We start from the raw sequence: 57,671 nt of genomic DNA on the forward strand, positions 1-57,671 counted from the left end.
GAGATTGACGGTCCCCCGCAGGAGCTTGAAGCGTCGTGCATCTTCGCGAATATTGCGGACGAAAGATCGGTCGATCTTGATGATGCCGGCAGGCAGCGTATCGAGATAGCTGAGGCTCGAATAACCGGTGCCGAAATCGTCTATGGCGATGGTTATGCCCCGCTCGTGCAGGTCGCTGAGAATGCCCTGGACCTTGGCGGGCTCGTCCATCAGGCAGCTTTCGGTCACTTCGAGGTGCAGCCGCGCCGGATCCAGTCCCGTTTCCTTGAGCGCCTCGGCGACAATCCCGACGATCTCGTTGCCCCTGAGATCGAGGACCGAGAGATTGACCGACACCGACACGTCTGCCGGCCAGTTCGTGCAGTCCCTGCATGCCTGCCGCAGAACATAGCGCGTGATGTCGGTGACGACCCCCATCTCTTCGGCAAGCTGGATGAACACATTCGGTGGCACCGGCCCGCGCTCCGGATGTGTCCAGCGCGCCAACGCCTCGCAGCATTCGATCCGCGATCCATCCGGCGTGAACATCGGCTGGTAGGACAGACTCAGGCTATTTGCGTTGAGCGCGTCTCGCAGATCGCTCTTGAGCTTCTGGCGATCGAGATAGCGGGCGTCCATCTCCCCTTCGAAGGCGGTGCAGCCACCCTTGTTCCTTGCCTTGGTTTCCGAGAGCGCCAGGTCCGCCTTGATCTGCAGTTCTTCGAACCGGAAATCGCCGCTCTGCACAATGACGAAGCCGGCGCTCATGGTCATGTTGAATGTGAAGCCGCCAGCCACGTAAACGCCGCGCAGACCGGCATGCACGGCCCGGATCCGCTCCTCCAGATCGGAGGCATCTGCCTTGTTGGGGAAGAAGACCACGAACTCGTCGCCCATCAGGCGGGCGGCAATCGCATCGTCGCCGGTGAGGCTCCTTAGGCGTTCGGCAATCGTCTGAAGCAATTTATCGCCGACGACATGCCCCCGCGTATCGTTGACATGCTTGAATTCCGCCACATCGACGAGGAGAAAGCCTACTTCGCGTCCGTGCCCGCCATTGGCAGCCATTGCATTGTGGGCGAGTTCGGAAAAATAGTCTCGGCTCGGCAGCCCCGTCAGCGTGTCGAAGCGCACCATCTGCAGGACCTGCTTCTCCGCCTGCACGCGCGCCGTCACGTCTTCGAAGATCAATACGGTCTCGCCGTTCTCGCGGCGATTTGCCGAGAACTCAAGGAAGAGATCTTGCGATGTCGAGATCAGCGCGCGAGAGCGCTTTCCCTCGATCAGAAGGTCGAGCTGTCGCGCGATCTTCTCCTTGTTATCCGCGCCAAGCGCCATGCGGTCGGCGGCGCGCTGCAGCACTTCGTCGAGCAGGCGATCCTTAAGATCGGCCTTGTCGCCGAGGCGCAGAAGCTCGCAGGCGCGTTCATTCGCGACCACGATGCGATTGTGGCCGTCCAGCATGAAAAGCCCATGCGTCATATTGTTGAGTGCCGCGTCGAATTGCCCGGCAATGGTCGAGATTTCCCGCGCGGCGAGGACATTCTCGTAAAGGAAGGAGCGCACATTGTTTGCCATCGTCCAGGTGGTCAGGATAAACGGCAGTATCAGTACCGCCAGGACGAGCATGTAGGGGTCCCGCAAGGTCAAGAGACCGATCACGATCGGCAGGCACGCCGATGACGACAGCAAGAGGACCGCTCGTTCGGAACCATAGTTCCGGCCCACCAGCGAAATCATCGACGCCAGCGTCACCGAAATGCATGCCAGTTCCGCGAAGGAATCCTGGCTGACGACGATTGCATATCCGCAGGCAATGCCACAGGTCAGCGTCACGCTGACGCCACCGACGATGTACCGGTTCTCCCATTTTCTGACCATGGCATTGTCGGCGCAGGAAAAGTCCTGCCGGTCGAACCGGGCCATGTCGAGGTTGCGGAGCGCCCAAACGACGACGATTGTCGCGGCGCAGACCAGATAGAAGAGATCGGAGGTCTTGAGGAAGACAAGCAGGAAGGTCACGACATGCGACAGCATGCCGATCACCAGCGTCCGGCGATGTTCATAGAGCGAACTCACAGACGACAGGTAGACATCTGTCGGAAGAGCGCCCCGTTCATTGGGCATCATGAACCAAGCTCCGGGTTTGCCGGATTGTTAGGATCGAGGACTTAACGAAAGATTTCGCCTAACCCCCCGAAAGATCTGCCGAATTGCAGGATAGCAACAAAACGGCACTGCGCTAGACGCACCGATTCAACCCAATATTGCAGAAGGCTGGTAATATTAGCCGCTTTCTACAACCACGCATAGGTATTTGCGACTTGTACATTTCTTCAACTGGCGTGGGCGACCAGCGCCGGCTTCCCGATGAGATGGTTACCCGACCTTGAAGAAATGCCCTTAATTCCTCCCCCGTTCTTATCCTACAGCGCCGCGCGTCTTATCAGACGCGCAAAGGTCGCTGTAGCACTTTGAATTGCTGCATGTCTTTGTCCTTAAATCGAGGTCGATTTAAGGAGACATGCAGCAGCCTGCCAGATGTGCCCAGTCGCCAGCGGCGGATCGTCGACAGCGATTCTCGATAGTTGACTTTAACCGAGATCTGACTGCAAGGCTTTCCGAACAGAAACGGAGTTTGATGATGTCGAAACCTGTCGTTGCGATCCCTTGCGATTTTCGCGAATTCGACGGCAATGTCTGGCAAGTTGCCGCCCATCAATATGTGCGCGCGGCCGTCGAAGGCGCCGGCGTCATGCCGTTTCTCATTCCAGCACTCGAAACCGGCAACGACATCGACGAGATTCTCGACCGTGTGGATGGCGTTCTCGCCAGCGGGGCACGCTCCAATGTGCACCCTTCGCTCTACGGAAGGCAAGCGACGGATGCGGACGGTCCGTTCGATCCGGGCCGCGACGCCACAAGCCTGCCGCTGATCCGCCGTGCGCTTGATCGCGGCATTCCGCTGCTCGCGATCTGCCGCGGCATTCAGGAGCTGAATGTGGCGCTGGGCGGTACGCTCGCGACCGAAATTCAGGACCAGCCCGGCATCTGGGATCATCGCAAGCCCGACGTTCCCGAACTCGACGTTGCCTACGGGATTCGCCAGGACGTGATCGTCGAGGAAGGAAGCTGCCTGGCGCCCGTTCTCGGTGCCGGTCGCATCAGGGTCAACTCGCTGCACCGGCAGGCAATCGCCGCGACCGCGCCGCGCCTTGCCGTCGAAGCGGTAGCCGACGACGGCACGATCGAGGCGGTGTCGGTTATCGGCGCCAAGGCCTTCGCCGTCGGCGTGCAATGGCACCCCGAATACTGGGTGAGGACGGACGTGCCTTCGGCCTCGCTTTTCAAGGCTTTCGGGGATGCGGTGCGCGCCTATAGAGAGGCGAAGGCCTGATCTCGTCTTCCGGATCATTTCATTGTTTCGTTGAAACAATAAAATGACCTAATTCTTTGAGCCCACGCAATTCCGGGCGGAAAACCGTTGCACACTTTTCCTGGAATTGCTCTGTCAACCCTTGCGCCGGAAGGGCGTTTCAACGACCGGTGTAAGCGCCTCTCCCGTCGAAAACCAGGCCTTCAGATTGTCGACGACGAGATCGGACATCGCATTGCGGGTCGCCACGGAAGCGGAGGCGACATGCGGCAGAAGCGACACGTTCGGAAGCGTCAGCAGTGCCTCCGGTACATGCGGCTCCTTCTCGAAAACATCGAGCCCAGTTCCGGCGATGATGCCATTCTGAAGCGCGGCAACGAGCGCTGCCTCATCCACGGTCGAGCCGCGGCCGACATTGATCAGCACACCATCCGGCCCGAGCGCGGCCAGAATGTCGGCGTTGACGGCTTTCAGGGTGCTCGGGGTGCCCGGCACGATCACGATCATCGTGTCGACGGCTTCAGCAAGCCCCTTGAGGCTCGAATGATAGGCATAGGCAAGCCCCTCGCGCGGCGTGCGCGTGTGGTATGCGATCGGAACAGCGAAAGCTTCCAATCTCCTGGCGATCGCAAGGCCGATCCGCCCCAGGCCGAAAAGCCCGATCTTGCGCCCCCTGAGCGAGAGCGGCGAAAGTGGAAACGCCCCCTCCCGCACCCAGCGGCCCTGCCGTAGCCATTGCTCGGCCTGCGGCAGGCGGCGCAGCGTGTTGAGCAGCAGGCCGATCGCGGTGTCGGCAACTTCCTCCGTCAGGACATCGGGCGTATTGGTGACGACAACCCCTCGCGCCGCCGCGCGCGCAACATCGACACCATCATAGCCAACGCCGAAATTGGCGATGATCTCGATACGGGGGAATGCATCCATCAAGTCCATCGGCAGGCGCCCGGACACCGCTACGCCGACGACATCCGTCATATCTGGCGTCACCAACGCCGCATCGGCGCGCTCGATGCGCACCGTCTCGAACATCTCCGGGAGCCGGTCGAGAATGCGCTGGTTGATCTTGCCGGGCACAAGAATTCTAGGACGGTCCTCGGACATCGTCATTCCTTTCGGAAGATGCTCTCAGGCGGTCACGCGGAGTGGGCCGGTCGACTGGCGAATGCGCATCTCGGGCTTTATCAGATGAATCCCGTCCGGTTCGTGGCTGCCGGAAAGCTTGTCGAGAAGCGCCCGCGCCGCGCTGCGGCCGACGTCGGCCTGGCCGTTCCAGACTGTCGTCAGCGCCGGGGTCGCGATCGAGGCTTCCTCGAGGTCGTCATAGCCGGTGACCGAAATGTCGACGCCCGGCACAAGCCCGGCGCGGGCGATGCCGTTCATCATGCCGATTGCCACCAGATCGTTCCAGCAGACGACTGCCGTCGGTTTTTGCGGCAGCGACAAGAGATGCACGGCCGCCTCGAAACCGCCCTGCTTGGAGCGCGGTCCGGGAATGCGTAAGTCGGGGTCGACCTCGATATTCGCCTTGCGCAGCGCATTCACATAGCCCTGGTAGCGATCGCGGCCGGTCGAGGTCTGGTCGGTGCCGCCGACCATTGCAATGCAGCGGTGGCCAAGGCCGATAAGGTGATTGGTCGCAAGCGAAATGCCATAGGCGTCGTCGCCGCGGAAAATCGGCACGTCGAGTCCCTCGATCGACCGGGCAATCAGGATCGCCGGCATGCCGTTGTCCTCGGCAAGCTGGATATCCTCCGGCGGGGTGCCGATCGCCGGCGACATGATCACGCCGTCGCCGCCAAGCTGCAGCAGCGTCTCGATAAAGTCGCGCTGCTTCTCGACGGAATCGTAGTGATTGGAGAGGATGAAGGTCTGTTTGTCGCGATCGAGTTCCGCCTCGATCGCCTTGAGGATTTCACCGTAAAACGGGTTCATGATGTCGTGCACGACGACGCCGATGATGCCGGACCGCGATGTCCTCAAGCTCGCGGCGCGGCGATTGTAGATGTAGCCGAGCGCGCGTGCCTGCTCCTTGATCTTGTCGCGGGTGACGGTCGCCACCAGTGGGCTGTCACGCAATGCCAGGGATACTGTCGCCGTCGAAAGGCCGAGTGTTTCCGCGATTGTCGAAAGCTTGACCTTTTGCGCCACTATGTTCCCCCTGATACACCGATCTCGTCAGCCCGTTTTAAATCTTCTTTAAACTGTTTAAATGATCGCCGCAATCGGGAAGTGTCACCGCAGGGGCACGGATCAATCGGGCGCCCTTGCCGCCTGCAGGTTGCTGTCGACCGCCCTGAGCAGTTTCAGGAGGGTGCGCACCTGCTTGTCGGTCAAACCGCGCGTGGCGAGCTTTTCGGAATGCTGACCGGCCTCCGCAATCGTCTGCAGCCGTTCGCGCCCCGGCACCGTCAGATAGACCTTGGTCAGCCTCGCATCTTCCTCGTCCGGCCGGCGTTCGAGGAAGCCTTGCGCCTCCATGCGCCCGATGGTGCGCGTCATCGTCGGCGCCTTGACGCCAAGTCTTGCAGCGAGCGCGCCTGCCGTCAGGCCATCGGTCTCGGCCAGCGCGAGCATGACGCCGTCCTGCCCCGCATAGAGGCCGCTTTCGAGCAGATTGCGGGAAAGCACGGTGCGCATCGAGCGCGCCGCCTGTACAAGAACCGAAGCAAGATCGTGCGGCTCGACAGCAAGCTCGTCCCTCTTCTTGCTGTTCTTGCCCTTCTTTTCGGCCTTGCTCTTCTTGCCCATTGGACCTCCCGCCGAATCCCGTACACTCTGTTATAGCAATACAGCTTGTGATTACGAACTGTATGACTCAAATAACAATTTTACGACACTCGGGACGGAGAACCGAAGAGAAATGTCGATGCCCGAGCCTAACTGGAACGATAATCCCGCCGATCTCGCACCTTCCGAGCGGCGGCAGTGGATCGCGGTGCTGCCGCTCGGCGCGCATGAGCAGCATGGACCGCATCTTCCCTTCGAAACCGATCGGCTGATTGCCGAGGGCATCGTCCGGCGTGTCACGGCCGCGCGGCCCGCGGACCTCCCCGTAACGTTCCTGCCGGTCGAGCCCGTCGGCTATTCGATCGAACATATGGACGTGTCCGGCACGCGCACGCTCGCCTTTGACGAAGCGATCGGCCGTTGGCTCGGGATCGCCGAAAATCTCCATCGTCTCGGCATCCGCAAATTCGTCATGCTGAACGCCCATGGCGGCAACTCGCCGCTGATGACGATCGTCGCGACCGAGGCGCGGGTGCGTTTCGGCATGCTCGCGGTCGCGACGAGCTGGACGCGTTTCGGGCAGCCGGAGGGCTGGATCAGCGCCGAGGACAAGGCACTCGACATCCATGGCGGCGACATCGAGACGTCGGTGATGCTGGCGCTCCACCCCGAGAAGGTGGACATGACGCGGGCCATGCGGTTTCCCTCCCGCCAGAGCGACTTCATCGCCCGGTTCAAGCATCTGCGCGCCTATGGCCCGCATGCGTTCGGTTGGAAAATGTCCGACCTCAACCGGCAAGGTGTCGCGGGCGATGCCCGCGCCGCGACCGCCGCGCGCGGTGAGATTCTTCTCGCCCACGCGGTGAAAGGCATCATCGAACTGCTCGAGGACGTGAAAGCCTTCGACGTCGACGAACTTTCCTGACCGCTTTCGGCTCGGCGGATGGCGGACCGGATCCGGGCAGTGAATTCGCCTGCCGCCATTTGCGCATCGTCGCTTCATCTCCTATATGAGGACGCGACATAGATGCCCGCGGTGCATCGCCAATCCTCGAGGCTCCCATGACCGAAACATCCACGCAGAAGCCGATCCCCGTCACCGTGCTCACGGGTTATCTCGGTGCCGGCAAGACGACGCTCCTCAACCGCATTCTCAGCGAAAACCACGGCCGCAAATACGCGGTTATCGTCAACGAGTTCGGCGAGATCGGCATCGACAACGACCTGATCGTCGAGTCCGACGAGGAAATCTACGAGATGAACAATGGCTGCGTCTGCTGCACCGTGCGCGGCGACCTGATCCGTGTCGTCGAGGGACTGATGCGCCGGCCGGGCCGTTTCGATGCGATCATCGTCGAGACCACCGGCCTTGCCGATCCGGTGCCGGTTGCGCAGACGTTCTTCATGGACGACGACGTGCGCGCCAAGACCGAGCTCGATGCCGTGGTCGCACTGGTCGATGCCAAGCACCTGCCGCTGCGCCTCAAGGACAGCCGCGAAGCCGAGGACCAGATCGCCTTCGCCGATGTCGTGCTCCTGAACAAGACCGATCTCGTGACGCCGGAAGAGCTGGAGCGGATCGAGGCAACGGTGCGCGTCATCAATCCGTCCGCTCGCATCTACCGCACGCAGCGCTCCGAGATCGACCTGACGAAGGTGCTCGACCAGGGTGCATTCAATCTCGAAAAGGCGCTCGAAAACGATCCGCACTTCCTCGATCAGGATGAGCACGACGATCATGTCTGCGGTCCCGATTGCGATCACGACCACCACCATCATCACGACCATCATGACCACGACCATGGTCACGATCACCACCATCACCACGACCGTGGGCCGTCACCCATCCATGACGTGACCGTGCAGTCGATCTCACTGCGCGGCGGCGAGATGAACCCCGACCGCTTCTTCCCGTGGATCCAGAAGATCACCCAGACCGATGGTCCGAATATCTTGCGGCTGAAGGGCATCATTGCTTTCGCCGGGGATGCCGAGCGTTACGTGGTCCAGGGCGTGCACATGATCATCGAGGGCGACCACCAGCGCGCCTGGAAGGACGGCGAGAAGCGCGAGACCCGGCTCGTCTTCATCGGCCGTGATCTCGACCGCGAGAAGCTCGAGCGCACCTTCAAGGCCTGCGAGGTCCAGGCATGATCACCGACAAGATCATGCTGAAACAAGAGAGCCTGGCCAACTGATGCCGACAGTCGCTCCGCTCGACCTCGAAGGCCACGTCGTCGGCGTGGCCTTCCTCAAGGACACACCCTTCTTCGCCGAAGCCTCCGGCACCGTCCATCACCTCGATCACGGTCACAAGACCATTGAAGCCCATGATGGCCTGCTCTCGCTCGACCATGACGAGGCGAGCGACAGCCTGCTGACCGGCGGCGAGGACGGCAAGGTGATGCGCATCTCCGCCGACGGCAGCATGAGCCTCGTCGCAGAAGCGCCGCGCAAATGGATATCGCAGGTCGCGGCCGGCCCTCAGGGCGCGGTCGCCTACGCCTATGGCAAGACGACCCATGTTCGCCTGGCGGACGGCACGACAAAGGACTTTCCCGAAGAGCGCACCGTCGAGGGCATAGCCTTCGCCCCCAAGGGCCTGCGTATCGCCGTTGCCCGCTACAATGGCGTGTCCATGCATTGGGTGGCGATCGCCGGCCAGCCGGCCGATCTCGAATGGAAGGGCGCCCATACCGGCGTCACCTTTTCCCCGGACGGCCGTTTCGTCGTCACCTCCATGCAGGAAAACGCGCTGCATGGATGGAAGCTCGATGCTAAAGCGGGGGCCGAAGCGCGCCACATGCGCATGACCGGCTATCCGGCCAAAGTGAAGTCGCTGTCCTGGTCGGCCAAGGGCAAGTGGCTCGCCTCTTCCGGCGCACCGGCGGCGATCGTCTGGCCGTTCCAGGGTAAGGACGGACCGATGGGCAAGGCCCCGCTGGAGCTCGGCACGCGCGGCAACATCATGGTGACGACCGTCGCCTGCCATCCGGCCGAAGACATCGTCGCCATCGGCTACGAGGACGGCATGATCCTCGCGGCCCGCTTCGCCGACAGCAAGGAAGTGCTGCTGCGCCGACCCGGCAAGGGTGCGATCACCGCCATGGCCTGGAGCAAGAACGGCCGCCAGCTCGCCTTCGGGTCGGCGGCCGGCGATTGCGGCGTCGTGGATCTTGCTGGGTAGCGGTCTGCACCTCCCCGGTCCGAATGGACAACCTCCTGAAAGCTCACATCTAGCCCTCTCCCCGCTTGCCGGGAGAGGGGACGCGCAACCACGGTTCGCCCTGATTGATGAACGCAGCGCCACGAGTCCCTTCTCCCCGCCTGCGGGGAGAAGGTGGCGGCAGCCGGATGAGGGGCAAGCCGCAATCCGCTTCACCACCACACCTCACCATTCAAGTTCCAGATGCGGCCGGTCTTTTCGACCGTCCGTCCGGTCTCGTCTATCGTGGCCGTCACCCGCTGGCGAAAGGCCGAAAAGCTATCGAACGTGACGACGTCGACCGGCTCATCGAACTTGAACGTCAGGCGATAGCGCCTTGGCTCGGCGCCTATCGCATGAACCGAGAGGATTTCCGCCGCGAAAGCCTGGCCGAGATAGTGGCCCTTCACCCGCGATCCCAGCATCCATGGATTGAACGGCGGGCGGTTGCCGGCGGTGGCGTGAAGCGTATTCCAGTCGCGGTAGCCGTATTGGGCGGCGACGAGTTCGAGCGATTTGGAGTGGCTGATCGCCTCGCCCTCGGACGCGAGCCGGGAGCGCAGGCGCCTCGCCTGGTCCTTCAGCGCATCGAGTGCGGGAAGCGTCGGTTTCTCATGCGTCATGACAGGGTCTCCTGTTGCGGCATGCAATTTCAGGATGGGTGCCCGCATTGCCATCGGTTCGCATGCCGTTTCGGCTTGACCGTGTCGAAAAGAGGGACTTCACCAAAGCTTGAAGCTCGCGGACGGCTGGGGCCCTCACCCTCCGCCTGCTTATGCGAGGCCGTCGGAGCTGTCAAACGAAGAAGCATCGGCGGCGCCGCGAGGCCCTTCTCCCCCCACCTGCGGGAAGAAGGTGCCGGCAGCGGAAAGCCAATTGGCCCAGCAACGGCCTTCCCGTACATGACGGGCCGACGCTTGCGCGCGCGTCGAAGCTGTGGGAGGAGTTATCCTATCGAGGGAGGGCACCATGAGCGATGTCACCATTCTTGCATTCGCACTCGTCGCTTTCATCGGCATCGCGACTCCGGGTCCGACCGTGCTTCTCGCGCTTACCAATGGCTCGCGCTATGGCGTGAAACGGGCGACGGCAGGCATGATCGGCGCCGTCCTGTCGGATTTCGTGCTGATCGGTGCCGTGGCGCTCGGCCTCGGCGCGCTCCTGGCTGCGTCTGAGTTCTGGTTCACGGTCGTCAAATGGCTGGGTGCAGCCTATCTCGCTTTCCTGGGCATCATGCTGCTGCGCTCGCGCGGCACGCTGGAAATTGCCGCCGACAGCAAGAGCCCAGCCGGCGCCGCCACGGCACGCACGATCTTCCTCAAGAGTTTCCTCGTCGCGGTCACCAATCCCAAAGGCTATCTGTTTTTCTCCGCCTTCCTGCCGCAATTCATCGTGCCGGCCTTGCCGCAGACGCCGCAATATACCGTCCTGGCCCTCGTGTTCGCATCGATCGACCTGATGGTGATGTTCGGCTACGCCCTGGTCGGTTCGCAGGCGGTCCGTTTCCTCAAACGTTCCGGAGCGATCTGGCTCGATCGGCTGTGCGGTGGCGCCCTGTTGGCGCTGGCAGGATCGCTCGCACTCTATCGACGGGCCGCCAACTGACACGGGGAAGCGAGGACAACGCATGATCGGGTACACGATGGTCGGAACGACGGATCTGAGGCGGGCCGAGCGATTCTACGATCCGCTGATGGCCCTGATCGGCCAGGAGCGCTGCTATTGCGACGAACAGGTTGCCTCCTGGGGCCGGCGGGATGACGACAGGGCTCCGCGCTTCTTCGCGTGTTACCCTTTCGACGGCAACAAAGCCTCGATCGGCAACGGAACGATGACGGCCTTTCTCGTTGAACGCGCGGACGTTATCGAGCGGATGTTCGAAATCGCCCTTGAACAGGGCGGTCGGAGCGAAGGGACACCCGGCTTCCGCCCGCAGTATGGCGATGGCTTTTACGCAGCCTACGTGCGTGATCCGGACGGAAACAAGCTTGCCTTCGTTTGTTACGACGCGAAGAAGCCGCTCACGCCCGACGCGTGAGAGCCGCTCGAACAAGCCCTCTCGAAAACGCTACAGCGCTCCCGCCGACGCGGCAGGAGCGCTGTTTGTTATCCGCCTCCGCAGGGTTGGAGACGGCGAAGTTACGCGGCGCGCTTGAGCGGCGGCAGGGCCAGCTTGCGGCCGCTCGCCACCAGCATTCCGGCGGCGCCATCGAGCCAGCCGCCCCTGAGCTCGAGCGCCAGGAAACGGTTGCGCTCGAACGGTCCCGGCATGACGAGATGCTGTGCCCGCTCGGCGAAGAAGCCGAACCGCTCGTAGTAGGCAGCGTCGCCGACGAGCAGAATCGCCCCGTGGCCGCGACTCTTGGCCTCCTGAATTGCCGCACGCATCAGCATGCCGCCGATGCCCCTGCCCTCATGCGCCGGGTCGACGGCAAGCGGGCCGAGAAGAAGCGCCGGCACGCCATGGCCCTCCGGGTCGACACCCGCCTCGACATTCCAGAGGCGCACCGTGCCGATCACGTGACCGTCCTCGTCACGCGCGACAAGGGCAAGGCCCTCGGCCGGTACGCGGCCGCGACGCAGCTTTTCCGACGACTTGCGCCGGCGATCCGGACCCATGGCACGGTCGAGCAGGTTTTCACGCGCGACGACATCGCCGGGGTTTTCGGAGTCGATCACAAAGGTGGACGGCGCGAAGAACGCGCGCATGGCATCAACAACAGCGGCCATCGGGGCCTCCCGTCATCAAAACCGCTTCAGGCGGACCGGATATGAATTGTGAAATCGCCGCTCCCGCAGTTGGCGCGGGAGCAGGCAGGATCAGATCACATAGGCCTTCAGCGGCTCGAAGCCGTTAAAGGCGACGGCCGAGTAGGTCGTCGTGTAGGCGCCCGTGCCTTCGATCAGAACCTCGTCGCCGATCGTCAGCGAGATCGGCAGCGGATACATGTTCTTCTCGTAGAGCACGTCGGCCGAGTCGCAGGTCGGGCCGGCAAGCACGCAGGGCTCCATCGCATCGCCGTCACGCGCGGTGCGGATCGGGTAGCGGATCGCCTCGTCCATCGTTTCGGCGAGACCGCCGAACTTGCCGATGTCGAGGAAGACCCAGCGGTGGTTGTCGTTGTCCGACTTCTTCGAGACGAGCACGACTTCCGCCTTGATCACGCCCGCATTGCCGACCATGCCGCGACCCGGCTCGATGATCGTCTCCGGGATGTTGTTGCCGAAGTGCTTCTTCAGCGCCCCGAAGATCGCCTGGCCGTAAGCTTCCGCCGACGGAACGTCCCTCAGGTACTTTGTCGGGAAGCCACCGCCCATGTTGACCATCTTGAGCTCGATGCCCTGCTTGGCGAGCTGCACGAAGACGCGCTTGGCATCGGCAAGTGCCGAATCCCAGGCATCGAGCTTCGTCATCTGCGAGCCGACGTGGAACGACACGCCGTAGGAGACGAGGCCGAGCTGATGCGCGTAGACGAGCACGTCGACCGCCATCTGCGGTACGCAGCCGAACTTGCGCGACAGCGGCCATTCCGCGCCTTCGCCATCCGTCAGGACGCGGCAGAAGACGCGGGCGCCGGGAGCGGCACGCGCGACCTTCTCGACTTCCTCATGGCTGTCGACCGCGAAAAGGGACACGCCCAGCGCATAAGCACGGGCAATATCGCGCTCCTTCTTGATGGTGTTGCCAAAAGAAATGCGTTGGGCGGTCGCACCGGCATCAAGCGCCATTTCGATTTCGGCGACGGACGCGCAATCGAAGTTGGAACCGAGACCGGCGAGAAGGCGCAGGATTTCCGGCGCCGGGTTGGCCTTGACGGCATAATAGATCGAGCTGTCGGGCAGCGCGTGGCGGAAGGCCCTGAAATTGTCGCGCACGACGTCGAGGTCGACAACGAGGCACGGGCCTTCGGGTCGTCGGGTGTTCAGGAAGTCGATGATGCGTGCAGTGGTCATAGCCATATTCCCCAGATCCATTAGACTCCACAACTGTGGAGGACAAAGGGCGTACGCGCGCTTGCACTGGAACCAGCCGGTGGAGACCCCGGAACCATGCATGCGCTCGATGCGCGAAACGGTGAATCGAAGCCCGCCAAGGCTAAGATTCGTCTTTGTCTGCCATGGATTGGAGGGGATATCCCAACCGCACTTCCGGCAATGAAGGTGTGCCTCTTCAGTAACCCCGGCTGTTGGAAAGCCGGCAGACACCAGAAAGGCCCGCACCGTCGTTGCTTCAAGATGTCCTCGCATTTCCCGGTTGGCCGGAATAGCGACTGGAGGGGTTAGTTCCAGGTACCTTACCGATTTCCTCACCTTATTCGAGGGTCGGCGGACACCCACAGGCACGTGCGACTTTGGGCAAGCGGTAGGTAAGAAAAAACATTGTCGTAATCAAGAGTTTTTTGCGTTCCGCGGTTGAAATTTTTCCGAAGCCGACGACATTGTCGTTGTTCACATTCACTGAACAATCGAGCCAGCCGGGAAGAATGCGCCAAATCTTTGAAATCTATTGGATTTGCTCCGAGCACATGAGGTGACGGCGCTAAGAGGCGGCGCATCGGATCGAGCACGTGCGACACGGCGTTATTCACGATCCTTCGACAGGCGAACAATTGCGGCCGAATCAGCACGGCGAACAGACGAAAGAAAGTTAGCCCATGGACACCTTGACCCGTATCCGTGCCTTCATCGACGTCGTGGACGCGGAAGGCTTTTCAGCCGCCGCCCGGCGCATCGGAAAATCCAAGGCGCTTCTGTCGAAATATGTGCGTGAACTGGAAGACGAGCTCGGCGCCCTCCTGCTCAACCGCACGACCCGGCAGTTCTCGCTGACCGAAGCCGGCCACACCTATTATCGCACGGCCTCGGAGATCCTGAAGGAGATCGACAACCTCGCCGATCTCGTGCGCGCCAACAATTCCGACCTGCGTGGCCGGCTGCGCATCACCGTGCCGCGGACATTCGTGGATGCCGATATCGGCCAGTCGCTGATCGACTTCGGCAAGCTGCATCCCGAATTGTCGCTCGAAATCGTCTCTGACGACCGCTTCATCGACCTAGTGGAAGAAGGTTTCGACGTGGCGATCCGCATCACGCGGCTCGAGGATTCGACGCTGATCGCGCGCAAGCTCGATGACTTCCAGGTGCTGCTCTGCGCCTCGCCGGACTTCGTGGAGAAGGTCGGCCCGCTCAAGCATCCGACCGAGCTTTCGAAAATCTCCTGCATTCTCGACACCAACGGCCGATCCTATTCGAACTGGCGCTTCGTCGAGGCGGATGGTTCTCCCTTCACGGTCCCGGTCGGCGGACCGATCGAAGTCAACAGTCCGCTTGCGTCTGCGCGCGCCGCCGTGACCGGTCTCGGGATTGCCCCGGTGCCGGATTTCATCGCCCGGCCGAAGATCCAGTCCGGTGAGTTGGTGACGTTGTTCGATGACTTTCTGCCCAAGGACCGCGGCATCTACGCGATCTACCCGCATCGGCGCTATCTGCCGGCCAAGGTGCGCACCTTCGTCGATTTCCTTCACGGCTGGTTCCGCTCGCGGTGACTGCGCAGGGCGACGCGCCGTCAAGTCCCAATTCCGTCCCATTTGCAGTACATTTCGAAGACGATTCGTGCGGCTGACGCCGAAAAAGGATTCCACCCCATGAGAACAAAGTGCCTCGCCATCGCCGGCCTTGCCACGCTTTTCGCGCCCGCATTGGCTGTCGCGCATCCGCACATTTTCGCCGAAGCGCGGTTGGAGATCGTTTCCGACGACAAGGGCGAGATCGGCGAACTGCGCAACGTCTGGCGCTTCGACGAGCTGTTTTCCGCAAGCGTCGTACTCGACTTCGACAAGAACTCGAACGCGACCCTCGACCCGGACGAGCTCAAGGAGGTCGGCCAGACGGTTCTCGAATCTCTTTCGGAATACAATTACTACACGACGATTCTCGACAACGGGAAATCCGTGAAGGTGAACAAGCCCGACAGCATTACCGTCGACTACAAGGACAACCAGCTCCTGATGATCTTCGCGGTGAAGCCGGCAGAAGCGATGCCGCTCAAGGGCAAACTCTCCTTCGGCGTCTACGATCCGACGATGTACACGGCGATGGACTTCCCGACCGACAACGATCTCTTGGTCGTCGGCGAGAAGATCGAGGCCTGCGAGCATAAGGTGGTCAGGCCCGATCCCGACGAAGTGCTCGCAGAAAACAAGGACACCCTGACCGACGCCTTCTGGAACGACCCGACCGGCACCGACATGTCGAAGCTCTTTGCAACGAGGATCGAGGTCACATGCTGAACGCACGCAGGATTGGCGGACCGCTAGCGGCTGCGCTTTTGCTGGCGGCCCTTTCCGCAACAGCGGCCGCGGCCCAGTCGCCGCTCGGCATCGGCACCGCCGAACCGTCGGTCCAGACGACGGGTTTCCTCGGCGGTTTCTTTGCCTGGGTGAACACGGAGCAGCAGGGCTTCTACCGGATGCTGACCGGCACGCTCAAGGGCATGCGCGAGAACCCGTGGCAGCTCTGGTCGCTGATCGGCCTCTCCTTCGCCTATGGCGTGTTCCACGCGGCGGGTCCCGGACATGGCAAGGCAGTCATTTCCTCCTACATGATCGCCAACGAGACGGAACTTCGCCGCGGCGTCGTTCTCTCCTTTCTCTCGTCGATCCTGCAAGGCGTAGTGGCGATCCTCCTGATCGGCGCCGTCTATCTCCTGTTGCGCGGCTCATCGATCAGCATGACCGACGCCACCCACTCGCTTGAGGTCGCAAGCTACGCGCTGATCGCGGCGTTCGGAGGCTGGCTGGTCTTTCGCAAGCTGCGCTCGATGGGGCGCCCGGCTCCTGCCTCAACCGTCGACGCGCACACGGGGCACGGCCACCACCACGATCATCATGACCATGACGGTCACCACCATCATCACGCCCACGCTTCCGGCGAGGTCTGCGCGACCTGCGGGCATGCCCATGCGCCGGACCCGGCCATGCTGAAGGGGGATCGTTTTGCGCTGAGCGAAGCCTGGTCCGCCGTCGTCGCCGTCGGCCTGCGTCCCTGCTCCGGCGCCTTGATCGTGCTCTCCTTCGCGCTTTTGAACGGACTCTATCTCGGTGGAGTTCTCTCGGTCTTCGCCATGTCGATCGGCACGGCGATCACGGTTTCCATCCTCGCCACCATGGCCGTCACCGCCAAGAGTTTCGCGCTCCGCTACGCCTCGAGCGGTTCGGCTGCCGCACGCATTTCCAACGGCATCGAGATCGCCGGTGCCGCGATGGTGCTGGTGCTTGGACTTGTGCTGCTGGGGGCTGCACTGCAGGGATAGAGCAAGTCCAGGATTTACTAGAGCGCCGTGCGTTCAAGTGAACGCACAAAGGACGCTCTAGCACTTTGATTCTAGAGCATCTTATCCGCTTTCAGTGATTCCACTTGAAAGCGGGATGCACTAGCTTCCGAGGGTAGGTGATTTACGGCCCGCGTCGGTGCTGATAGCGGGCGCGCAGCCAGAAAATCAGGAAGAAGCCGAGGACGAAGAGGGCGCCGAAGGCAGCGGCGAGCCATGGCGAAATATCGCCGAGCCAAAGCATCATCGACGGTAAGGCGAAGAAGCCGACGGCGACGGCGGCAAGAATAACCGCGGCCGCGATTGCGGCGGATCTTTCCTTTTTCTCAGGCGGATTCAAGTTCGCTCCTTGCCTTCATGTCGGCGCGAATATCCTTGAGGCACCGCTTCTGCCTGCCATCGCCGTAGAAGTTCTCGGGCGACAGCCAGGCTTCGAATGCAGCCTTGATGAGCGGCCACTCGCTGTCGATGATCGAGAACCAGGCGGTATCGCGGTTGGCGTGCTTCGAAATCATATGCTGGCGGAAAATGCCTTCGAACGTGAAACCTAGGCGCGCCGCCGTGGTGCGGCTCGGTTGGTTCTCGCTGTGGCATTTCCATTCGTATCGGCGATAGCCGAGGTCCTCGAAAACATGCCGAGCCATCAGGTATTGCGCCTCCGTCGACAGCGTCGAGCGCGCCATCAGAGGGCCGTGCGCAACGGCGCCGACTTCCACGACGCCGTTGGCGGGGTCCGCGCGCATATAGTTCGCCATGCCGACGACCTTGCCGGTCGACTTGTCGCGGAACACTTCGGTGACCCAGCCGGATTTCTCCTGCGCCGCCGTCAGCCACGCGTCGAATGCTTCGATGCCGGAAAAGTCGTCCTGGGTGAAATACTTCAGCAGCGGGTTGATGGCCAAGCCGCCGAAGGCGTCGTCCCAGAGCGCCTTCAGGTGCTGGGCACGGTCATAGGGTTCCAGCCGAACGTTTCGGCCCTCGATGAAAACCGGCCGCGGGGCCGGACATCCCTTCCAGTTGGAAAGATCGCGCATCAACCACTCCGAATCCTTGTCTGTTCCGCAGATAGGGCAGATGCGGAACGGTTACAAATTCAAACTGGTGATGAAATCATGAAGCGATCGCGCGCCGCGCGTCTTCCTGCCTCGAGGAGGCGGCGCATTCGGTTAAGGCACACGCGGCGGTCAGGCCGGGATTTTGGCCCCCGAAACCGTCGCCTCGATGTGATCGACGAGCGCGTCGGGAAGCCCGAGACGGCCGGCGAGCAGGTCGAGATAGCCGCGTTCTGCCCGGCTCTCCGGTTCGATCGCGAGGCGCGACGCGGTGTAGATCTCCACGCGCTGCTCCTCCGTCGTGGCGGCGGCGACGATCGCATCGAGATCGACCGGATTGGCGAGTTCCGCTTCGAGGAAGGCCGCCGCGTCGGCCGAGAGGCCGGAAACCGACAGCTTGTCCATGATGTGGCCGCGCTCGGTCTCGTCGATATGGCCGTCGGCACGCGAAGCGGCGATCATGGCACGCACCAGGATCAGGGCAAAATCGTTGCTCACCGCTGCCGGTGCCGTGAAGCCGGAGTCGGACGGCGGCGGCAAGAGTTCCGGCGTCGACTGCGCGGCCGGTTCGGCGGCCGGCGCCTTGCCGGCCTGATAGTTCTTGTAAGCTTGATAGCCAAGCCCCGCGATCGCAGCGAGGCCGCCGAGCACGGCCGCATTGCCCGCGAGCTGACGGCCGGACTTCGTTCCGAGAAGAACCGCCGCAATGGCGCCTGTGGCAAGCGGATTGTCTTTGGCGAGCTTCGTCACCTGGTCGGCCCGGTCGCGGACCGTGCCGCCGGCACCCGGCACCTGCGAACCCAAGAACTGATCCAGCAACTTCTTCGCGTCGAACATGGCTTCGCTCCTCTTTGGTTACCGCGACGGCAAAAAAAGCTCTCCCGCTCCGGCATCATTGTCAGCGGATTGAGACATAGGAACGTTGCGAGGAAAATACAAATTCACGTCGAAGATGAAAAAGCCGGGCAAATGCCCGGCCGTTGCACATCTCGGTTACCCTAAGCGCCGTGCGTCTGATCCGTCGCGCGATCACCCCTTCAGAGCGTACGCTTCTGCGGCAAGTTTCGTGATGCCAGCCCAATCTCCCTTCGCCACCAGTTCCTTCGGCGCCACCCAGGAGCCACCGACACAGACGACGTTCGGCAGCGACAGGTAGTCACGCGCATTGCCAAGCGAGATGCCGCCGGTCGGGCAGAACAGGGTGCCGGCGAGCGGCGAGGAAAGCGACTTCAGATAGGCGGCACCGCCCGCCTGCTCGGCCGGAAAGAACTTCATGACCTGATAGCCTTCCTCGCGCAGCCCCATCACTTCGCTCGCCGTCGCCGCCCCCGGCAGCAGCGGCACGTCGTGGTCATTGGCAACTTCGATCAATTCCTGGGTCGTGCCGGGGCTAACGATGAACTGCGATCCTGCCTCGACCGCCTGCTCGAACTGGCCGGCATTGAGGATCGTGCCGGCACCGGCGACGGCGCCCTCGACCTCGGTGGCAACCGCGCGGATCGCATCCAGCGCCGCCTGGGTGCGCAGCGTGATCTCGATCGCCTTCAAACCGCCGGCGACGAGTGCCCGCGCCAACGGCACGGCGGTCGCCGCATCGTCGATGACCAGCACCGGAACCACCGGTTGCAGCTTGAGGATGGAGAGAAGCTTGTCGGTTTTCGCGCTCATGCCGGTCACCCTTTTAAAACGATTGAATGCTGCGCCTCGCATACTCCCCCCGGCCGCCCTTGTCGAGACCGAAGGTCGTGAACACAACCTCGCCTTATAACAGCGGAAAATAAAATATCATCGGCAACAAAGAGATGGCTTGAGCGTTGGTGATAAAACGATAACTTATCCGCGGTCCACCTCTCGAAATGGCGGGAAATCCATGGCGAAGGAGATAGAGCGTAAGTTTCTCGTCGCTTCCAGCGGCTGGCAGGAGCACGCAGACAAGGGCATAAGACTGCAACAAGCATACATCGTCACCATGGAAGACCGCTCCGTCCGTGTGCGAATCCATGGCAACAAATGGGCGCGCCTGACCATCAAGATCGGCAAGTCGGCGCTGGTCCGCAACGAATACGAATACGATCTGCCCATGGACGACGCCCGCGAACTGCTGACCCAGGCGGTCGGCATCGTTATCGAAAAGCGCCGCTATCGCGTGCCGCACAAGGGTTTTACCTGGGAAGTCGACGTCTACGAAGGGGCGCTCGCGGGACTTGTCGTCGCCGAGGTCGAGATGAAGCGGGAAACGGATCTGCCCGCGCTGCCGCAGTGGCTGGGGCGCGAGATTACCGGAGACCGCCGCTATTCCAACCAGGCGCTTGCTACAGAGGGGCTGCTGGAAGCGCAATCATGAGTTATGCGTTCAATCCGGACCGACCTTTCACTGAGGATTTCCGGGCCGTCGGCGCCGAGCAGATCGAGCGAGCGGTGACGGTCCTCCAGGATCAGCCGGACGGCGTGCACGAGGCGATCCACGACGCCCGCAAGAATTTCAAGCACCTGCGTTCGCTCTACCGGCTCGTCTCCGCCGACGCGTCCGATTTCCACAAGCAGGAAAATGCGCGCATCCGCGACATGGCGCGCAATCTCTCGAACGTGCGCGACGCGGCAGCGCTTGTCGAGAACGCCAACTATCTGCGCACCCATGCGGCAAGCGAAGAGCAGCAGGTCGCGCTCGACAAGGTCTGCTCGATCCTGGCGGCACGACGCGACCGGATCGCCGAGAACGAAACGGATCTGGACGGAAAGATCGAGGCGACCATCGCCAATTGCGAAGAGGCGCTTGCGGCGCTGGCCGATGTTTCCTTCGACGACGGGAGGCGCAAAACCGCGCGCCGTCTGGAGAAGGGTTGGCGGCGAACGCTGAAGCGGGCTGCACGCGCCAGGGCGGCCTGCAAGAGTGACACCGATCCCGCAGTCTTCCACGAACTGCGCAAGCGCGCGCAGGACTATCGCTTGCAACTGGCGCTGCTGCGTGCGGTATGGCCCTCGGCGATGCAGGCCAAAAGAGCCGACACGAAAGAGATGGTCGACGTGCTCGGCCATTTGAACGACCTCGCGACGTTGACGTCGCTGATCAACGAGCAGCCGGAACTGGCCGGCGACAGCCAGAACCAGGCGCAATTGCTCTCCGCCGTCATGGCCCGGCAAGAGCAATTGCGGCATGACGCTTTGCGCCAGGCGAAGGCTGTCTTCCTCGACAAACCGAAGAGCGAGAGCCGCACGGTGGAATTGCTCTGGCTCGAGGCAGGGCGCTAGAGCGGAAGCTCACACGCGCGGGCAATTTGCCCCCATCCGTCTGCCGGCAGCTTCTCTCCGCAAACGAGGCGAAGGCGCTTGCGGCGCGCTCCCACTTGCCTCTCCCCGCGTGCGGGGGTGAGGGGCAATCTTAGGCAAGGCGCAATCTGAGGTGCGATTCGCCGCAATTGCGCTTGGCGTCCGAAAGCTGTATTTGCGGAGCCCATGACCGACATATCCACGACAGCGCGCCCAAAGACGCAAGGTCCAGAGGCACGAGGCGCAGAGGCACAGGGCCAGTTCCTGGTGGCAGCGCTTTACCATTTCGTTTCCTTCCCGCGCTTTGCCGATTTCCGCGAGCCGCTGCAGGCGGTCTGCGACGCGAACGGTGTGAAGGGTACGCTGCTCGTCGCGCATGAGGGCATCAACGGCACGATCGCCGGCTCCGACGACGGCATTGCCGCGGTACTCGCCTACCTGCGTGGGCAGCCGGAACTCACCCGTCTCGAACACAAGGAAAGCCGCGCTTCGGCGATGCCGTTCCTGCGCATGAAGGTGCGGCTCAAGAAAGAGATCGTCACCATGGGCGTCGAGGATATCGACCCCAACAAGGTGGTCGGCACCTATGTCGAGCCGAAGGATTGGAACGCGCTGATCTCCGATCCGGACACGCTGGTGATCGACACGCGCAACGATTACGAGACGGCGATCGGCCTTTTCCGCGGCGCCGTCGACCCGAAGACCAAGACCTTCCGCGAATTTCCCGATTGGGTACGCAACAATACCGGCCTGCACAACAAGCCGAAGATCGCGATGTATTGCACCGGCGGTATTCGTTGCGAGAAGGCGACGGCTTTCATGAAGGAGCAGGGCTTCGAAGAGGTCTATCACCTGAAAGGCGGCATCCTCAAATATCTCGAGGAGATCCCCGAAACGCAAAGCCTCTGGGACGGTGCATGCTTCGTCTTCGACGAGCGCGTTTCCGTTACCCACGGCCTCGCAGAAGGCGAGCACACGCTCTGCCATGCCTGCCGCCAGCCCCTGACGGCGGAAGACCTGTTATCTCCTCTCCACGAGGAAGGCGTCTCCTGCATCCATTGTCATGAGACCCGCACCGACGAGGACCGCGAGCGCTATCGCGAACGGCAGAAGCAGATCGCACTGGCGAAAAAGCGCGGCGAGCGGCATTTGGGAAGCTGAGGCGGCATTCGGGCCTCGGCGGGCATTTCCCACTGGTCAGCCGAGCACATCCCCCACTGCCCCTGCCGGGCATCTCGGCCGCTCGAAGATGCCCGCCGCGCCGGTCAACCCGGCAACGTTTCACACTCGTCGACAGCGATGACAAGCCTGTCCCAATGCGGGCGGCTGCGCGTGAATACCGCATCGGTCGGCTGGAACAACGATGTGTCGTCCAACGTGCCGGCATAGATCGTCCACCGATCGTCACCGGGCGGACCGCCGCTAAAGATCTGGCTTCCACAAGTGGAGCAGAAGTAGCGGATCGTGACGTTGCCGCTCTCGGCCCGCTTCTGGTACGGCCGGACCTCGCCGGTGAAGCCGACGTCTGCACGCGAGAAGATCATGTAGCAGCAATGGCCGGTTCCGGTCGCCCTCTGGCAATCACGGCAATGGCAGAAGCCGGAATAGAGAGGCGCGTTCCTTGCCTCGTAGCGCACCGCGCCGCAGAGGCATCCACCCTTTATAGCACTCATGTCATGTCCTCCCGGAAACGCCCGGAGGATAACGAAGCGGATTTCGCGGTCAAAGAAAAACCGCGCGCCGACGTACGGCGCGCGGTCCATCATAAGTTGGAGCGGGATGCGGGCGGAAAACCGCTCACACTTTTCCTCATCCCGCTCTTCTGTTCAACGAACAGGCTTACCAGCTAGGGATGAGTGCTCCCTTGAAGGTATCGACGATGAAGGCTTTGACGCTGTCGTCGTGATAGGATTCGACGAGCGTCTTCACCCAGGGCGCGTCCTTATCCGCCGCACGCACCGCAATGACGTTGGCATACGGAGACTTCTCGCTTTCGATGGCGATGGCGTCCTCCTTGGGATGAAGGTCGGCCTCGAGCGCGTAGTTGGTGTTGATCACGGCCGCGTCGACATCGGCGAGCGAGCGCGGAAGCTGGGCCGCATCGAGTTCGGCGAACTGGATGTTCTTCGGATTTTCCGTCACGTCGGCTGGAGTGGCCTTCAGCCCGGCATCCGGATTGACTTTGATGAGACCCTTCGACGCGAGGACCAGGAGCGCGCGGCCGCCGTTGGTCGGATCGTTCGGAATGGCGATCGTCGCACCGTCCTGCAGCTCGTCGAGGCTCTTCACCTTGTTCGAATAGACACCCATCGGCGTGGTGATGGTCAGGCCCACGCTGACGATATCGTAGCCTCGATCGGCGATCTGGTTGTCGAGATAGGGCTGGTGCTGGAAGGAATTGGCGTTGAGTTCACCATCAGCGAGCGCCTGGTTCGGAACCACATAGTCGGAGAATTCGAGGATCTCGATGTCGAGCCCCTTGGGAGCGGCGACTTCCTTCACCTTCTCCATGATCTGGGCATGCTCGCCCGGGGTTACGCCGACCTTGATGGTCTCTGCGAGCGCCGTGCCGGCAGCAAGGGCGGCGAAGGCCGCCGCCAGAATAAGCTTTTTCATGATTGTCTCCTTATTTGCTGTTTGGAGTCCTGGGAGGATCAGTTCCTGCGGCTGCGCTTGTCGAACCGGCGCGCCAGGCCATCGCCGGCGCTCTGGACGACCTGCACCAGCACGATGAGCACGACGACGACGATCAGCATCACATCCGGCATGAAGCGCTGGTAGCCATAACGGATGCCGAGATCGCCGAGACCGCCGCCGCCAACGGCGCCGACCATCGCCGAATAGCCGATGAGGCTGACGATGGTCATGGTGAGCGCCAGCGTCAGCGCCGGACGAGCCTCGGCCAGAAGCACCTTGAAGACGATCTGCGTCGGCGTCGCACCCATGGCGCGGGCGGCCTCGATCAGCCCCTTGTCGATGTCGCGGATGGCCGCCTCGACCAACCGCGCGAAGAAGGGAATGGTCGCGATGGTCAGGGGCACGATCGCCGCTTTCGTGCCGATCGAGGTACCGGTGACAAGCCGCGTGAAAGGAATGATAGCGACGACGAGGATGATGAAGGGCGTCGAGCGCGTTGCGTTGACGATCAGCCCGACGATGCGGTTGAAGTTGGGCGCCGGAAACAGCTCCCCCTTGCCGCTGGTCGCGAGGAAAATGCCGATCGGCAGGCCGATCAGCGAGCCGATCAGGCCGGCGATCGCCACCATGCGCAGCGTGTCGAGCGTGGCCTTGCCTATAAGCAGCAGAAGATCAGGCGACATAGCCGAGCACCTCCGTGACCAGTCCGTTCTCGGTGAAGAACCGCTCCGCCCTGCCCGATGTTTCCGCGTCCGTAGCATAGGCAACGACGAGCGAGCCATAGGGCTTGCCGCCGATTTCGTCGATCGTTCCGGCAATGATGTTGACCTCGGCGCCGACCGACTTGATGAGTTGTGAAATCAGCGGCCGTTCCGCCGTCGCACCGAAGAAGGTGAGGCGCACCACGGCACGATCGCCGGCGCTCGCGGCGGGCCTCAGGCCACGCGCAACGGCATCCGGCAGCTTCGAGCCAGGCAGGCCGGACAAGAGCGCACGCGTTGTCTCGTGCTTAGGATGAGTGAAAACGTCGAAGGTATGGCCGCGTTCGACGATTTCGCCCTTGTCTATGACGGCCACATCCGACGTGACCGCCTTCACCACTTCCATCTCATGGGTGATGAGCAGTACGGTCAGCCCCAGCTCGGCATTGATCCGCTTCAAGAGTTCGAGGATAGACTGGGTCGTTTCCGGATCGAGCGCCGACGTCGCCTCGTCTGAAAGCAGCAGCTTCGGCTCGGTCGCTAGCGCCCGGGCAATACCGATGCGCTGCTTCTGGCCGCCGGAAAGTTCGGCCGGGTAGCGGGCGTGCTTGTCGGCGAGGCCGACGAGGTCGAGAAGCGGCCGCACGCGCGCTTCGATGGCACGGCGATCCACGCCGGCAATCTCCAGCGGCAGCGCGACATTGCCGAAGACGGTGCGAGACGAGAGCAGGTTGAAATGCTGAAAGATCATGCCGACGGAACGTCGGAGATTGCGCAAGCCGGCCTCGTCAAGCCCGCCCACATCGACGGCGTCGACGAGGACCTTGCCGCTCGACGGCTTCTCAAGGCCATTCACCAGCCGGATCAGCGTCGACTTGCCGGCGCCGGAACGGCCGATGATGCCGGTGATCGAGCCACGCCCCACGGCGAGGCTGACATTGTTGAGGGCGGTAAAGGCACCGCTCTCGCCGGACGCTGCAAAACGCTTGGAAACGCCGTCGAAGACGACGGCAGCGTCGCCAGCAGAGGGTTCGGAAGAAGGAAAAGTCATTGTCCGGTCGCCCCCATAAGAGGGATCACAGCGATGGAAGGATACATGATGCTCTCGGATGTTCGAAATTCTGGTCCCGGACGAATAGGCGGGGAAGGGAAAGCGTGTCTGGTCAGGCCGACATTCGACAACGCATTCGGAACACGGAGCAACTCTCTATCATCGGACAACCGGTCGGTTCAACGCCTCCGTGGCATGGCTGCCATGCCATGGAACATGGCTTCTTATGACGGCAGGCGGACCCGTTTCACAGGTACATTTTTGCGAAGCCACGCAGGCTGGAGCAAAAGTCTACTCTTTTTATCCAGAACGGTCGCGGCCAGAGCGGGTTAGCGATCACCGCAGTCGTTGCGTACTCGCACCGTAGCTGTCCACACGACCTAGAGCAATTCCAGGAAAAGTGCGTAACGGTTTTCCGTCCGGAATTGCGTGGTTTCAAGGAGTTAGATCATTTCAGTGTTTCAGTGAAACAATGAAATGATCTAAGCTGTCCTGTGGTTACCCTTCGGGAACTGATCCGCCAATTCCTTGTACCAGTGGCCGCTCTTCTTGATCGTGCGGACCTGCGTCTCGTAGTCCACATGGACGATGCCGAAGCGCATCCGGTAGCCCTCGGCCCATTCGAAATTATCCATCAGGCTCCAGGCGAAATAGCCACGCATCGGATAGCCCTTGGCGATAAGGTCCGCGGTGACCGACAGGTGGTCGGCGATGTAGTCGAGTCGCGGCTGATCGTCGACGACGCCGTTCTCGACCCCCATGTTGTAGCAGGCGCCATTCTCGGTGATGTAGCAGTCGGGCAGCTTGTAGTGGGCATTGAGCGTTTCGACGAGCGTGCCGAGCGCCGGCGCATAGACTTCCCAGCCGATATCGGTCTTCACTTCGCTGACCGGCTTGGCATTGACTGTTGCCGGGTATTCCGCGCCCTTGGTCGGATCATCGGAGACCCGCATCGGCGTGTAGTAGTTGAGGCCCCACCAATCGAGCGGCTGCGCGATCGTCGCCATGTCGCCGTCCTCGATCAGCGGCATCCGACTGCCAAGCGCCGACAGGAAACCCTCAGGGTATTCGCCCTTGAAGATCGGGCCAAAGAAGACGCCATTGTGGAAGTCGAACGCGCGCTCGGCCGCGGCCTTGTCCATGGCGCTGGTGCTGCCCGGATAGACCGAATGGGCGTTGATGACGATGCCCGTCGGCAGGCGCGAGCTCTCGGAGCGGATCGCCTCGACGCCAAGGCCATGGGCGAGATTGGTGAAGTGGAGCGCGGCGAGCGCCGCATCCATGTTGCGCTCGCCCGGGGCGTGAATGCCGTAGAGATGGCTGAGCCATACCGAACACCAGGGCTCGTTGAAGGTGGCGACCGCATCGAGCCTGTCGCCGAGGCGGGCGATGACGGTCTTGGCATAGCGTTGGTAGGCGTAGGCGGTCGTGCGCGCCGTCCAGCCGCCGTCGCCCATTAGCGCGAGCGGCAGGTCCCAATGATACAGGGTCGCGAAGGCATTGATGCCGCGGGCTTTCAAGCCGTCGACAAGCCGGTCGTAGAAATCGAGGCCCTTCTCGTTGATCGGTCCGGTGCCCTCCGGAACTATGCGCGGCCAGGCGATCGAGAAGCGATAGGCTTCGACGCCCAGGCTCTTGATAAGATCGAGATCCTGCTCCAGCCGATTGTAATGATCGCAAGCGACGTCGCCGTTGTGGCGCTCGAAGACGCGGCCCGGCATGTTGGAAAAGGCATCCCAGATGGATGGCTTGCGCCCATCCGCCTTGCTCGCCCCCTCGATCTGGAACGATGCGGTGGCTACTCCGAAGACAAAGTCTCCAGGGAAGCGTTCTGCGAGTTTCTTGGCTTCGATCATTGTTCAGCCTCGTCGTCTGCGCAGCCGCACGCCGAGACCGACGCTGCTGCATTTTTGTCGGGTAGAGCGGGATACAGCCGGAAAACCGCACACGCTTTCCTCATCCAGCTCTTGTTTTCGAACGTGGCCTAAACCCCCAACGGCAAATGTCAACCCGCGAAAAGGGCGGGACTTCCCGCCCTCCTCGACCCGTCTAGGTCAGACCTTGATCCAGGTGCCGTTGCGCTTCGAGGACTGCACGCAGGCATCGACGAAGACCATGCCCTTCATGCCGTCATCGATCGTCGGATAGGTGACGGCCGCATCCACCTTCTCGCCGTTGCGCTTGGCGAAAATCGCCCGTGCGGCTTCCGAGTAGATATTGGCGAAGCCTTCGAGATAACCTTCCGGATGGCCGGAGGGCACGCGCGAGACGCGGGCGGCCGCGGGCCCGGCACCGGCACCGGCGCGCGTCAGCAGGCGCTTCGGCTCGCCAAAGGGCGTATACCAGAGATAGTTCGGGTCCTTCTGCGTCCATTCGAGGCCGCCCTTGGTGCCGTAGACTCGAACCATCAGGCCGTTCTCATGGCCGGGTGCGACCTGGCTACACCAGAGCATGCCCTTGGCGCGCGCGCCGTGCTTTGCCTTGAAACGCATCATCACATGGGCATTGTCGTCGAGCTGGCGCCCGCCGACGAAGCTGTCGAGATCGGCGGAGAGCTCCTCGAGTTCGAGACCGGAGACGAAGCAGCCGAGGTTGTAGGCGTGGGTGCCGATGTCACCGGTGGAACCGCCGGCGCCGGACCGGGCCGGATCGGTACGCCATGCGGCCTGCTTCTGGCCGGATTCCTCGATGTTCTCCGTCAGCCAGTCCTGCGGATATTCCATCTGCACGAGCCGGACGGCGCCGATATCGCCGTTCGCCACCATTTCGCGCGCCTGGCGAACCATCGGATAGCCAGTGTAATTGTGCGTCAGCACGAACAGCGCATCGCTTTCGTCTGCCGCCTTCTTGAGCTTTTTCGCATCGGCGAGCGTCGAAGTCAGCGGCTTGTCGCAGATGACGTGGATGCCGCGCTTCAGAAACTCCTTGGCGGCGGCGTAGTGGACATGGTTGGGCGTTACGATCGCCACCGCCTCGATCCCGTCCTTGAGCTTCGCCTCGCGGATCGCCATCTCCTTGAAGTCCGAATAGACGCGCTTCGGATCGAGCCCCAGTTCACGGCCGGAGGCTTGCGCCTTTTCCGGCGTCGACGACAGCGCGCCCGCGACGAGCTCGTAATGATCATCGAGCCTTGCCGCGATGCGATGGACCGCTCCGATGAAGGCGCCGGAACCGCCACCAACCATGCCAAGCCGGATGCGCTTTTGACGACTTTCCGTGCTTCTTCCCTCTATTGCCATCGTATTCTTCCTCTCCTGAAGTGTTTGCGGTTGCCATTGCCCCTCATCCGCCTGCCACCAGTCCTTCTCCCCGCAAGCGGGGAGAAGGACTGGTGGCAACGCCTCCCCTCGCGTCGGTGGGGCGCGTCCCCTCTCCCCGCGTGCGGGGAGAGGGTTAGGGTGAGGGGCAGGCGACTAGTGCCTGCCTAGATTCCCAACATCCGCCGGTTAGCCGCCTCGTCCGTTCCGCTGTCGGCGAAATCGTCGAAGGCCTTCTCGGTGACGCGGATGATGTGGTGCTTGACGAAGTCGGCGCCTTCGCGTGCGCCGTCTTCCGGATGCTTCAGGCAACACTCCCACTCGACGACCGCCCAGCCGGCGAAATCATTGGCGGCCATCTTCGAGAAAACTGCGCCGAAATCGACCTGGCCGTCACCGAGCGAGCGGAAACGGCCGGCGCGGTTCACCCAGCCCTGGTAGCCGCCATAGACGCCCTGCCGGCCGGTCGGATTGAATTCCGCGTCCTTGACGTGGAACATCCGGATGCGGTCCTTGTAGATGTCGATATTGTCGAGGTAGTCCAGGCATTGCAGCACGTAGTGCGACGGATCGTAGAGCATGCAGGCGCGGGCGTGGTTGCCGGTGCGTTCCAGGAACATCTCGTAGGTGATGCCGTCGTGCAGGTCTTCGCCCGGGTGGATCTCGTAGCAGACGTCGACACCGCAATCCTCGGCATGATCGAGGATCGGCTTCCATCGCCGGGCAAGCTCGTCGAAGGCTGTCTCCACGAGCCCCGCCGGACGCTGCGGCCAGGGATAGACGAAGGGCCAGGCGAGCGCCCCGGAGAAGCTCGCCATTGCATTCAAACCGAGATTGCGGGACGCCGTCAGCGCCATCTTCACCTGCTCGACCGCCCATTGCTGGCGCGCCTTCGGATTGCCGCGCACTTCCGGCGCGCCGAAACCGTCGAAAGCCTCGTCATAGGCCGGATGCACGGCGACGAGTTGGCCCTGCAGATGGGTCGAAAGCTCGGTGATCTCGACGCCGTTGTCGCGCGCTCTTCCGGCGACCTCGTCGCAGTAGGTCTTGGACTCGGCAGCCTTCTTCAGGTCGAACAGCCGCCCATCCCAGCTCGGAATCTGCACCCCCTTGTAGCCGCAGTCGGCCGCCCATTTGGTGATCGAGTCCCAGGAATTGAACGGAGCCGTGTCACCGGCGAACTGCGCAAGAAAAAGCCCTGGGCCCTTGATGGTCTTCATCCCGATTTTCCTCCCTGGATCACGATTCCGGCCAGCATGGCCGGTTGCTGGAAAAGGTGCACCTGCACCCTAATTTTCGCGATAGCTGATAGACCTGAAACGTTGCAGGAGGCAGAAGCTAGCAGATTTTTCGCGAGGGGCAATCCCGCTTCTACCTGTCATGCAAGCCAGATTTTCGGTTCCCGCCAAAGCGCGTGGTGATGTATTCGAGTGAGCGGACGGGTGCCCCGGAACAGGAGCGCCCATCCCTCGCAGCGATTAAACGTAGCGGTTGACCACGTTCTCCAAGAGTTCCTGCTTGCCGGATTTCGGTTGCGGATTGAGGTCGGCCTTGCGCACCCAGGCCTCGATCTCGTCGAGCGAGAAGCCGCCGTCGAGCATCTTCTTCGCCTCCGGCACGGTCCAGCCGGCATAGCGCTTTTCGAGCGGCGCGGAGAGCGCCTTGTCCTCGATCATCTTCGCCGCCGCCTTGAGACCGCGCGCGCAGCAATCCATGCCGCCGATATGGCCGATCAAGAGGTCTTCCGGATCGATCGACTGACGCCGGAGTTTCGCGTCGAAATTGGTGCCGCCCGTCTTGAAGCCGCCGCCCGCGAGCACGTGGTAATAGGCGAGCGCCATTTCCGGAACGTTGTTCGGGAACTGGTCGGTGTCCCAGCCGGACTGGTAGTCGTTGCGGTTCATGTCGATCGAACCGAAGATGCCGAGCGCATTGGCAAGCGCCAGCTCGTGCTCGAAGGAGTGACCGGCGAGGATCGCATGGCCCTGCTCGATGTTGACCTTCACCTCTTTCTCGAGACCGTACTTCTTGAGGAAGCCGTAGACGGTCGCGACGTCGAAGTCGTACTGGTGCTTGGTCGGCTCCTGCGGCTTCGGCTCGATCAGGATCGTACCCTTGAAACCGATCTTGTGTTTGTACTCGACCACCAGATTGACGAAACGGCCGAGCTGGTCGAGTTCACGCTTGAGATCGGTGTTGAGCAGGGTCTCGTAGCCCTCGCGTCCGCCCCAGAGGACATAATTCTCGCCGCCGAGCTTCTGCGTCGCGTCGATGCAGGTCTTCACCGTTGCTGCGGCAAAGGCGAAAACGTCCGGATCCGGATTGGTCGCCGCCCCCGACATGTAGCGCCGGTTCGAGAAGAGGTTCGCCGTGCCCCAGAGCAGCTTGACGCCGGTCTCGGCCTGCTTCTTCGCGAAATAGTCGACGATCTCGTTGAGATTGCCGGTATTCTCCGCGAAGTTCCGGCCCTCCGGGCGCACGTCCGCATCGTGGAAGCAGTAGAACGGCACGCCGAGGAGCTGGAAGAATTCGAACGCCACGTCGGCCTTCAGCTTCGCGGCATCCATCGTGTCCTTGAACCAGGGACGCTCGAAGGTCTGGCCGCCGAAGGGATCGCCGCCCGGCCAGACGAAGGTGTGCCAATAGGCGACGGCAAAGCGAAGGTGATCCTCCATCCGCTTGCCGAGAACGATTTCGTCCGGGTTATAGTGACGGAAGGCGAGCGGGTTTGTGCTCTCCGGTCCCTCATATTTGATCTTGGCGATATCGCCGAAAAATCCCGTGCTCACGGTCTTGCTCCTCTCATGGATGATGGGTTGCCGGCGCCAAGCGGCAGCCGGCCATTACGTGGAAGGTAATTGGTTTCATTCCCTCGTTCGCCGACAGTCGGCACATCGAAACGCAAACCGAAAGGAAAATTCCGATGCACGACCTCGAACACATTGCCGAAGCCTATATCGCCGCCTGGAACGAGACCGATGCCGCAAAGCGCGGCGCGCTTGTCGAAAGGGCGTTCACGCCGGAGATCGGCTACCGCGACCCGGTCATGCAGGGCGATGGCCACGAGGCGATCAACACGCTGATTGCCGGCGTGCAACATCAGTTCCCCGGCTTCCGCTTCGCCCTCAAGGGCAAGCCGGACGGGTTCTCCGACATGATCCGCTTTTCCTGGACGCTCGGGCCGAACGGAACCTCGGTCATCGAGGGCACGGATTTCGGCCTCATCGAGGATGGCCGGTTGAAACAGGTGACCGGCTTCCTCGACAAGATCCCGGCGCAATAAGCGACGGTCGGATGCGCCGCGGCCGATCATAGCGTTGCATCCCTGATCGCCGGATAGAGGCGACGATAACGCTGATAGGCATCCTCATAGGCCGAAACCAGCGACGCGTCCGGCGCGATGGTTTCGGCCGTTGCCGGTGCGAAACAGGTTGCAACAGGATCGGCGCCGGTCGCCGCGATCAGGCCGAGCCGCGCCGCGCCGAAGGCGGCGCCAAAATCGCCGTCCGCCGGCAGATCGACCGGCAGGTTCAGCGCCGTGGCGATCGACTTCAGCCAGTAGCGTGAGCGCGATCCGCCGCCGATCGCGGTCACGTGGCTGAGCGTCGTGCCGGCCGCGCGGAGCGCCTCCAGGCTGTCGCGGATCGCAAAGGAAACCCCTTCGAGCACCGCCTGCGTCAGCACCGCACGCGAGCTTTCGTGACCGAGTCCCGTAAAGGCGCCGCGGATCGCCGCATCGTTGTGGGGCGTGCGCTCGCCGGAAAGATAGGGAAGGAAAGTGACGGAACCAGGCGCCTTGAGGACGTCACCGAGTTCGCCGGCAAGCTCTGCGGCACTCCTGCCGGTGACGCCCGAATGCCAGTTGAGCGCATCGGTCGCCGAGAGGATGACGCCCATCTGGTGCCAGGTATTCGGGAGCGCATGGCAGAAGGCATGGACTGCGCTTTCGGGATTGGGGAGGTAGCTTGCATTGGCGGCGAAGAGCACGCCGGAGGTGCCGAGCGACACGAAGGCCTGCCCCTCGGTAACCGTGCCCATGCCACAGGCAGAGGCCGCGTTGTCGCCCGCGCCGCCGGCAACGACAGCGCCAACGCCCATGCCCCAGCGGCTCGCGAGTTCCGGCCTGAGCGTGCCGGCGCTCTCCGTGCCTTCGACGAGGTCCGGCATCTGCCGTTCGTCGAGATGGGTCGCCGCAAGCAGGCTCTCCGACCACTTGCGCTTGCCCGTGTCGAGCCAGGATGTGCCGGCGGAATCGGACATTTCCGAAATGTGCTCGCCGGTCAGCCACAGGCGGAGATAGTCCTTGGGAAGCAGGACCCAGCGCACCTTGGCGAAAATTTCCGGCTCGTTCTCGCGCACCCAGGCGAGCTTCGGCGCGGTGAATCCGGGAAAAACGATATTACCGGTCAGCTGACGGAACTGCGGATCGCTGTCGAGGGCTGCTGCCTCGCGGAAACTGCGGGTATCGTTCCACAGAATGCAGGGACGAAGCACGGCGTCATTCTCGTCGAGCAGCGTCGCGCCGTGCATCTGGCCGGAGAGACCGATGCCGCGGACGGCGGCAAGCGCGTCCGGATGCGCCGTCTTGAGGCCGGCGATCGCCTCCTCCGTGGCGCGGACCCAGTCGGCCGGATCCTGTTCCGACCAGCCGGGATGCGGCCGCGAAACGTCGAGCGCTCCGGATGCCGAGCCGATGATCTTCTGCTCACCATCGATCAGCGTTGCCTTGACGCCGGACGTGCCGAGATCCAGTCCGAGATACATGGGGGTCCTCCTATGCCTGCTCGCTCGGCAGGTTGTCCTTCAGGAAAATGTCGATGCGGATGCGTTCCTGCGCCTCGATCACGGCGAGCCCATCGGCCCTGGCTTTGAGAACGCGGATCGCGCTTCTCACCTCGTGCCCGGCATCCTGGTTAAGCACGGCGTCGATCGTGCCGGAACGAAGCGCGCTGCGGCTATGCGGCGTCAACTCGTGGGCGATCGCGCAGATCGCCTTGCTCTTGCCGGTCTTCTCGAGCGCGGCGACGAGACCGCGATTGCCGGCGCCGAGGCTGTAGATACCGGCCAGGTTCGGCTCGCGCTCGACGAGCGCGTGCACCAGTTTTTCGACGAGTACTGGATCGTCCTGCCCTTCGATCACGGGAAGAATCGGGCGCGCCGGAAATTCCTCGGCCATGACGGCGCTAAAGCCCTCCAGGCGGTCGCAATGGTCGCGTACCAGCATCGAGCCGGCCAGCACGGCGATCGGACCTGCGCGGCCACCCGTAAAACGGCCCAACAGCGTACCGGCTGTGCGTCCCGCCGCAATGTTGTCGACGCCGGCAAAATGATCGCGTTCCGATCCCGGCAGGTCCGACACAAGCGTCACGACCGCGATGCCGTCGCGCCGCAGCTGCCTCACGGCCTCGGCCACTTCCGGGGCGTCGACGGCGACGACGGCCACCCCGGCCGGCCGGCGCTGATGGGCGTCCGACAGCGCCTGCACGAGGGCCTGCGTGTCAAAGGCCGGAACGGGAAGAATGGTGATCTGCGTTCGCTCGGAAGCGGAACGCGCCATTGCGGCACGCACCTCGCCCTCGAGTCCGCGCATGAACGAATTATCGCCCGCCGGCAGGATGAAGACGAACGGGTAGTTGCGACCTTTGGCGAGGTTGGCGGCGGCGACATCGCGCACATAGCCGAGCGTGGCAATCGCGCGCTCGACCTTGTCACGTGTGACGCTCCTGACGCCTGGGCGATTGTTGAGAACCCGGTCGACGGTCGCCAGGCTGACGCCCGCCTTCGCGGCGATATCGTGAACCGTTGGTCGCATCCCTTCCTCCCCGGGGAACCCCTTAGAGGAATTTTTGATGTACGTAAATCAAAATTGTCGCCAACGCGGACGAAACCGGATCCGCCATCTTCCGGCGAGGCGTTTCAGGAGAAGCGCTTGCTGAAGGCGTGGGTGAAAACGATGCGGCCGGCCTCGCCCTGAGCTTCGCCGAAAGCGACGTCCATGAAGGCGTCGGTGATGCGAACGACGGCAAAGCCGCCGAGATAGGCCGCCTTCGGCTTGAAGAGATCGAGCCTGCCGGCGCGGTAGGCCATGACCCGGTCATGTTCATGCCCGTGGAAAAGACCGACGACATTGCAATCTTTCAGCGCGTCAAGCAACGCCTGCCGCTGCTCGGGGCTCCACCAGTGGGGCTTCCCGTCCCCCTGATCGTCGAAGGTCTCCGCCGTTGTGTCCCAGACCTCCGTTGAAAACGCATCCCAGCCATAATGCTGGAACAGCACGACCGGCCGGCCGTCGGCGGCGTAATACGCAAGGTCCCCTTTGAGCCAGCCAAGGCCGCTCACCGCGCCCTTGCTCTCGTCGCCGCCGAAGCGCTGCAATTGGACAAGATGCAGGCCGCCCCAGTCCCAGGAATAGCTGTCCGACAACGGATCGTAGTTCGTCACCGGCACCGGCGGCTTGTGGAATACCGTCTGGCGGTGCGTAAACTCGACATAATCGCGCAGTTCCCGGCGGTACCAGTCGCCATTCGGTGGGGGACCGTCCTGATCGAGATCATGGTTTCCGAGCCCGACATAGACGGGAAAGTGAATGTGTTGCGGGCCTGGACGTTGCTCGTATCGGCTCTGGAACTGCTGCAACTGCCGTCCCTCGCGCGGCTGGCGAACCTGACCGCCGCCATCGTCTGTGATGTCGCCGCCGAGAACAAGGCCGAGCGGGCGCCCGATTTTCTGCCCCGCACCGGCGAGGCCGCTTGGGTCCCCATCGATCGTCGCAGGCCAGTGCTGCGCGGAAATGGCGTTGAGCGCCGCGACATGGCGCAAGAGGCTGGCGTCGGTCTTGCCCTCTGCCTCGCAATTCGGCGCCAGCCCTTCGGCGGAAACGATGCAGGCGTGAATGTCGTTGGAGAAAAGAAAAGTGGCATCGACCGGAGGCCACGCGTTGGCAGCACGGACGCGACCGGCGAGGATCGACACACCTGCGCCCGCAGCCGTCGCGAGAAAGGTCCGTCGGGACAGGCCGCAGCAATCCGGATTGCTCACGTTGGACACCTCCCGCAGCGAAGTCCGCCTCCGGCACGAACGGAACTGGCTCACCCATCGGCTTCAGCCGCCATGGAGTGTGCAGCAGGCGGCGCGGCACGTAAAGCGTGCCGCATTTTCGTCAGTGACCGCTGCCGCCGGGACCGGCGCCGTGCGGCTTGCTGATCATCATGACGCCAATGATCAGCGACAGGAACAGCGCCGTCAAAATCACGAAGACGTCGATAAAGGACAGGATCACCGCCTGCTTCTGAACCATCGCCGCCAGTTGCTTGACCGCGATCGTCGTTCCGTCGAGGCCGTGAGCGGTGAAACTCGAGGCCATGTTCCGGAGCCGCTCGACCGCCTCCGAGTTGCCCCACTGGATGTGCTCGGCAAGCCGGGCATAGTGGAAATCCTGGCGCTGCGTCAGGATGGAATTGATGACCGCAAGGCCGACCGCACCGCCGAGGTTGCGCGTCAGATTATAGAGGCCGGACGCGTTACGGATACGGGCGGGCGGCAGCGTGCCGAGCGCGATGTTGTTGATCGGCACCATGCAGAGCATCAGCGAGCAGCCGCGCAGGATCTGCGGCACGAGCAGTTCCCAGAAGTCCCAGTCGGCGGTCAATTGGCTCATCGTCCACGTGCCGGCCGCAAAGCCGGCAAAGCCGACGGTCATCAGCACCCGCGGATCCAGCCGCCCGGAGAGGAAGCCGGCGACCGGCGCCGTGACGAACATGGCGAGACCCGAGACGAACATGGTCTCGCCGATCATCAGCGAATCGTAACCGCGTATGCTCCCGAGATAGAGCGGGTAGAGATAGGTGAGGCCGTAGAGCCCGATGCCCATGACGAAGGAGAAGAGCGAACCGAAGGCGAAGTTGCGATTGGTGAAGGCCCTGAGATCGACCACCGGGAACTCGACCTTGAAGGCGCGATAGAAGAACACGGCGGCAGCAAGCGCTGCGGCAACCGCGCCGATGACGATGTGGTCGTCATTGAACCAGTCGTTGGCGTTCCCCTCCTCCAGCACATATTCGAGCGAGCCGAGGAAGACCGCCATGGAGGCGAGTCCCCACCAGTCGAACTTCTTCATCAGCCCGAGTTCGGGCTTGTCGAAGTCGATGAAGGTCCAGGTGAGCGTCGCGACGATGATGCCTGGGATGACATTGACGAGAAACAGCCAGTGCCAGGAGAAGGCGTGGCTCAGATAGCCGCCGACCGTCGGGCCGATGGTCGGCGCGAGCGTTGCGATGAGGCCGATGATCGGCGAGACGACGTTGCGCTTCGACGGCGGGAAGATCGTGAAGGCGGCGGCGAAGACCGACGGGATCATGCCGCCGCCGATAAAGCCCTGGATCGCCCGGTAGATGATCATCTGGTCGATATTGGTGGCGGTCGCAGCAAGTGCGCTCGACGCCGTGAAGCCGGCCGCGGCGACGGAAAACAGCACCCGCGTCGAGACGATGCGGGCGAGCGTGCCCGACAAAGGGATCATGATGACTTCGGCGATGAGATAGGCGGTCTGCACCCAGCCGATCTCGTCCGATCCGGCCGAAAGGCCGGCCTGGATTTCGGCGAGCGAGGCCGACACGATCTGAATGTCGAGGATCGCCATGAACATGCCGACCACCATCGCAAAGAAGGCGATCAGCCGTCTCGGGTCCATATGCTCCTCGGCTCTGGGCGCGGTTACCGCGACCGAACCTGCCGTTGCCGTTGCGGCCATCTACGCCACTCCTCGTCCGCTACGCGGCTTACTTTGCTGCAGCCACTTTCGACTGATCGGGCGCCGTGCGGGTATCGACGTCGACGACGACGCTCAAGCCCGCGCGCAAATGCCCTTCGGCCAGAACGTCGGCCGGCAGCTTTATGCGCACCGGAACGCGCTGGATGACCTTGGTGAAGTTGCCGGTCGCATTTTCCGCCGGCAGCAGTGAGAAGACCGAGCCGGAGGCCGGCGAGATCGAGGCGACAGTACCTTCGATCGGGTGGTCCTCATAGGCATCGACATGGATCTGGACCTTGGAGCCCGGCACCAGATGCGCGATCTGTGTTTCCTTGAAATTGGCATCGATATAGAGCTGGTCCACCGGAACGAGGGCCGCGAGACGCTGTCCGGCGGAAACGAGATCGCCGACCTGAACCGCGACATTGCCGACGACGCCGTCATAGGGTGCCTTGAGCACCGTGAAGCCCAGGTCACGATTGGCCTTGTCGCGCGCAAGCTCCAGCGAGCGGATCGTGCTTTCCGCCTCGGTACGCTGCGCCTCGAGGACGGTGATATTTGCCTTGGCCGCGGCGATATTGGCCTCGGCACCGACGAGATTTGCGCGCGCCTGATCGAGTGCGACATCGGCATTGTCGCGCGAGGCAACGGTTCCGACGGCCTTGGACTGGAGGTCGCTGGCGCGCTTCTGGGTCAGCTCGGCGCCGCGGACGGTCGCCTCAAGGGCTGTCTTCTGGGCTTCGGCCTGGCTGAGGCTCGCCTTTGCCCCGGCGATCTGCGCATCGAAGCGGCTGAGCGCCAGCTTCTGCGTGGCGATCTGCGCCTCGGCCTGCTCGGCAGCGATGCGATAATCGCCGTCGTCGAGCGTAACCAGTGGATCACCCGCCTTCACATGCTGGTTGGCGATCACGTCGACCTTGGCGACATAGCCGGATACCTTCGGCGAGATGGTCGCGATGTCACCCTCGATATAGGCGTCATCGGTCGAAACCATGAAACGCCCGTTCGTCCACCAGTCATAGCCGTACCAGGCAGCGGCAGCGAGCAGCGCCAGCCCCAGGACCGGCAGCACCAGCTTGCGGCGTTTTTTCTGGGGCGCGGCAACGTCAGCGGCCGGGCGCTCCGCGACCGACGGGGCCTCGCTTTGAGGCGCGGTGACCTCGGCCTGCGGATTATCCACGACTTCAAAATCATCGCCGACGGAACGGACACGGGCAGCGCTGGAGGTGCTGGTAGCGGACATATGACACCGGTTTTTGTTGAGATTGAACTGAACCGTTCGGTTCGATTGAGCTTGACATAGTGCCTTTTGCGTCGCATATCAAGCGGCAATCGAACTGGCCGGTTCGATTATTTGCTCAAAGGGCAAAGAAAAGTGTGAGGGCTCCTCCCCGCCCCTTGTCTTTACTGGAATCGGCCGTGTTTATGGTTTTGGATAAATTCATCCAGGATCATTCTGATGTGAGGAGTGGAAACGTCCGGCAGCCATGACGTCAGCGAAAAGCCTAGAGCAGGAAAAATCCCTGCAGGATCGAGAACAGCACCCTTCGAGCGGTGGGCGGCACGCTGCCGGCGAAGATCCGGCCAAACGCGAGCAAATCCTTGAAGGCGCGAAACGCGTTTTCATGAGGAGCAACTTCGACGCTGCCAGCATGAACGATATCACCCGCGAGGCCGGCGTTTCGAAGGGCACGCTCTACGTCTATTTCGAAAACAAAGAGGACCTGTTCGAGGCGCTTATCGCGCGCGAGCGCAGCCGCATCGTGGATAGCGTCAAGCAGTTGCTGAACGACAACGCGCCGCTCGAAGACGCGCTTCATGATTTCGGCGTAACGCTGGTGACGAGCATGACGTCAGACTACACGATCCGAGCCATGCGCACCGTGCTCAGCGTGATCGATCGGATGCCGCGGCTGGCGCAGCGGTTTTTCACGGCAACACCGGAGAACGGCTACACGGTCCTGAAAACTTACCTCGACCAGCAAGTAGAGGCTGGCACGCTGTCGATCGATGACACGGAATTAGCCGCGAAGCAGTTCATCGAACTGTCCTCGGCCGGAATCTTCAAGGGCCGCCTCTTCGGTATGTGCGAGGCACCCTCGGCCGACCGGATCGAGAAGAACGTGAGATCGGCCATCCGTGTATTCCTGGCCGCCTATGGTCGGAACTCGAACGCCGGCTGAAGCCCGGGTCAGCGCGCCGCGCGTCTTATCAGACACACAAAAGACGCTGTCTTCGCGCTCATTATCTGTCAATCCAGCAATTGCGATCAAACGCACCCGCCTGTGAGGCCGTAAGAGGTGCATGCACTATTACGGTGCTGCAGCGCCTTTGCGCCTCTCACAAGACGCACGGCGCTGTAAGGGAGTGAGCATGAGCGCCATCGGCAGGGCGATCTGGTTCATCGAGAGCCATTTCGCCGAGGACATATCGCTCGAAGAGATCGCCGAGGCCGCAGGCCTCTCGCGCTACCATCTGTCACGCGTGTTCGGGCTTTCGACCGGTCGGTCGATCAGCGCCTACATCCGCGGCCGGCGCTTGAGCGGCGCCGCACTGGCCCTCGCCGATGGCACATCCGGCATTCTCGAAGTGGCCCTCGATGCGGGCTACGGCTCGCATGAGGCCTTCACCCGTGCCTTTCGCGAACAGTTCGGCGTGACACCCGAGTCCGTCCGCAAGCAGGGGCACATCCGCAATGTCGAACTGATGGAGCCGATCAGGATGGACGACGCACGTACCTTGAAGATCGAACCGCCCCGTTTCGAGGAGAGCACCGGACTTCTCCTCGCCGGTCTCGCTGAAACCTATGCCTACAATCGCACCGAAGGCATCCCGTCGCTCTGGCAGCGCTTCAACGCCCATTTCGGCAATGTGCCCGGCCAGCGTGGGAATGTCGCCTATGGCGTATGCACCCAGTCGGACGGCGAGGCCGGGCGCTTTCGTTACATGGCCTCGGTAGAAGTCGACGATACAGACGGGTTGCCGGACAGCTTCACCGTTTTGAAGTTGCCAAGGCAACGCTATGCCGTGTTCCTCCACAAAGGACACATATCGGCGATCACCACGACCGCCCACTACATTTTCGGGTCATGGTTTCCGCAGTCCGGGCTGGAGCACGGCCAGCTTCCGGACCTGATAGAGAAATACGACGAGCGCTTCGATCCTCGTACGGGAATGGGCGTCGTCGAAATTTGGGTGCCGATAAAACAGTAAACGGTAAAACGCAGCCGCGAAAAGGCAGCGGCGCTTGCCACTGCGGCGATGGTCCTTAAATACTCTGGCGAATCCCGGGCGACGACGCGCCCAGGAGCGGGGCGAGGAAAACTGTGCGCGGTTTTCCTCGCCCCGCTCCAATTTGTCAGAACCGGTCATGTTGATTGATTTGGTCGTTTCGACCAAGATCGCCGTGATCAAGGAGAGGAAAAATCGCCGATGCAGGAAATCCTGGCGCTCGCCCAAAGCCTCGAGGCTTGGGTCGCTCTGATCACGCTCATTGTCATGGAGGTCGTGCTCGGCATCGACAACTTGATCTTCATTTCAATTCTCACGAACAAGCTTCCCCCCGAACACCGCGTCAGCGCGCGCCGCGTCGGCATCAGCCTTGCACTGATCATGCGGCTGGCGCTGCTCGGTACGATTGCCTGGATCGTGCAACTGACCCAGCCGGTTTTCGAGGCCTTCGGCCACCCCTTCTCCTGGAAGGACATGATCCTGCTTGGCGGTGGTCTTTTTCTCGTGTGGAAGGCGACCAAGGAGATCCACCACAATGTCGATCCGAGCGATCATGGGGAGGACTTCATCGCGACTTCGGCGATCAACAGCTTTGCCGCAGCGATCGGCCAGATCTTGCTGCTCGACCTCGTCTTCTCGGTCGACAGCATCATCACCGCCGTCGGCATGACCCCGCATCTGCCGATCATGGTAGCAGCCGTCATCGTCGCGGTGACCGTCATGCTGCTTGCGGCGACGCCGCTTGCCAACTTCATCGAAAGAAACCCGACGATCGTGATGCTGGCTCTTGCCTTCCTGCTGATGATCGGCACAACGCTGATGGCCGAGGGCATGGGCTTCCACGTTCCGAAGGGCTACGTCTACGCGGCCATGGCGTTCTCAGCCCTCGTCGAGATGCTGAACATGATGGCGCGTAACGCCCGGCTGCGAAAGCAGCAGGCCAAGAAGCTGCACTAATCCAGGAGAAGCGTGTAATAGCCGCGCGCGAAATGCCAAATGAAGAGGCCTGCATTCGGCGAATGCAGGCCTCTTTGACTGCGGGAGACAAGTGAGGATACGAACCGGACGGGTTGGGAGTTCGACTACCGTTTTCGTTGGTTACGGGAGGAAACCGGAAAAATTCCCGCATTCTCCACTTCCGTCGCGTCCGGTTGACACGGTCCGCGTCCTCGATGAATAAACGCCTGACGGCCGCGAACGTTCCAACAAAATCACTGCGACATGCCGGACGGTTCATCGGCCTAAACCGGCGCTTTCTTTTCTCCGGCACCGTCTCGTCATAACCGCGCCAAGGGGAAATGGCCTTGTCCACTTTCCGTTGACATGCGGGGCTTTCTATGGTCTCACGCCAGCCGACTGGAATTGCCCGCCGATACCGCTGGTGCGGCACCCTTGTGGGCCTTTCCTTCCCATAAAATGCGCGCCCATACGCCGGAAATGCACTCCGGCAAGGGCCCAAAAGCACGTCGAAACGGGCACAGACCATGGCAGATTCAGCAGTCCGGGTGCGCATTGCACCCTCTCCTACCGGCGAACCGCATGTCGGCACAGCCTATATTGCGCTGTTCAACTATCTCTTTGCAAAGAAGCACGGCGGCGAGTTCATCCTGCGCATCGAGGACACAGACGCGACGCGCTCGACGCCGGAGTTCGAACAGAAGGTGCTCGACGCGCTGAAATGGTGTGGGCTGAAGTGGTCCGAAGGTCCCGATATCGGTGGCCCGTACGGGCCCTATCGCCAGAGCGACCGCAAGGACATCTACAAGCCCTACGTCGAGAAGATCGTCGATAATGGCCACGGCTTCCGCTGCTTCTGCACGCCCGAACGGCTGGAGCAGATGCGCGAGGCGCAGCGCGCCGCCGGCAAGCCACCGAAGTATGACGGCCTGTGCCTTAGCCTCTCGGCCGAGGAGGTAACCACTCGCGTCGCCGCCGGCGAGCCGCATGTCGTGCGCATGAAGATCCCGACTGAAGGCTCGTGCAAGTTCCACGACGGCGTCTATGGCGACGTCGAGATTCCGTGGGACGCCGTCGACATGCAGGTCCTGCTCAAGGCCGACGGCATGCCGACCTACCACATGGCGAACGTCGTCGACGACCACCTGATGAAGATCACCCATGTCGCGCGCGGCGAGGAGTGGTTGGCTTCGGTGCCGAAGCACATCCTGATCTATCGGTATCTCGGCCTTGAGCCGCCGAAATTCATGCACCTGTCGCTGATGCGCAATGCCGACAAGTCGAAGCTGTCGAAGCGCAAGAACCCGACTTCGATCTCCTACTACACGGCGCTCGGCTACCTGCCGGAAGCGCTGATGAACTTCCTCGGCCTCTTCTTCATCCAGATCGCCGAGGGCGAAGAACTCCTCTCGATGGACGAACTGGCGGAGAAGTTCGATCCCGAAAACCTCTCCAAGGCCGGCGCGATCTTCGATATCCAGAAGCTCGACTGGCTGAACGCGCGCTGGATCCGCGAAAAGCTCTCCGAGGAAGACTTCGCCGCACGGATCTTCGCCTGGGCGGCGGAAAACGATCGCCTCAAGGAGGGCCTGAAGCTCGCCCAGTCGCGCATTTCGAAGCTCGGCGAACTGCCCGACCTCACCGCCTTCCTGTTTAAGTCGGATCTCGGCCTGCAGCCAGCGGCTTTTGCCGGCGTGAAGGCCTCGCCGGAAGAACTGCTCGAGATCCTCAATACCGTTCAGCCGGATCTTGAAAAGATCCTCGAATGGAACAAGGAATCGATCGAAGCGGAACTGCGCGCGGTCGCCGAGCGCATGGGCAAGAAGCTGAAGGCCATCGTCGCGCCGCTCTTCGTCGCCGTGTCGGGCTCGCAGCGCTCGCTGCCGCTGTTCGATTCGATGGAACTGCTCGGCCGCGCGGTCGTGCGCCAGCGCCTGAAGGTCGCCGCCCAGGTGGTCGCGTCGATGGCGGGCAGCGGAAAGTAAGGACAGGACCATGAACGAGAAGACAGCAACGGCCAGCCTTTCCTCCGACGCTACCGAAGTACGCGCACAGAAGCTGAAGCTGCTGCGCGAGCAGATCGGCGATGTCTATCCGGCGCATTTCCACCGGACGATGACCAACGCGGAACTCGCGGCGAAATATGAGGGCCTGGAGCCGGACACGGAAACGCAGGACGTCGTGACCGTCGCCGGCCGCGTCTTTTCCTCGCGCAACTCCGGCATGTTCATGGATATCCATGACGCTTCCGGCAAGATCCAGATTTTCTCGCACAAGGACACGACGCCGGAAGAGGCGCGGGCGCTGCTGCCGATGATCGACATCGGCGATATCATCGGCGTTACGGGCGTTGTCCGCCGCACCAAGCGCGGCGAGCTGACGATCAACGCGCATGCAATCACGATGCTGACCAAGTCGCTGCTGCCGATGCCGGAGAAGTGGCATGGCCTCTCGGACATCGAGCTGCGCTACCGCAAGCGCCATCTCGACATCATGACCAACGAGGAGTCGAAGCTCCGCTTCCGGCAGCGCAGCCGCATCGTATCGGGCATCCGCCGCTTCATGGAGAATGACGGCTTCATGGAAGTCGAGACGCCGATGCTGCATTCGGTCTACGGCGGCGCAACCGCCGAGCCCTTCAAGACGCATCACAACACGCTGAAGCTCGACATGTATCTGCGCATCGCGCCGGAACTGTACCTGAAGCGTACGCTGGTCTCGGGGCTGACCGATAAGGTCTTCGAGATCAACCGCAACTTCCGCAACGAAGGCGTCTCCACCCGGCATAATCCGGAATTCACGATGATGGAGTGCTACTGGGCCTATGCCGACTACGAGGACATCATGGACCTCGTCGAGCGGCTGTTCGCCGAACTGGCGATCTCGATCCACGGCACGACGGAATTCACCTACGGCGACAAGGAGATCTCTTTCAAGGGTCCGTTCCGCCGAGTACCAATGCCGGACGCCGTCAAAGAGGTGACCGGCATCGACTTCCTGGCGATGAAGACCGACGAGGAAGCGCGCGCCGCGACCGGGGCCTCCGGCTTCGAGGTCGAGAAGGACTGGACCTGGGGTGAATGCCTCGCCTTCGTCTTCGAGGAGAAGGTCGAACCGACGTTGATCCAGCCGGCCCACGTCACGCATTTCCCGAAGGACATCTCGCCCTTCGCCAAGGAGGTTCCGGGCGAGCCTCGCCTCGTCGAGCGTTTCGAGACCTATTGCAACACCTGGGAACTCGGCAACGCCTTCTCGGAACTCAACGATCCGGAAGAGCAGCGCGCCCGCATGGTCGAGCAGCTCTGGCAGGCACACGCGCGCGGCGAACTGGAAAAGCAGCTCGACGACGAATTCCTCGATGCGATCGACCAGGGCATGCCGCCGGCCGGCGGCCTCGGCATCGGCGTCGACCGGCTGATCATGCTTCTGACCAATGCACCGTCGATCCGCGACGTTATCCTGTTCCCGGCCCGACGCCACAAGGCCGATTAGACAGCAAAAGAACCCTCAACACGCGCAAAGCCCGCCTCTCATCCGGCGGGCTTTTTGCTTCTGTCCCGAAGGATTGCCTTAATGACCGGCCGGCGCCTCGGCAGCTCCGTCGGCCTCCGCGCCTTCCGCTGCCGCCGCAGACGGATCGATGCAAAGCGAACGATCTTCCATGGCGCTCATCAGGGCGCGCACCTCGTCAAGCTCGAGCCGAACGGTCTTGCCGTGGAACATGCCGGAGGCGCTCGCGGCCCCGTCGTTGTAGGAAGCGCGGAACGGCTCTTCCATCCCCCTGACACTCTGGGGGCCGGGAGCAAAAAGAACCTCGGCACCGATGGCGCCGCCGCGCACCGCAGCGCGCTCCTCCGGTCCCGCCGCGTCGAGCACGACGACCTGGTAGAGGTCGGCCTTCTCCTTGTGCGATAGCGCACCGACCACACGCAGCGCCGTCCTGACGCGATCCGGTCCGCTCGCCCTGTCGGTCTTTACATGCATCCTGACCCAGCGCTGGCCTTTATGATCGAGCTTCAGCGTCCGGATCGTCGTACATTCGAGCCCGGATGGCGACGGCTCGGCGAGACGGGACATAAGTCTGTCGCGACCGACATAGACGGCGGCACCACCGGATGCCGCCGAAACACTGAGCGCGGCGGACAGGATGACCACCAGCCTTTTGGAAGGACCCAATCTGCCGAAAATAGCCTTCACCCGCGGCTCCGCTGTCGTCTTCAAAATTGCAAAGAAAAGCCCGCAGGCCGTTGCCACGATAGGTCAACGACCTTTCGGAAAGTTTAAATCCGTTCAGCCGGATGCTCCGCGGCGGCCGTTGATGGCGACCGATCGCACGCAGGCCTTGCTCTCGCGCCGGCCTCAACTAAAAGGGATGCCGCAAATACTTCCGTTGCGAGGGGACTGGCCGGATCATGGCGCGTGTTGGAATAGTTGGAGCAGGCATCGTCGGTTGTGCATCGGTGGTCCATCCCATAGCCGAGGGTCGCGAGATGGCCGTTTTTCGAGAAGGCGCTTTCCGCGATCACCGGTCGTGGTCGCGAACTGCTCTCGACGGGCAAAAGCGTTGATTTGATACCTTTCGCCGCTTTTCAATAGGGCGGCGTTCTCACCTTCCTCATCCCACCTCCAAAAAGAAAAGAAGAACACATGCACAAGGTTGTTTTCGATACGGATCCCGGCGTCGACGACGCGATGGCGCTTCTCTTCCTGCACCGCCACCCGGATATCGATCTCATCGGCATAACTTCCGTTTTCGGCAATGCCTCGGTCGAGACGACGACGCGCAACGCGCTCTTCCTGAAACAGGCGTGGAACATCGCGGCGCCGGTCGCCAGGGGGCTTGGCGAGACCTTTAATCACGGCCGCCCGCATGTCGGCTGGCCGACTGGCATCCATGGCGACGACGGGCTCGGCAATATCGACGTGCCGGAAAAGATCGACCTGCCGCTCGACCCCCGTCCGGCACATCGTTTCATCATAGACACGGTGCGCGCCAATCCCGGCGAGGTGACGCTCATCGCCGTAGGACGGATGACCAATCTGGCGCTGGCGCTGCGCGACGATCCGGAAGTCGCCGCGCTGGTCAAGGACGTCGTGATCATGGGCGGCGCCTTCGACGTTCCCGGCAACATCACGCCGGCGGCGGAAGCCAACATCCACGGCGACCCGGAAGCAGCCGACGTGGTGATGACGGCGCCCTGGCCCGTCACAGTCATCGGCCTCGACGTGACCACCCGGACGGTGATGACGCGGGCCATGCTGGTCGATATCGCCGAGCGCGGCGGAGCGCCGGCAAAGCTTCTCTCCGACATCTCGCAGTTCTACATCACCTTTTACGAACAGCACGTCGAAGACGGCATGATCGTCCATGACAGCTGCGCCTGCGCCTATGTCGTTGCGCCGGAATTGTTCCGCACCCGCAGCGGCTCCGTCCGTGTCATCTGCGGTGGCATCGCCGACGGGCAGACGATCCAGAAGCCGGATGCGCGCCTGTTCCCGCCGAGCCCGTGGGACGGGCTTCCGAGCCAGAAGGTCTGCACCGGCATCGATGCCGAGGGCGTGCTTAAACTGATCGCCGATACGCTCTCGCTAAGCCATTAACGCGCGACTCGGGCGCGGACGGCGAAAATCTTGTCCCGCATAGCTGGCAGACGCGCATCTGCCGGCTATCTTTGTCTGCATGAGACCAGACAACCTGCTCTATCCAGCCCCCAAGGGACTCTACTGCGAGAAAGGCGACTTCTACATCGACCCGGTTCAACCGGTCGAACGGGCGCTCATCACGCACGGCCATGCCGATCATGCCCGCGCGGGACACGCCCTTGTTCTCGCGACGCGTGAGACGCTGGACATTATGCGCATCCGCTACGGCGATGGCTTTTGCGGTGCAAGCCAAATCGCCCCCTTCGGCGAAACGATCACCGTCAATGGTGTGACCGTCCGTTTTCATCCGGCCGGCCATGTGCTCGGCTCGGCGCAGATCGCCGTCGAAGCGGATGGAACGCGGATCGTCGTCTCCGGCGACTACAAACGGCAGCCGGACCGGACCTGCCGGGCTTTCGAGCCGGTCCGCTGCGACGTCTTCATCACCGAGGCAACCTTCGGCCTCCCGGTCTTTCATCACCCCGACGACAGCGCCGAGATCGCTCGGCTGCTGATGTCGCTAAGGCAGTTTCCCGAGCGCGCTCACATGGTCGGTGCCTATGCGCTCGGCAAGGCGCAGAGGGTCATCGCCCTCCTGCGTCAGCACGGCTATGACGAGCCGATCCACATCCACGGGGCGCTCGCGAAACTGTGTGAGTACTACCAGAGCGAGGGCATCGATCTTGGCGAAATCCGCCCGGCGACGCTGACCGGCGAGAGCCGGCAGGATTTCGCCGGCGCCATCGTTATCGGCCCGCCCTCCGCCTTTGCCGACCGCTGGGCGCGGCGCTTCGCCGATCCCCTCGCCGTCTTCGCCTCCGGCTGGATGCTGATCCGCCAGCGCGCCAAGCAACGCGGCGTCGAACTGCCCCTCGTCATTTCCGATCACTGCGACTGGGCGGAACTCACGGCAACGATACGCGAGATCGCGCCCGCCGAGGTCTGGGTGACGCATGGCCGCGAAGAGGCCCTGGTGCGCTGGTGCGAATTGCAGGGCATTCCGGCGCGTCCCCTTCACCTCGTCGGCTACGACGACGAGGGAGAGTGAGAGCCATGAAGGCCTTCGCCGAATTGCTCGATCGGCTGGTTCTGACGCCGCAGCGAAATGCCAAGATCCGCTTGCTTGCGGACTATTTTCGCGAGGCCGGCGACCCGAGCCGCGGCTACGCCCTTGCCGCGATCGCCGGTACGCTGACCCTCAATACGGTCAAGCCGCAACTGATCCGCGACCTCTTGCTCGAGCGCATGGACGACGTGCTGTTTCGCTATTCCTATGACTATGTCGGGGACCTCGCGGAAACCGTCTCGCTGGTCTGGGAGCCGCCACAGAAGCGAGTCGTCGCGGATATTTCGCTCGGAGACGTGGTCGAGCGGCTGCAGGTGGCCGGCCGGTCCGAGGTGCGATCGCTGGTCCGCGACATGCTCGATCAACTCGACACGTCGGGCCGCTTCGCGTTTCTGAAGCTCGTGACCGGGGGCCTCAGGATAGGCGTTTCGGCACGGCTGGCAAAACAGGCGCTGGCGGAAATGGGCGGCAAAGACGTCAGCGAGATAGAAACCCTCTGGCACGGTCTGACGCCGCCCTATCTGCCGCTTTTTCTCTGGCTCAGCGGCGAAGCGGACATGCCGGTCCTTAAGACGCCGGCGGTCTTCCATGCCGTCATGCTCGCCACACCGGTCGGCGAAGGCGATCTCGAAGGACTGGATCCGGCCGACTTCGCCGCCGAGTGGAAATGGGACGGGATTCGCGTTCAGCTCGCGAATATCGGCGGCGTCCGACGGCTCTATTCACGCAGCGGCGACGAGATTTCCGGCGCCTTCCCGGAAATCCTCGACGCGGCCGACTTTGCCGGCGTCATCGACGGCGAACTGCTGGTGGGTGGGACGGCCCGCAGCAACCAGGCGACCGGCACTTTCGCCGACTTGCAGCAGCGCCTCAACCGTAAGACGGTCAGCCGCAAGATGCTCGAGGATTACCCCGCTTTCATTCGCGGCTACGACATCCTCTTTTCGGACGAACGGGACATCCGGAACGAACCTTTCCAGGCCCGTCGCCAGGCCCTCGGTACCGTGATCGACGCGGCATCGCCGCAGCATTTCGACCTGTCGCCGCTCGTCCCTTTCTCGACCTGGGAGGAACTCGATCGGCTTCGTTCGAACCCGCCGGACCCGGTCATCGAAGGCGTCATGCTCAAGCGACTGGACTCTCCTTATGTCGCCGGCCGGGCGAAGGGACCCTGGTTCAAATGGAAGCGGGAGCCTTTCAATATCGACGCGGTGCTGATGTATGCGCAACGCGGCCACGGCAAACGGTCGAGCTACTATTCGGACTTCACCTTCGGCGTCTGGACGGAAAGCGACGGGCAAACCGTCCTGGTCCCGGTCGGCAAGGCCTATTTCGGCTTCACCGATGCCGAACTCGAAATTCTCGACCGTTTCGTCCGCGACAATACGGTCGAGCGCTTCGGTCCGGTGCGGGCGGTGCGCGCCGAGCCCGATGCCGGCTTCGTCCTCGAGGTCGCTTTCGAAGGCCTGAACCGTTCCAGCCGGCACAAGTCGGGCGTCGCGATGCGCTTTCCGCGCATCGCCCGCCTGAGGGCGGATAAACTGCCGCGCGACGCCGACAGGCTCGAAACATTGCAGGCGATGATCGAGACGAAGGCACCGCGATAACGAACAACGAGTCTTCGCAAGACGCAAGAATCGACCGATGCAAGGCAAGAATTGTTAAGAAGAATTTGTAATCATTCCGCAGATCTTCGCCGTATGCACCGTTCTGGGGTGACCTTGTGTCAAATAAACGTGCCGTTAACCTTGGAGAATCCTGGTTCTCTCGGGTTTTGACACCGATCTATCTGCCGACGTTCATTGCGGCCTTTGTTGTCGTGATTGCGGGATACCTTGCCGATAACCAGAACCTGGTCATCTCCGAAGCACGCGAGCGCGCGCTGGTCGCGGACGAGCTCAATCCGATACGGTCGAGGCTCGAATCCAGCATCAACGGCAACATCCAGCTTGTCCGCGGTCTGATCGGCACGATCGCCACCGAACCCGGCATGCAGCAGCAGCGCTTCGGCGAGCTTGCCCGCGGCATCTTCACCGAACGGTCGCAGCTTCGCAACATTGCGGTCGCTCCGAATCTGGTCGTGTCGATGGTCTATCCGAGCGCCGGGAACGAAAAGGTCATCGGTCTCGACTACCGCAAGAACGAAAGGCAGCGCGCCGCGGTGATGCGCGTCAAAGAAACCGGCAAGATGGTGCTGGCCGGCCCGGTCGACCTCGTCCAGGGCGGCAAGGGCCTGATCGCCCGGTTTCCGGTGTCGACCGAGTTTGGCGGCGGCAGCAATCGCTTCTGGGGCGTTGTTTCGGCGGTGATCGATATCGATCGGCTTTACGGCGACAGCGGCCTCGTGTCTTCGACCCTCGGTATCGACATTGCGATAGCGGGCCGCGACGGCCTCGGACGCGAGGGAGCGGTCTTTTTCGGCGACCCCGCGATCTTCAGGCAAGCCCCGGTCGAGATGAGCGTGTCTCTCCCCGGAGGTTCATGGCGCATTGCTGCGATCCCTAAAGGCGGCTGGCCCGCGACGCCTGCCAACGCCTGACAGATCCGTCTCCTGATCGTAATCGGCGGCTTGATGATCGTCGTCCCCATGCTCTTCACGGGCCGTCTCATGGCCGAGCGCCAGAGGAACATTTGCGCTCTGAATCAAAGCAAGGATCAGCTTCAGGAACTTTCCCATCGACTGAAGATCGCGCTCGACACTTCCGAGATCGGCATCTGGGAACTCGATATCGAGAGCGGAAAGTTGCAGTGGGATGGCCGGATGAAGGAGCTCTACGGCATCGGGAATTCGATGCGCGAAATTTACGACGACTGGAAGAATACGCTGCACCCGGACGACATGGAACGCGCCGAGGAGGAATTTGCCGAAGCGCGTGCGAGCGGCGGCGCCTACAACTCGGAGTTCCGCATTCGTCTGGCCAACGGCGAGGTCCGCCATATCCGGGCGATCGGCTCCACCCACGCCGGCGCAGACGGGTGCAGGAAGATCGTCGGCGTCAACTGGGACGTGACGGCCGATTTCGAAACGAGGGCCACGCTTTCCGAAGCCAAGCGGCTTGCCGAGGCACATAGCACGGAACTGGAAGCCGCGCGCCATCGCATGGAATTCAACGCGCTGCACGACCCGCTCACCGGTCTGCCGAACCGCCGCTTCCTCGATCAGATCCTCGCCGACCGCAGCCAGCATTTCGATGACCGAACGAAGCTCAGCATCTTTCATATGGATCTCGATCGCTTCAAGCAGATCAACGACACGCTCGGCCACGCGGCCGGCGACGAAATCCTGAGGCATGCGGCTGACCTCTTGCGGCAGAATGCGCGCGAGGGTGACTTCGTCGCCCGCATCGGCGGCGACGAATTCGTGATCATCCGCCAGAGCCACGGCCAGGACGAGGACGCCGCGCTTGCTTCACGTGTCATTGAAGCGATGAGCGTGCCGGTCCGCTACAAGGATCAGGAATGCCGCATCGGCGTCAGCATCGGCATCGCCGCCCAGTCTGTGGCAGGAGACGAACTCTCCCAGATTCTTGTCAATGCCGACATCGCGCTTTATGAGGCCAAGCGCCGCGGGCGCAACAGGCACGAAACCTTCACCGGCGCACTGAAGACTGCGGTATTCCAGACCAAGCAGACCGCCGACGAAATTCTTCGCGGTCTCGAGCGGAATGAATTCATCGCGTATTTCCAGCCGCAATTCTGCCCGATCTCCCTCGACGTCATCGGCGTCGAAGCGCTGGCGCGGTGGGATCACCCGACGAAAGGGCTGCTCAGTCCGCACGCCTTTCTCAAGACCGCAGAAGATATCAACGTCGTCGCATCGATCGACCAGAAGATCCTGGAACAGGCGCTGTTCCAGATCTGGAGGTGGGAAGCAAACGGCATCCGCGTCCCGAAGGTCTCGGTCAACCTCTCCTATCCGCGACTGCGCGACGACGGCCTGATCGAGCGCCTCAAGCAGATGCGGATACCGGAAGGGCGACTTTCCTTCGAACTGCTCGAATCGATTTCCTTCGACGAAAACGACGTGGCAGTGCTTTCCAACATCGAGCGCATCAAGGAACTGGGAATAGACATCGAGATCGACGATTTCGGAACCGGCTACGCCTCCATCCTCAGCCTTACGAAACTGACGCCGCGCCGGCTGAAGATCGATCGCCAGCTGATCGTGCCGATCCTGACCTCGCCGGCGCAGCGACGGCTCGTCGAATCGATCATCGACATCGGCACATCGCTCGGCATCGAGGTGATCGCCGAGGGCGTCGAGACGCTGGAGCATGCCCGCATCCTCAAGGAGTTGGGCTGCCACGGACTGCAAGGCTACGCCTTCGCGCGGCCGATGAATGCCAACGATCTCGCCGCCTTCGTTTTCGAACGCCGTTGGCACGCCGCTTAAGCGCTGAAACCGCCACCGGATCAGCGCGTTTTTCTTTCCGCAAGGCTTGGCAGTCGACCGGAAAAAAGTCATAAAAACACATGCCTTTGCCGCTTCGCGGCGGATCCGGCATCGTTTGCGGTGGTCGCTTCAAGCGAACCCCTGCCGGGACCCCAGGGTCCCCCTCTCCAACATACCCAAAAAGGGGAACGGAACGATAGAATACGCGGGGAAATTGCTGCCTGTTTTCATTCTCGCTCCTTTTGCGGGAAGCCTCATCGTAATCTTCTTTCCGTCCGATCAACGCGGTGCCACGGCCTGGTTCGCAGGTGCGATCGCCCTTGTCTGCTTTCTGGTGACCGCGGGACTCTACCCCTTCGTCGCTTCCGGCGGGGTACTGCGTTATCAGCTCGACTGGATCCCCGAGCTCGGGCTCAACTTCACGCTGCGGATGGACGGCTTCGCCTGGCTGTTTTCGGCGCTGATCACGGCGATCAGCGTTCTCGTCGTCCTTTATGCCCGCTATTACATGGCTGCCGACGACCCTGTGCCGCGCTTCTTCGCGCTGTTCCTTGCCTTCATGGCATCGATGCTCGGCGTCGTGCTTTCCGGCAACCTTATCCTGCTTGCGGTTTTCTGGGAGCTGACGAGCATCGTCTCCTTCCTGTTGATCGGCTACTGGCATCACAATGCGCACGCCCGCGACGGCGCGCGCATAGCGCTGACGATGACCGGCATGGGCGGGCTTTGCATGCTGGTCGGATTGCTGATCATCGGCCGGATCGTCGGGAGTTACGATCTCGACGTTGTGCTCGCCTCCGGCGACGCGATCCGCAACCACCCGCTTTACCTGACGGTCCTCATCCTTCTGCTGCTCGGCGCACTCACGAAGAGCGCGCAGTTCCCCTTTCATTTCTGGCTGCCGCACGCGATGGCGGCGCCGACGCCGGTCTCGGCCTATCTGCATTCGGCGACCATGGTGAAGGCCGGCGTCTTTCTGCTCGCGCGGCTCTGGCCGGTGATGGCCGGCACCGAGGCCTGGTTCTGGATCGTTGGCCTCGCAGGGCTCACGACCCTTTTGCTCGGCGCCTATTTCGCGATCTTCCAGCAGGATCTGAAGGGGCTTCTCGCCTATTCGACGATAAGTCATCTGGGGCTCATCACCGTGCTCCTGAGCCTCGGCAGCCCGCTCGCAGCCGTGGCCGCGGTGTTTCACATCGTCAACCACGCCACCTTCAAGGCCTCGCTGTTCATGGCGGCCGGCATCATCGACCACGAATCCGGCACGCGCGACATGCGAAGGCTGAGCGGTCTCTTCCACTACATGCCGATCACCGCCACGCTTGCCATGGTGGCAAGCGCGGCAATGGCCGGCGTGCCGCTGCTCAATGGCTTCCTTTCCAAGGAGATGTTCTTCGCCGAGGCGATCGAGACTCATCTTGTCAATGCGCTCGACACGATGACGCCTTATGTCGCGACGATCGCGAGCATGTTTGCCGTCACCTATTCCCTGCGCTTCATTCACGGCGTCTTCTATGGTCCCCTGCCGAAGGAACTGCCCAAGAAGCCTCACGAGCCGCCACGCTGGATGCGAGCGCCGGTGGAGTTCCTGGTGCTTGCCTGTCTCGTCGTCGGCATCATTCCTGCGCAGACCATCGGACCGTTCCTGCATACGGCCGTCGTTTCGATCCTCGGCGAGCGCACGCCGCAATACAGCCTCGCCGTCTGGCACGGCTGGAACATCCCGCTGATCATGAGCTTCGTGGCGCTGTCGGGCGGGGTCGGCCTCTATTTCCTGATGCGCTCCTATCTTGCGACCAGTGTCGAAGGGCCGCCGGTCTTCCGCCTGCTCCAGGGCCAGCGCATCTTCGAACGCGTGCTGGTGACGCTTTCATGGAAGTGGGCCCGCTCGCTGGAGCAGAGCCTCGGCACGCGCCGCCTGCAGCCGCAGATGTGCTTCGTCGTTCTGCTTGCGCTCGCGGCAGGAGCATTGCCGCTCTTGCTTGGCGGCTTCAAGCTTCCACCCCTCGTCATACGCGGCATCGATCCGGCCTTCGCCCTGCTCTGGGTGATCGGCATCGCCTGTGCCGTCGGTTCGGCCTACCAGGCGAAGTTTCATCGGTTGGCAGCCCTCGTGCTGCTCGGCGGCGCGGGGCTCGTCACCTGCATCACCTTCGTCTGGCTTTCCGCACCCGACCTTGCGGTAACCCAGCTTCTCGTCGAAATCGTCACGACCGTCCTTATCTTGCTCGGATTGCGCTGGCTGCCGAAGCGCATCGAGCAGGCCGAGGATGTTGAAGATCTTCCGCTCCGCATCCGCCTCAGGCGTCTCCGCGACTTCCTGCTCGCGATCCTGGCCGGCGGGGGGACAATGCTCATCTCCTATGCGGTCATGACGCGACCCCTGCCCGATACCATCGCCAGTTATTTCCTTGAACGGGCCTACACGGAAGGCGGCGGCACCAACGTCGTCAACGTCATCCTCGTCGACTTCCGCGGCTTCGACACGCTTGGCGAGATCGCCGTGCTCTGCATCGTCGCCTTGACGGTCTTTGCGCTTCTCTTGCGTTTCCGTCCGCAGGCCGACAGTCTGGAGACCCCGGAACAACAGCGGGTGCAGAACGCCTTCGACGACGATCACCCGGATCGGGCAGCCGGCGACAGCGTCGCCGAGTACCTCTTCGTGCCCTCCGTCATCATGCGCTGGATGTTCCCGATCACCGGGCTGCTGGCCGCCTATCTCTTCCTGCGCGGACACGACCTGCCGGGCGGCGGCTTTGCGGCCGGCATCGCCATGTCGATCGGCTTCATCCTGCAATATATGTCGGGCGGCACGCGTTGGGTCGAGGAGCGGTTGCGCATCCACCCGCTGCGCTGGATGAGCATCGGCCTTCTGGTCGCAACGGCGACCGGTGCGGGATCGTGGCTCTTCGGCTATCCGTTCCTCACCTCGCATGCGCAATATGCGATCTTGCCGATCGTCGGCAAATTTCCGCTGGCGAGCGCCATCCTCTTCGATCTAGGCGTCTTTTCGCTGGTCCTCGGCGCCACGGTGCTGATCCTCATTGCTCTGGCCCACCAGTCTGTCCGCGCACCGCGCGCCCATGCGCGGGCAGCGCGCGCCGAAAAGGAGGGGGTTCGGTAATGGAACTCATTGTCTCGGTGGGGATCGGTGCGCTGACCGCGTCAGGTGTTTATCTGTTGCTGAGGCCGCGTACCTACCAGGTGATCATCGGTCTCTCGCTGCTCTCCTATGCCGTCAATCTGTTCATCTTCGGCATGGGGCGGCTGCGCGTGAACGCGCCGCCGGTGCTCGACCCGGGCGGCGTCGGCGATCTTGCGCAGTATACGGATCCCGTAACGCAGGCGCTGGTGCTGACCGCGATCGTCATCGGCTTTGCGATGACCGCGCTGTTCCTCGTCGTGCTGCTCGCCTCGCGCGGCTTCACCGGTACCGACCATGTTGACGGACGGGAGCAGCGCCATGATTGATTGGCTGCATCACCTTCTCATCATCCCGATCCTGCTGCCGCTCGCCGTCGGCGCGGCGCTGATCCCGGTCGACGAGCGCAATCGGATGCTGAAGGGGCTGTTCGGCTTCGGCTCGACGCTCATCGTCTTCGTTGTCGCCATGATCCTCATGCGCATTGCCGCGAACGCCGGCAACCTGCCGGAGACTGGCATCTATCAGCTTGGCAACTGGCCGGCGCCCTTCGGCATCGTTCTCGTGCTCGACCGGTTGTCCGCGATGATGCTCTGCCTGACGGCAGGTCTGGCGCTTGCCGCCCAGGTGTATTCCATGGCGCGCTGGCACACGGCCGGCCACCATTTCCATTCGCTGTTCCAGCTTCTGATCGCAGGTCTCAACGGAGCGTTTCTGACAGGCGATATCTTCAATCTGTTCGTTTTCTTCGAAATGATGCTGGCGGCATCCTATGGCCTGCTGCTGCACGGCTCCGGACCGATGCGCGTCAAGGCCGGTTTGCACTATATCGCGATCAATCTTGCCGCCTCGTCGCTGTTCCTTATCGGCGTCAGCCTGATCTACGGCGTCACCGGAACGCTCAACATGGCCGACCTTGCCACCAAGCTCGCAACGCTTGCGCCTCAGAACCGGCAGCTCGTCGAAACCGGCGCCGCGATCCTCGGCATCGCTTTCCTCGTCAAGGCCGGCATGTGGCCGCTGAGCTTCTGGCTGCCGCCGGCCTACGCGGCCGCGACGCCGCCGGTCGCTGCGGTCTTTGCCGTTCTGACCAAGGTCGGCATCTACGTCATCGTCCGCCTGCATTTCCTCGTTTTCGGTGCAACCGCCGGGGCGTCGGCAGGTTTCGGCCAGGAGTGGCTCGTTGCCGGCGGCATGCTGACGATCGCCTTCGGCGCGATCGGCGTGCTCGCCTCGCAGGCGATGGGCAGGCTCGCCGGCTATTCGGTTCTCGTCTCCTCCGGAACGCTGCTTGCGGCGATCGGCCTCGGCCATGCGGGCATGCTCGCCGGCGCCCTCTTCTATCTCGTCAGCTCGACACTCACGATCTCCGCCTTCTTCCTGCTCATCGAACTCGTCGAGCGCGGCCGCGACGCCGGCGCCGACGTTCTGGCCGTGACGATGGAAGCCTACGGCGATTTCGATGAGGACGAAGAAGAGGAGGAAGTTGGTGTTGCGATACCGGGGACGATGGCCGTTCTCGGCCTGTGCTTCTGCCTCTGTGCCGTGCTTCTCTCCGGCCTGCCGCCCTTGTCCGGCTTCGTCGCCAAGTTCGCGATCCTGCGCGGGCTCTTCGACATGCCGGGCACCGATCTCACTACCGCGATGTCTGCCGCCGATTGGACCTATGTCATGCTTCTCATCCTGTCGGGGCTCGCCGCCATGATTGCGATGAACCGCATCGGCATCCGCACCTTCTGGGCCTCGATCGAGGGCACTGTGCCGCGGGTCTTCGTCATCGAGATCACGCCCGTTCTCGTTCTGCTTGCAGCCTGTATCTTCCTGAGTCTGCAGGCCGGCCCCGCCATGCGTTACATGCAGGCAACCGCCGACGACCTGCTCAACCCGTTGTTCCAGAGCGAGCGTGTT

48 protein-coding genes and 2 pseudogenes (2 of these 50 running past the window's edge) are annotated in these 57,671 nt (G+C 62.4%); 25 read left to right on the forward strand and 25 right to left on the reverse strand.

The window, feature by feature from the left end; translation table 11 throughout:
* A protein-coding gene (locus RB548_RS16075) for a putative bifunctional diguanylate cyclase/phosphodiesterase (RefSeq protein ID WP_331372247.1) crosses the window boundary here: on the reverse strand, window positions 1–2,109 show its 5' portion. 201 nt of this gene lie to the left of the window's left edge; the window shows 2,109 of its 2,310 coding nt (coding positions 1–2,109); it begins with the start codon at window positions 2,107–2,109; the stop codon falls past the left edge of the window.
* Between the two features lie 514 nt (window positions 2,110–2,623).
* Between RB548_RS16075 and RB548_RS16080 the strand changes: the two genes are divergently transcribed.
* Window positions 2,624–3,376 carry a gamma-glutamyl-gamma-aminobutyrate hydrolase family protein gene (locus RB548_RS16080; protein ID WP_331372248.1) on the forward strand — a complete coding sequence of 251 codons (753 nt, stop codon included), beginning with the start codon at window positions 2,624–2,626 and terminating at the stop codon, window positions 3,374–3,376.
* A gap of 114 nt (window positions 3,377–3,490) precedes the next feature.
* Here RB548_RS16080 and RB548_RS16085 read toward each other — a convergent pair whose 3' ends face one another.
* From RB548_RS16085 to RB548_RS16095, 3 genes are all read right to left on the reverse strand, one after another.
* Window positions 3,491–4,456, reverse strand: coding sequence for a 2-hydroxyacid dehydrogenase (locus RB548_RS16085; RefSeq protein ID WP_331372249.1), 966 nt, complete (start codon window positions 4,454–4,456; stop codon window positions 3,491–3,493).
* A gap of 24 nt (window positions 4,457–4,480) precedes the next feature.
* A complete protein-coding gene (locus RB548_RS16090; RefSeq protein ID WP_283961279.1) occupies window positions 4,481–5,503 on the reverse strand; it encodes a LacI family DNA-binding transcriptional regulator in 1,023 nt (340 codons plus the stop codon).
* Between the two features lie 102 nt (window positions 5,504–5,605).
* Window positions 5,606–6,103 (reverse strand): MarR family winged helix-turn-helix transcriptional regulator, encoded by a 498-nt coding sequence (locus RB548_RS16095; protein ID WP_331372250.1) that lies wholly within the window; start codon window positions 6,101–6,103, stop codon window positions 5,606–5,608.
* A 112-nt stretch (window positions 6,104–6,215) separates the two neighbouring features.
* Between RB548_RS16095 and RB548_RS16100 the strand changes: the two genes are divergently transcribed.
* The 3 genes from RB548_RS16100 (at window position 6,216) to RB548_RS16110 (ending at window position 9,269) form a co-directional block, all read left to right on the forward strand.
* Entirely contained in the window at window positions 6,216–7,007 is a 792-nt protein-coding gene (locus RB548_RS16100; protein WP_331372251.1) for a creatininase family protein, read from the forward strand.
* 137 nt (window positions 7,008–7,144) lie between these two features.
* On the forward strand, window positions 7,145–8,236 hold the full coding sequence (locus RB548_RS16105; protein ID WP_331372252.1) for a CobW family GTP-binding protein: 1,092 nt from the start codon (window positions 7,145–7,147) through the stop codon (window positions 8,234–8,236).
* A 43-nt stretch (window positions 8,237–8,279) separates the two neighbouring features.
* Window positions 8,280–9,269 (forward strand): WD40 repeat domain-containing protein, encoded by a 990-nt coding sequence (locus RB548_RS16110; RefSeq protein WP_331372253.1) that lies wholly within the window; start codon window positions 8,280–8,282, stop codon window positions 9,267–9,269.
* Between the two features lie 204 nt (window positions 9,270–9,473).
* Here the strand turns inward: RB548_RS16110 and RB548_RS16115 are convergent.
* A pseudogene (locus tag RB548_RS16115) lies at window positions 9,474–9,910 on the reverse strand (glyoxalase superfamily protein).
* A gap of 346 nt (window positions 9,911–10,256) precedes the next feature.
* Between RB548_RS16115 and RB548_RS16120 the strand changes: the two are divergent.
* A complete protein-coding gene (locus tag RB548_RS16120) occupies window positions 10,257–10,892 on the forward strand; it encodes a LysE family translocator (RefSeq protein WP_331372254.1) in 636 nt (211 codons plus the stop codon).
* A gap of 22 nt (window positions 10,893–10,914) precedes the next feature.
* Window positions 10,915–11,325, forward strand: coding sequence for a VOC family protein (locus RB548_RS16125; RefSeq protein WP_331372255.1), 411 nt, complete (start codon window positions 10,915–10,917; stop codon window positions 11,323–11,325).
* 101 nt (window positions 11,326–11,426) lie between these two features.
* Here the strand turns inward: RB548_RS16125 and RB548_RS16130 are convergent, their stop codons facing one another.
* Together RB548_RS16130 and odc2 are read right to left on the reverse strand one after the other, a co-directional pair.
* Window positions 11,427–12,017 (reverse strand): GNAT family N-acetyltransferase, encoded by a 591-nt coding sequence (locus RB548_RS16130; RefSeq protein WP_331372256.1) that lies wholly within the window; start codon window positions 12,015–12,017, stop codon window positions 11,427–11,429.
* A 90-nt stretch (window positions 12,018–12,107) separates the two neighbouring features.
* Window positions 12,108–13,241 carry an ornithine/lysine decarboxylase gene (gene odc2 / locus RB548_RS16135; protein WP_331372257.1) on the reverse strand — a complete coding sequence of 378 codons (1,134 nt, stop codon included), beginning with the start codon at window positions 13,239–13,241 and terminating at the stop codon, window positions 12,108–12,110.
* 701 nt (window positions 13,242–13,942) lie between these two features.
* Between odc2 and RB548_RS16140 the strand changes: the two genes are divergently transcribed.
* The 3 genes from RB548_RS16140 (at window position 13,943) to RB548_RS16150 (ending at window position 16,599) form a co-directional block, all read left to right on the forward strand.
* Window positions 13,943–14,833 carry a LysR family transcriptional regulator gene (locus tag RB548_RS16140; protein ID WP_331372258.1) on the forward strand — a complete coding sequence of 297 codons (891 nt, stop codon included), beginning with the start codon at window positions 13,943–13,945 and terminating at the stop codon, window positions 14,831–14,833.
* A gap of 99 nt (window positions 14,834–14,932) precedes the next feature.
* Window positions 14,933–15,577: a DUF1007 family protein gene (locus tag RB548_RS16145; RefSeq protein ID WP_331372259.1), complete on the forward strand. Its 645-nt coding sequence runs from the start codon at window positions 14,933–14,935 to the stop codon at window positions 15,575–15,577.
* Entirely contained in the window at window positions 15,571–16,599 is a 1,029-nt protein-coding gene (locus RB548_RS16150) for a nickel/cobalt transporter (protein WP_331372260.1), read from the forward strand. Before RB548_RS16145 ends, RB548_RS16150 begins: the two co-directional genes overlap by 7 nt.
* A gap of 142 nt (window positions 16,600–16,741) precedes the next feature.
* On the opposite strand, the gene RB548_RS16155 is transcribed toward RB548_RS16150, so the two are convergent.
* The 4 genes from RB548_RS16155 to RB548_RS16170 all read right to left on the reverse strand — a co-directional run bounded on the left by RB548_RS16155 (window position 16,742) and on the right by RB548_RS16170 (window position 19,337).
* Window positions 16,742–16,957, reverse strand: a complete 216-nt coding sequence (locus RB548_RS16155; RefSeq protein ID WP_331372261.1) for a hypothetical protein — start codon at window positions 16,955–16,957, stop codon at window positions 16,742–16,744.
* The gene (locus RB548_RS16160; RefSeq protein WP_331372262.1) at window positions 16,944–17,651 is read right to left on the reverse strand and encodes a GNAT family N-acetyltransferase; all 708 of its coding nucleotides are present in this window, start codon (window positions 17,649–17,651) and stop codon (window positions 16,944–16,946) included. The genes RB548_RS16155 and RB548_RS16160 overlap by 14 nt, the downstream gene beginning before the upstream one ends.
* A gap of 150 nt (window positions 17,652–17,801) precedes the next feature.
* Complete coding sequence (locus tag RB548_RS16165) at window positions 17,802–18,506, reverse strand: tellurite resistance TerB family protein (RefSeq protein ID WP_331372263.1); 705 nt, start codon at window positions 18,504–18,506, stop codon at window positions 17,802–17,804.
* A 192-nt stretch (window positions 18,507–18,698) separates the two neighbouring features.
* On the reverse strand, window positions 18,699–19,337 hold the full coding sequence (locus RB548_RS16170) for a 2-dehydro-3-deoxy-phosphogluconate aldolase (RefSeq protein ID WP_331372264.1): 639 nt from the start codon (window positions 19,335–19,337) through the stop codon (window positions 18,699–18,701).
* A gap of 202 nt (window positions 19,338–19,539) precedes the next feature.
* On the opposite strand from RB548_RS16170, the gene RB548_RS16175 reads away from it, so the two are divergent.
* From RB548_RS16175 to trhO, 3 genes are all read left to right on the forward strand, one after another.
* On the forward strand, window positions 19,540–20,013 hold the full coding sequence (locus tag RB548_RS16175; RefSeq protein WP_331372265.1) for a CYTH domain-containing protein: 474 nt from the start codon (window positions 19,540–19,542) through the stop codon (window positions 20,011–20,013).
* On the forward strand, window positions 20,010–20,918 hold the full coding sequence (locus RB548_RS16180) for a CHAD domain-containing protein (protein ID WP_331372266.1): 909 nt from the start codon (window positions 20,010–20,012) through the stop codon (window positions 20,916–20,918). Before RB548_RS16175 ends, RB548_RS16180 begins: the two co-directional genes overlap by 4 nt.
* Before the next feature lie 204 nt (window positions 20,919–21,122).
* Window positions 21,123–22,097: an oxygen-dependent tRNA uridine(34) hydroxylase TrhO gene (gene trhO / locus RB548_RS16185; RefSeq protein WP_331372267.1), complete on the forward strand. Its 975-nt coding sequence runs from the start codon at window positions 21,123–21,125 to the stop codon at window positions 22,095–22,097.
* Window positions 22,098–22,201: 104 nt separating this feature from the next.
* On the opposite strand, the gene RB548_RS16190 is transcribed toward trhO, so the two are convergent.
* From RB548_RS16190 to xylA, 8 genes are all read right to left on the reverse strand, one after another.
* Window positions 22,202–22,609, reverse strand: coding sequence for a GFA family protein (locus tag RB548_RS16190; RefSeq protein ID WP_331372269.1), 408 nt, complete (start codon window positions 22,607–22,609; stop codon window positions 22,202–22,204).
* A 166-nt stretch (window positions 22,610–22,775) separates the two neighbouring features.
* Window positions 22,776–23,552 carry a MetQ/NlpA family ABC transporter substrate-binding protein gene (locus RB548_RS16195; RefSeq protein ID WP_331372270.1) on the reverse strand — a complete coding sequence of 259 codons (777 nt, stop codon included), beginning with the start codon at window positions 23,550–23,552 and terminating at the stop codon, window positions 22,776–22,778.
* A 38-nt stretch (window positions 23,553–23,590) separates the two neighbouring features.
* On the reverse strand, window positions 23,591–24,256 hold the full coding sequence (locus RB548_RS16200) for a methionine ABC transporter permease (RefSeq protein WP_331372271.1): 666 nt from the start codon (window positions 24,254–24,256) through the stop codon (window positions 23,591–23,593).
* Complete coding sequence (locus RB548_RS16205; protein ID WP_331372272.1) at window positions 24,246–25,325, reverse strand: methionine ABC transporter ATP-binding protein; 1,080 nt, start codon at window positions 25,323–25,325, stop codon at window positions 24,246–24,248. Before RB548_RS16205 ends, RB548_RS16200 begins: the two co-directional genes overlap by 11 nt.
* Before the next feature lie 482 nt (window positions 25,326–25,807).
* On the reverse strand, window positions 25,808–27,181 hold the full coding sequence (locus tag RB548_RS16210; protein WP_331372273.1) for a GH1 family beta-glucosidase: 1,374 nt from the start codon (window positions 27,179–27,181) through the stop codon (window positions 25,808–25,810).
* A 198-nt stretch (window positions 27,182–27,379) separates the two neighbouring features.
* Window positions 27,380–28,564 carry a Gfo/Idh/MocA family protein gene (locus RB548_RS16215; RefSeq protein ID WP_331372274.1) on the reverse strand — a complete coding sequence of 395 codons (1,185 nt, stop codon included), beginning with the start codon at window positions 28,562–28,564 and terminating at the stop codon, window positions 27,380–27,382.
* Between the two features lie 185 nt (window positions 28,565–28,749).
* Window positions 28,750–29,802 carry a sugar phosphate isomerase/epimerase family protein gene (locus tag RB548_RS16220; protein WP_331372275.1) on the reverse strand — a complete coding sequence of 351 codons (1,053 nt, stop codon included), beginning with the start codon at window positions 29,800–29,802 and terminating at the stop codon, window positions 28,750–28,752.
* Window positions 29,803–30,060: 258 nt separating this feature from the next.
* On the reverse strand, window positions 30,061–31,371 hold the full coding sequence (xylA, locus tag RB548_RS16225; protein ID WP_331372276.1) for a xylose isomerase: 1,311 nt from the start codon (window positions 31,369–31,371) through the stop codon (window positions 30,061–30,063).
* Between the two features lie 134 nt (window positions 31,372–31,505).
* Between xylA and RB548_RS16230 the strand changes: the two genes are divergently transcribed.
* Window positions 31,506–31,865, forward strand: a complete 360-nt coding sequence (locus tag RB548_RS16230) for a nuclear transport factor 2 family protein (protein ID WP_331372277.1) — start codon at window positions 31,506–31,508, stop codon at window positions 31,863–31,865.
* A gap of 26 nt (window positions 31,866–31,891) precedes the next feature.
* Here the strand turns inward: RB548_RS16230 and xylB are convergent, their stop codons facing one another.
* The 5 genes from xylB to RB548_RS16255 all read right to left on the reverse strand — a co-directional run bounded on the left by xylB (window position 31,892) and on the right by RB548_RS16255 (window position 38,574).
* On the reverse strand, window positions 31,892–33,346 hold the full coding sequence (xylB, locus tag RB548_RS16235; protein WP_331372278.1) for a xylulokinase: 1,455 nt from the start codon (window positions 33,344–33,346) through the stop codon (window positions 31,892–31,894).
* Between the two features lie 10 nt (window positions 33,347–33,356).
* Window positions 33,357–34,394 (reverse strand): LacI family DNA-binding transcriptional regulator, encoded by a 1,038-nt coding sequence (locus RB548_RS16240; RefSeq protein WP_331372279.1) that lies wholly within the window; start codon window positions 34,392–34,394, stop codon window positions 33,357–33,359.
* A 104-nt stretch (window positions 34,395–34,498) separates the two neighbouring features.
* The gene (locus RB548_RS16245; RefSeq protein ID WP_408642377.1) at window positions 34,499–35,620 is read right to left on the reverse strand and encodes a metallophosphoesterase; all 1,122 of its coding nucleotides are present in this window, start codon (window positions 35,618–35,620) and stop codon (window positions 34,499–34,501) included.
* Window positions 35,621–35,741: 121 nt separating this feature from the next.
* Window positions 35,742–37,331 (reverse strand): DHA2 family efflux MFS transporter permease subunit, encoded by a 1,590-nt coding sequence (locus RB548_RS16250; protein ID WP_331372280.1) that lies wholly within the window; start codon window positions 37,329–37,331, stop codon window positions 35,742–35,744.
* Between the two features lie 28 nt (window positions 37,332–37,359).
* Window positions 37,360–38,574, reverse strand: a complete 1,215-nt coding sequence (locus RB548_RS16255) for an HlyD family secretion protein (RefSeq protein WP_331372281.1) — start codon at window positions 38,572–38,574, stop codon at window positions 37,360–37,362.
* 244 nt (window positions 38,575–38,818) lie between these two features.
* Here RB548_RS16255 and RB548_RS16260 point away from each other — a divergent pair, with 244 nt between their 5' ends.
* The 5 genes from RB548_RS16260 to lysS all read left to right on the forward strand — a co-directional run bounded on the left by RB548_RS16260 (window position 38,819) and on the right by lysS (window position 45,011).
* Entirely contained in the window at window positions 38,819–39,514 is a 696-nt protein-coding gene (locus RB548_RS16260) for a TetR/AcrR family transcriptional regulator (protein WP_331372282.1), read from the forward strand.
* Window positions 39,515–39,704: 190 nt separating this feature from the next.
* A complete protein-coding gene (locus RB548_RS16265; RefSeq protein ID WP_331372283.1) occupies window positions 39,705–40,544 on the forward strand; it encodes an AraC family transcriptional regulator in 840 nt (279 codons plus the stop codon).
* Window positions 40,545–40,763: 219 nt separating this feature from the next.
* Window positions 40,764–41,519 carry a TerC family protein gene (locus tag RB548_RS16270; RefSeq protein ID WP_331372284.1) on the forward strand — a complete coding sequence of 252 codons (756 nt, stop codon included), beginning with the start codon at window positions 40,764–40,766 and terminating at the stop codon, window positions 41,517–41,519.
* A 527-nt stretch (window positions 41,520–42,046) separates the two neighbouring features.
* Window positions 42,047–43,504: a glutamate--tRNA ligase gene (gene gltX, locus RB548_RS16275; RefSeq protein ID WP_331372285.1), complete on the forward strand. Its 1,458-nt coding sequence runs from the start codon at window positions 42,047–42,049 to the stop codon at window positions 43,502–43,504.
* 10 nt (window positions 43,505–43,514) lie between these two features.
* Window positions 43,515–45,011, forward strand: coding sequence for a lysine--tRNA ligase (gene lysS / locus RB548_RS16280; protein WP_331372286.1), 1,497 nt, complete (start codon window positions 43,515–43,517; stop codon window positions 45,009–45,011).
* Between the two features lie 78 nt (window positions 45,012–45,089).
* Here lysS and RB548_RS16285 read toward each other — a convergent pair whose 3' ends face one another.
* Entirely contained in the window at window positions 45,090–45,716 is a 627-nt protein-coding gene (locus tag RB548_RS16285) for a hypothetical protein (protein WP_331372287.1), read from the reverse strand.
* A gap of 450 nt (window positions 45,717–46,166) precedes the next feature.
* Here RB548_RS16285 and RB548_RS16290 point away from each other — a divergent pair, with 450 nt between their 5' ends.
* The 7 genes and pseudogenes from RB548_RS16290 to RB548_RS16320 form a co-directional block, all read left to right on the forward strand.
* Window positions 46,167–47,120, forward strand: coding sequence for a nucleoside hydrolase (locus RB548_RS16290; RefSeq protein ID WP_331372288.1), 954 nt, complete (start codon window positions 46,167–46,169; stop codon window positions 47,118–47,120).
* Window positions 47,121–47,199: 79 nt separating this feature from the next.
* Entirely contained in the window at window positions 47,200–48,210 is a 1,011-nt protein-coding gene (locus RB548_RS16295) for a ligase-associated DNA damage response exonuclease (RefSeq protein WP_331372289.1), read from the forward strand.
* A 5-nt stretch (window positions 48,211–48,215) separates the two neighbouring features.
* Complete coding sequence (locus tag RB548_RS16300) at window positions 48,216–49,835, forward strand: cisplatin damage response ATP-dependent DNA ligase (protein WP_331372290.1); 1,620 nt, start codon at window positions 48,216–48,218, stop codon at window positions 49,833–49,835.
* A gap of 116 nt (window positions 49,836–49,951) precedes the next feature.
* Window positions 49,952–52,621: pseudogene (locus tag RB548_RS16305) on the forward strand (bifunctional diguanylate cyclase/phosphodiesterase).
* 196 nt (window positions 52,622–52,817) lie between these two features.
* Entirely contained in the window at window positions 52,818–55,745 is a 2,928-nt protein-coding gene (locus tag RB548_RS16310; RefSeq protein WP_331374993.1) for a monovalent cation/H+ antiporter subunit A, read from the forward strand.
* On the forward strand, window positions 55,745–56,092 hold the full coding sequence (locus RB548_RS16315; protein WP_331372291.1) for a Na+/H+ antiporter subunit C: 348 nt from the start codon (window positions 55,745–55,747) through the stop codon (window positions 56,090–56,092). The genes RB548_RS16310 and RB548_RS16315 overlap by 1 nt, the downstream gene beginning before the upstream one ends.
* A protein-coding gene (locus RB548_RS16320) for a monovalent cation/H+ antiporter subunit D (RefSeq protein ID WP_331372292.1) crosses the window boundary here: on the forward strand, window positions 56,085–57,671 show its 5' portion. It continues 30 nt past the right edge of the window; the window shows 1,587 of its 1,617 coding nt (coding positions 1–1,587); its start codon is at window positions 56,085–56,087; the stop codon falls past the right edge of the window. The genes RB548_RS16315 and RB548_RS16320 overlap by 8 nt, the downstream gene beginning before the upstream one ends.

It is taken from the genome of Sinorhizobium chiapasense, from assembly GCF_036488675.1.
GTDB classification, from domain to species: Bacteria; Pseudomonadota; Alphaproteobacteria; order Rhizobiales; family Rhizobiaceae; genus Sinorhizobium; species Sinorhizobium chiapasense.

Coding starts and splice junctions, on each gene's coding strand:
- RB548_RS16290 (WP_331372288.1), top strand. CDS start 46,167: ATGCACAAGGTTGTTTTCGATACGGATCCCGGCGTCGACGACGCGATG.
- RB548_RS16080 (WP_331372248.1), top strand. CDS start 2,624: ATGTCGAAACCTGTCGTTGCGATCCCTTGCGATTTTCGCGAATTCGAC.
- RB548_RS16170 (WP_331372264.1), bottom strand. CDS start 19,337: ATGAGCGCGAAAACCGACAAGCTTCTCTCCATCCTCAAGCTGCAACCG.
- RB548_RS16260 (WP_331372282.1), top strand. CDS start 38,819: ATGACGTCAGCGAAAAGCCTAGAGCAGGAAAAATCCCTGCAGGATCGA.
- RB548_RS16095 (WP_331372250.1), bottom strand. CDS start 6,103: ATGGGCAAGAAGAGCAAGGCCGAAAAGAAGGGCAAGAACAGCAAGAAG.
- RB548_RS16160 (WP_331372262.1), bottom strand. CDS start 17,651: ATGCGCGATCTTTCCAACTGGAAGGGATGTCCGGCCCCGCGGCCGGTT.
- RB548_RS16240 (WP_331372279.1), bottom strand. CDS start 34,394: ATGCGACCAACGGTTCACGATATCGCCGCGAAGGCGGGCGTCAGCCTG.
- RB548_RS16315 (WP_331372291.1), top strand. CDS start 55,745: ATGGAACTCATTGTCTCGGTGGGGATCGGTGCGCTGACCGCGTCAGGT.
- RB548_RS16145 (WP_331372259.1), top strand. CDS start 14,933: ATGAGAACAAAGTGCCTCGCCATCGCCGGCCTTGCCACGCTTTTCGCG.
- RB548_RS16195 (WP_331372270.1), bottom strand. CDS start 23,552: ATGAAAAAGCTTATTCTGGCGGCGGCCTTCGCCGCCCTTGCTGCCGGC.
- RB548_RS16230 (WP_331372277.1), top strand. CDS start 31,506: ATGCACGACCTCGAACACATTGCCGAAGCCTATATCGCCGCCTGGAAC.
- RB548_RS16150 (WP_331372260.1), top strand. CDS start 15,571: ATGCTGAACGCACGCAGGATTGGCGGACCGCTAGCGGCTGCGCTTTTG.
- RB548_RS16110 (WP_331372253.1), top strand. CDS start 8,280: ATGCCGACAGTCGCTCCGCTCGACCTCGAAGGCCACGTCGTCGGCGTG.
- trhO (WP_331372267.1), top strand. CDS start 21,123: ATGACCGACATATCCACGACAGCGCGCCCAAAGACGCAAGGTCCAGAG.
- RB548_RS16210 (WP_331372273.1), bottom strand. CDS start 27,181: ATGATCGAAGCCAAGAAACTCGCAGAACGCTTCCCTGGAGACTTTGTC.
- RB548_RS16220 (WP_331372275.1), bottom strand. CDS start 29,802: ATGAAGACCATCAAGGGCCCAGGGCTTTTTCTTGCGCAGTTCGCCGGT.
- lysS (WP_331372286.1), top strand. CDS start 43,515: ATGAACGAGAAGACAGCAACGGCCAGCCTTTCCTCCGACGCTACCGAA.
- RB548_RS16165 (WP_331372263.1), bottom strand. CDS start 18,506: ATGTTCGACGCGAAGAAGTTGCTGGATCAGTTCTTGGGTTCGCAGGTG.
- RB548_RS16100 (WP_331372251.1), top strand. CDS start 6,216: ATGTCGATGCCCGAGCCTAACTGGAACGATAATCCCGCCGATCTCGCA.
- RB548_RS16215 (WP_331372274.1), bottom strand. CDS start 28,564: ATGGCAATAGAGGGAAGAAGCACGGAAAGTCGTCAAAAGCGCATCCGG.
- RB548_RS16125 (WP_331372255.1), top strand. CDS start 10,915: ATGATCGGGTACACGATGGTCGGAACGACGGATCTGAGGCGGGCCGAG.
- RB548_RS16270 (WP_331372284.1), top strand. CDS start 40,764: ATGCAGGAAATCCTGGCGCTCGCCCAAAGCCTCGAGGCTTGGGTCGCT.
- RB548_RS16140 (WP_331372258.1), top strand. CDS start 13,943: ATGGACACCTTGACCCGTATCCGTGCCTTCATCGACGTCGTGGACGCG.
- RB548_RS16255 (WP_331372281.1), bottom strand. CDS start 38,574: ATGTCCGCTACCAGCACCTCCAGCGCTGCCCGTGTCCGTTCCGTCGGC.
- RB548_RS16130 (WP_331372256.1), bottom strand. CDS start 12,017: ATGGCCGCTGTTGTTGATGCCATGCGCGCGTTCTTCGCGCCGTCCACC.
- RB548_RS16250 (WP_331372280.1), bottom strand. CDS start 37,331: ATGGCCGCAACGGCAACGGCAGGTTCGGTCGCGGTAACCGCGCCCAGA.
- RB548_RS16085 (WP_331372249.1), bottom strand. CDS start 4,456: ATGTCCGAGGACCGTCCTAGAATTCTTGTGCCCGGCAAGATCAACCAG.
- RB548_RS16105 (WP_331372252.1), top strand. CDS start 7,145: ATGACCGAAACATCCACGCAGAAGCCGATCCCCGTCACCGTGCTCACG.
- RB548_RS16180 (WP_331372266.1), top strand. CDS start 20,010: ATGAGTTATGCGTTCAATCCGGACCGACCTTTCACTGAGGATTTCCGG.
- xylB (WP_331372278.1), bottom strand. CDS start 33,346: ATGTATCTCGGACTGGATCTCGGCACGTCCGGCGTCAAGGCAACGCTG.
- odc2 (WP_331372257.1), bottom strand. CDS start 13,241: ATGACCACTGCACGCATCATCGACTTCCTGAACACCCGACGACCCGAA.
- RB548_RS16120 (WP_331372254.1), top strand. CDS start 10,257: ATGAGCGATGTCACCATTCTTGCATTCGCACTCGTCGCTTTCATCGGC.
- gltX (WP_331372285.1), top strand. CDS start 42,047: ATGGCAGATTCAGCAGTCCGGGTGCGCATTGCACCCTCTCCTACCGGC.
- RB548_RS16300 (WP_331372290.1), top strand. CDS start 48,216: ATGAAGGCCTTCGCCGAATTGCTCGATCGGCTGGTTCTGACGCCGCAG.
- RB548_RS16205 (WP_331372272.1), bottom strand. CDS start 25,325: ATGACTTTTCCTTCTTCCGAACCCTCTGCTGGCGACGCTGCCGTCGTC.
- RB548_RS16200 (WP_331372271.1), bottom strand. CDS start 24,256: ATGTCGCCTGATCTTCTGCTGCTTATAGGCAAGGCCACGCTCGACACG.
- RB548_RS16265 (WP_331372283.1), top strand. CDS start 39,705: ATGAGCGCCATCGGCAGGGCGATCTGGTTCATCGAGAGCCATTTCGCC.
- RB548_RS16295 (WP_331372289.1), top strand. CDS start 47,200: ATGAGACCAGACAACCTGCTCTATCCAGCCCCCAAGGGACTCTACTGC.
- RB548_RS16175 (WP_331372265.1), top strand. CDS start 19,540: ATGGCGAAGGAGATAGAGCGTAAGTTTCTCGTCGCTTCCAGCGGCTGG.
- RB548_RS16190 (WP_331372269.1), bottom strand. CDS start 22,609: ATGAGTGCTATAAAGGGTGGATGCCTCTGCGGCGCGGTGCGCTACGAG.